This window comes from Pseudomonas sp. FW306-02-D09B (genome assembly GCF_058782685.1).
Genome location: NZ_JBYSXY010000001.1, coordinates 165,665 through 222,412, shown reverse-complemented (window position 1 = coordinate 222,412; position 56,748 = coordinate 165,665). Strand labels below are relative to the sequence as shown.

The 56,748-nt window shown below is 58.5% G+C and carries 52 protein-coding genes and 1 pseudogene (2 of these 53 only partly in view); 29 read left to right on the top strand and 24 right to left on the bottom strand.

What is annotated here, in order from left to right; translation table 11 throughout:
- Together AC3WK5_RS01125 and AC3WK5_RS01120 are read right to left on the bottom strand one after the other, a co-directional pair.
- Positions 1-123, bottom strand: partial view of an ATP-binding protein gene (locus AC3WK5_RS01125; protein WP_103316363.1) — the 5' portion only. Its footprint begins 1,179 nt before the window's first position; the window shows 123 of its 1,302 coding nt (coding positions 1-123); it begins with the start codon at positions 121-123; its stop codon lies beyond the left edge, outside the window.
- Positions 124-125: 2 nt separating this feature from the next.
- On the bottom strand, positions 126-827 hold the full coding sequence (locus AC3WK5_RS01120) for a response regulator (RefSeq protein ID WP_054597698.1): 702 nt from the start codon (positions 825-827) through the stop codon (positions 126-128).
- Positions 828-1,121: 294 nt separating this feature from the next.
- Between AC3WK5_RS01120 and AC3WK5_RS01115 the strand changes: the two genes are divergently transcribed.
- The 3 genes from AC3WK5_RS01115 to AC3WK5_RS01105 all read left to right on the top strand — a co-directional run bounded on the left by AC3WK5_RS01115 (position 1,122) and on the right by AC3WK5_RS01105 (position 6,129).
- Entirely contained in the window at positions 1,122-2,279 is a 1,158-nt protein-coding gene (locus AC3WK5_RS01115) for an efflux RND transporter periplasmic adaptor subunit (RefSeq protein WP_054597699.1), read from the top strand.
- A 16-nt stretch (positions 2,280-2,295) separates the two neighbouring features.
- Positions 2,296-5,394, top strand: a complete 3,099-nt coding sequence (locus AC3WK5_RS01110; protein ID WP_103316364.1) for a multidrug efflux RND transporter permease subunit — start codon at positions 2,296-2,298, stop codon at positions 5,392-5,394.
- 93 nt (positions 5,395-5,487) lie between these two features.
- Entirely contained in the window at positions 5,488-6,129 is a 642-nt protein-coding gene (locus AC3WK5_RS01105) for a DUF1345 domain-containing protein (protein WP_103316365.1), read from the top strand.
- A 264-nt stretch (positions 6,130-6,393) separates the two neighbouring features.
- Here the strand turns inward: AC3WK5_RS01105 and AC3WK5_RS01100 are convergent, their stop codons facing one another.
- The 3 genes from AC3WK5_RS01100 to AC3WK5_RS01090 all read right to left on the bottom strand — a co-directional run bounded on the left by AC3WK5_RS01100 (position 6,394) and on the right by AC3WK5_RS01090 (position 12,846).
- Positions 6,394-7,959, bottom strand: coding sequence for a hypothetical protein (locus tag AC3WK5_RS01100; RefSeq protein ID WP_103316366.1), 1,566 nt, complete (start codon positions 7,957-7,959; stop codon positions 6,394-6,396).
- A 259-nt stretch (positions 7,960-8,218) separates the two neighbouring features.
- Complete coding sequence (locus AC3WK5_RS01095) at positions 8,219-10,540, bottom strand: autotransporter outer membrane beta-barrel domain-containing protein (protein WP_103316367.1); 2,322 nt, start codon at positions 10,538-10,540, stop codon at positions 8,219-8,221.
- 215 nt (positions 10,541-10,755) lie between these two features.
- On the bottom strand, positions 10,756-12,846 hold the full coding sequence (locus tag AC3WK5_RS01090) for a hypothetical protein (RefSeq protein ID WP_103316368.1): 2,091 nt from the start codon (positions 12,844-12,846) through the stop codon (positions 10,756-10,758).
- Positions 12,847-13,131: 285 nt separating this feature from the next.
- On the opposite strand from AC3WK5_RS01090, the gene AC3WK5_RS01085 reads away from it, so the two are divergent.
- The 5 genes from AC3WK5_RS01085 to AC3WK5_RS01065 all read left to right on the top strand — a co-directional run bounded on the left by AC3WK5_RS01085 (position 13,132) and on the right by AC3WK5_RS01065 (position 18,357).
- On the top strand, positions 13,132-14,151 hold the full coding sequence (locus tag AC3WK5_RS01085; protein ID WP_103316369.1) for a LacI family DNA-binding transcriptional regulator: 1,020 nt from the start codon (positions 13,132-13,134) through the stop codon (positions 14,149-14,151).
- Between the two features lie 97 nt (positions 14,152-14,248).
- Complete coding sequence (locus AC3WK5_RS01080; protein ID WP_103316370.1) at positions 14,249-15,031, top strand: sugar phosphate isomerase/epimerase family protein; 783 nt, start codon at positions 14,249-14,251, stop codon at positions 15,029-15,031.
- A complete protein-coding gene (locus tag AC3WK5_RS01075) occupies positions 15,024-16,010 on the top strand; it encodes a sugar kinase (RefSeq protein ID WP_103316371.1) in 987 nt (328 codons plus the stop codon). The genes AC3WK5_RS01080 and AC3WK5_RS01075 overlap by 8 nt, the downstream gene beginning before the upstream one ends.
- Positions 16,011-16,059: 49 nt before the next feature.
- Positions 16,060-17,358 carry an MFS transporter gene (locus AC3WK5_RS01070; protein WP_103316372.1) on the top strand — a complete coding sequence of 433 codons (1,299 nt, stop codon included), beginning with the start codon at positions 16,060-16,062 and terminating at the stop codon, positions 17,356-17,358.
- Positions 17,359-17,379: 21 nt separating this feature from the next.
- On the top strand, positions 17,380-18,357 hold the full coding sequence (locus AC3WK5_RS01065) for an NAD(P)-dependent oxidoreductase (RefSeq protein WP_103316373.1): 978 nt from the start codon (positions 17,380-17,382) through the stop codon (positions 18,355-18,357).
- A 155-nt stretch (positions 18,358-18,512) separates the two neighbouring features.
- Here AC3WK5_RS01065 and AC3WK5_RS01060 read toward each other — a convergent pair whose 3' ends face one another.
- From AC3WK5_RS01060 to AC3WK5_RS01040, 5 genes and pseudogenes are all read right to left on the bottom strand, one after another.
- Entirely contained in the window at positions 18,513-19,700 is a 1,188-nt protein-coding gene (locus tag AC3WK5_RS01060; RefSeq protein ID WP_103316374.1) for a pyridoxal phosphate-dependent aminotransferase, read from the bottom strand.
- A gap of 40 nt (positions 19,701-19,740) precedes the next feature.
- On the bottom strand, positions 19,741-20,604 hold the full coding sequence (locus AC3WK5_RS01055; protein ID WP_371917664.1) for a methyl-accepting chemotaxis protein: 864 nt from the start codon (positions 20,602-20,604) through the stop codon (positions 19,741-19,743).
- A pseudogene (locus tag AC3WK5_RS01050) lies at positions 20,599-21,351 on the bottom strand (MCP four helix bundle domain-containing protein); the annotation flags it as partial. The gene AC3WK5_RS01055 and the pseudogene AC3WK5_RS01050, both read right to left, overlap by 6 nt.
- 368 nt (positions 21,352-21,719) lie before the next feature.
- The gene (locus tag AC3WK5_RS01045) at positions 21,720-22,862 is read right to left on the bottom strand and encodes a glycerate kinase (RefSeq protein ID WP_103316376.1); all 1,143 of its coding nucleotides are present in this window, start codon (positions 22,860-22,862) and stop codon (positions 21,720-21,722) included.
- A gap of 279 nt (positions 22,863-23,141) precedes the next feature.
- Positions 23,142-24,254 (bottom strand): sugar diacid recognition domain-containing protein, encoded by a 1,113-nt coding sequence (locus tag AC3WK5_RS01040; protein WP_103316377.1) that lies wholly within the window; start codon positions 24,252-24,254, stop codon positions 23,142-23,144.
- Positions 24,255-24,421: 167 nt separating this feature from the next.
- On the opposite strand from AC3WK5_RS01040, the gene AC3WK5_RS01035 reads away from it, so the two are divergent.
- The 3 genes from AC3WK5_RS01035 to rarD all read left to right on the top strand — a co-directional run bounded on the left by AC3WK5_RS01035 (position 24,422) and on the right by rarD (position 27,923).
- The gene (locus AC3WK5_RS01035) at positions 24,422-25,732 is read left to right on the top strand and encodes an MFS transporter (protein WP_103316378.1); all 1,311 of its coding nucleotides are present in this window, start codon (positions 24,422-24,424) and stop codon (positions 25,730-25,732) included.
- Between the two features lie 100 nt (positions 25,733-25,832).
- On the top strand, positions 25,833-26,846 hold the full coding sequence (locus AC3WK5_RS01030) for an aldo/keto reductase (RefSeq protein ID WP_103316379.1): 1,014 nt from the start codon (positions 25,833-25,835) through the stop codon (positions 26,844-26,846).
- A 195-nt stretch (positions 26,847-27,041) separates the two neighbouring features.
- Positions 27,042-27,923, top strand: a complete 882-nt coding sequence (rarD, locus tag AC3WK5_RS01025) for an EamA family transporter RarD (RefSeq protein WP_103316380.1) — start codon at positions 27,042-27,044, stop codon at positions 27,921-27,923.
- Positions 27,924-28,039: 116 nt separating this feature from the next.
- Here rarD and hppD read toward each other — a convergent pair whose 3' ends face one another.
- Together hppD and AC3WK5_RS01015 are read right to left on the bottom strand one after the other, a co-directional pair.
- Positions 28,040-29,116 carry a 4-hydroxyphenylpyruvate dioxygenase gene (hppD, locus tag AC3WK5_RS01020; protein ID WP_054597714.1) on the bottom strand — a complete coding sequence of 359 codons (1,077 nt, stop codon included), beginning with the start codon at positions 29,114-29,116 and terminating at the stop codon, positions 28,040-28,042.
- Positions 29,117-29,366: 250 nt separating this feature from the next.
- Entirely contained in the window at positions 29,367-30,317 is a 951-nt protein-coding gene (locus AC3WK5_RS01015) for a DMT family transporter (RefSeq protein ID WP_103316381.1), read from the bottom strand.
- A 78-nt stretch (positions 30,318-30,395) separates the two neighbouring features.
- Here AC3WK5_RS01015 and AC3WK5_RS01010 point away from each other — a divergent pair, with 78 nt between their 5' ends.
- The 3 genes from AC3WK5_RS01010 (at position 30,396) to AC3WK5_RS01000 (ending at position 33,545) form a co-directional block, all read left to right on the top strand.
- Positions 30,396-31,268: a LysR family transcriptional regulator gene (locus tag AC3WK5_RS01010; protein ID WP_054597716.1), complete on the top strand. Its 873-nt coding sequence runs from the start codon at positions 30,396-30,398 to the stop codon at positions 31,266-31,268.
- Positions 31,269-31,400: 132 nt separating this feature from the next.
- A complete protein-coding gene (locus tag AC3WK5_RS01005; protein WP_103316382.1) occupies positions 31,401-32,936 on the top strand; it encodes an EAL domain-containing protein in 1,536 nt (511 codons plus the stop codon).
- A gap of 246 nt (positions 32,937-33,182) precedes the next feature.
- Entirely contained in the window at positions 33,183-33,545 is a 363-nt protein-coding gene (locus tag AC3WK5_RS01000; RefSeq protein ID WP_054597718.1) for a histone-like nucleoid-structuring protein, MvaT/MvaU family, read from the top strand.
- 198 nt (positions 33,546-33,743) lie between these two features.
- Here the strand turns inward: AC3WK5_RS01000 and AC3WK5_RS00995 are convergent, their stop codons facing one another.
- Positions 33,744-34,280: a DUF4946 domain-containing protein gene (locus tag AC3WK5_RS00995; protein ID WP_054597719.1), complete on the bottom strand. Its 537-nt coding sequence runs from the start codon at positions 34,278-34,280 to the stop codon at positions 33,744-33,746.
- A 195-nt stretch (positions 34,281-34,475) separates the two neighbouring features.
- On the opposite strand from AC3WK5_RS00995, the gene gloA reads away from it, so the two are divergent.
- The gene (gene gloA / locus AC3WK5_RS00990) at positions 34,476-34,997 is read left to right on the top strand and encodes a lactoylglutathione lyase (protein ID WP_103316383.1); all 522 of its coding nucleotides are present in this window, start codon (positions 34,476-34,478) and stop codon (positions 34,995-34,997) included.
- A 168-nt stretch (positions 34,998-35,165) separates the two neighbouring features.
- On the opposite strand, the gene ahpF is transcribed toward gloA, so the two are convergent.
- The 4 genes from ahpF to galU all read right to left on the bottom strand — a co-directional run bounded on the left by ahpF (position 35,166) and on the right by galU (position 39,984).
- The gene (gene ahpF / locus AC3WK5_RS00985; protein ID WP_103316384.1) at positions 35,166-36,728 is read right to left on the bottom strand and encodes an alkyl hydroperoxide reductase subunit F; all 1,563 of its coding nucleotides are present in this window, start codon (positions 36,726-36,728) and stop codon (positions 35,166-35,168) included.
- 122 nt (positions 36,729-36,850) lie between these two features.
- Entirely contained in the window at positions 36,851-37,414 is a 564-nt protein-coding gene (gene ahpC / locus AC3WK5_RS00980; RefSeq protein ID WP_054597722.1) for an alkyl hydroperoxide reductase subunit C, read from the bottom strand.
- A 241-nt stretch (positions 37,415-37,655) separates the two neighbouring features.
- Complete coding sequence (gene gorA, locus AC3WK5_RS00975; RefSeq protein WP_054597723.1) at positions 37,656-39,014, bottom strand: glutathione-disulfide reductase; 1,359 nt, start codon at positions 39,012-39,014, stop codon at positions 37,656-37,658.
- A gap of 130 nt (positions 39,015-39,144) precedes the next feature.
- Positions 39,145-39,984: a UTP--glucose-1-phosphate uridylyltransferase GalU gene (gene galU / locus AC3WK5_RS00970; protein ID WP_054597724.1), complete on the bottom strand. Its 840-nt coding sequence runs from the start codon at positions 39,982-39,984 to the stop codon at positions 39,145-39,147.
- A gap of 255 nt (positions 39,985-40,239) precedes the next feature.
- Between galU and AC3WK5_RS00965 the strand changes: the two genes are divergently transcribed.
- Positions 40,240-40,428 carry a hypothetical protein gene (locus tag AC3WK5_RS00965; protein WP_054597725.1) on the top strand — a complete coding sequence of 63 codons (189 nt, stop codon included), beginning with the start codon at positions 40,240-40,242 and terminating at the stop codon, positions 40,426-40,428.
- Positions 40,429-40,565: 137 nt separating this feature from the next.
- Positions 40,566-40,847 (top strand): hypothetical protein, encoded by a 282-nt coding sequence (locus AC3WK5_RS00960; protein WP_054597726.1) that lies wholly within the window; start codon positions 40,566-40,568, stop codon positions 40,845-40,847.
- Between the two features lie 20 nt (positions 40,848-40,867).
- Here AC3WK5_RS00960 and AC3WK5_RS00955 read toward each other — a convergent pair whose 3' ends face one another.
- Both AC3WK5_RS00955 and AC3WK5_RS00950 read right to left on the bottom strand, forming a co-directional pair.
- Positions 40,868-41,098: a hypothetical protein gene (locus AC3WK5_RS00955; protein ID WP_054597727.1), complete on the bottom strand. Its 231-nt coding sequence runs from the start codon at positions 41,096-41,098 to the stop codon at positions 40,868-40,870.
- A 136-nt stretch (positions 41,099-41,234) separates the two neighbouring features.
- A complete protein-coding gene (locus AC3WK5_RS00950; protein WP_054597728.1) occupies positions 41,235-41,591 on the bottom strand; it encodes a hypothetical protein in 357 nt (118 codons plus the stop codon).
- Between the two features lie 212 nt (positions 41,592-41,803).
- Between AC3WK5_RS00950 and AC3WK5_RS00945 the strand changes: the two genes are divergently transcribed.
- From AC3WK5_RS00945 to ada, 5 genes are all read left to right on the top strand, one after another.
- Positions 41,804-42,106, top strand: a complete 303-nt coding sequence (locus AC3WK5_RS00945) for a DUF1883 domain-containing protein (RefSeq protein WP_019690029.1) — start codon at positions 41,804-41,806, stop codon at positions 42,104-42,106.
- Positions 42,107-42,141: 35 nt separating this feature from the next.
- Complete coding sequence (locus tag AC3WK5_RS00940; RefSeq protein ID WP_177474817.1) at positions 42,142-42,309, top strand: hypothetical protein; 168 nt, start codon at positions 42,142-42,144, stop codon at positions 42,307-42,309.
- Between the two features lie 164 nt (positions 42,310-42,473).
- The gene (locus tag AC3WK5_RS00935) at positions 42,474-43,190 is read left to right on the top strand and encodes a 2OG-Fe(II) oxygenase (RefSeq protein WP_103316458.1); all 717 of its coding nucleotides are present in this window, start codon (positions 42,474-42,476) and stop codon (positions 43,188-43,190) included.
- Between the two features lie 4 nt (positions 43,191-43,194).
- Complete coding sequence (gene alkB / locus AC3WK5_RS00930; RefSeq protein ID WP_371919129.1) at positions 43,195-43,857, top strand: DNA oxidative demethylase AlkB; 663 nt, start codon at positions 43,195-43,197, stop codon at positions 43,855-43,857.
- 89 nt (positions 43,858-43,946) lie between these two features.
- Positions 43,947-45,050 (top strand): bifunctional DNA-binding transcriptional regulator/O6-methylguanine-DNA methyltransferase Ada, encoded by a 1,104-nt coding sequence (gene ada / locus AC3WK5_RS00925; RefSeq protein WP_103316386.1) that lies wholly within the window; start codon positions 43,947-43,949, stop codon positions 45,048-45,050.
- Here ada and AC3WK5_RS00920 read toward each other — a convergent pair.
- A complete protein-coding gene (locus AC3WK5_RS00920) occupies positions 45,005-45,463 on the bottom strand; it encodes a GyrI-like domain-containing protein (protein WP_103316387.1) in 459 nt (152 codons plus the stop codon). The genes ada and AC3WK5_RS00920 overlap by 46 nt on opposite strands.
- Before the next feature lie 185 nt (positions 45,464-45,648).
- On the opposite strand from AC3WK5_RS00920, the gene AC3WK5_RS00915 reads away from it, so the two are divergent.
- The 7 genes from AC3WK5_RS00915 (at position 45,649) to AC3WK5_RS00885 (ending at position 52,164) form a co-directional block, all read left to right on the top strand.
- Positions 45,649-46,713 carry an NAD(P)H-dependent flavin oxidoreductase gene (locus AC3WK5_RS00915; RefSeq protein ID WP_103316388.1) on the top strand — a complete coding sequence of 355 codons (1,065 nt, stop codon included), beginning with the start codon at positions 45,649-45,651 and terminating at the stop codon, positions 46,711-46,713.
- Between the two features lie 381 nt (positions 46,714-47,094).
- Positions 47,095-47,862, top strand: a complete 768-nt coding sequence (gene modA / locus AC3WK5_RS00910) for a molybdate ABC transporter substrate-binding protein (RefSeq protein ID WP_103316389.1) — start codon at positions 47,095-47,097, stop codon at positions 47,860-47,862.
- Positions 47,863-48,543 carry a molybdate ABC transporter permease subunit gene (modB, locus tag AC3WK5_RS00905; protein WP_103316390.1) on the top strand — a complete coding sequence of 227 codons (681 nt, stop codon included), beginning with the start codon at positions 47,863-47,865 and terminating at the stop codon, positions 48,541-48,543. It abuts the gene before it with no gap.
- A 3-nt stretch (positions 48,544-48,546) separates the two neighbouring features.
- Positions 48,547-49,635 carry a molybdenum ABC transporter ATP-binding protein gene (gene modC, locus AC3WK5_RS00900; RefSeq protein ID WP_103316391.1) on the top strand — a complete coding sequence of 363 codons (1,089 nt, stop codon included), beginning with the start codon at positions 48,547-48,549 and terminating at the stop codon, positions 49,633-49,635.
- Positions 49,636-49,816: 181 nt separating this feature from the next.
- On the top strand, positions 49,817-51,469 hold the full coding sequence (locus tag AC3WK5_RS00895; RefSeq protein WP_103316392.1) for an ABC-F family ATP-binding cassette domain-containing protein: 1,653 nt from the start codon (positions 49,817-49,819) through the stop codon (positions 51,467-51,469).
- An 89-nt stretch (positions 51,470-51,558) separates the two neighbouring features.
- Positions 51,559-51,783: a hypothetical protein gene (locus AC3WK5_RS00890; protein ID WP_103316393.1), complete on the top strand. Its 225-nt coding sequence runs from the start codon at positions 51,559-51,561 to the stop codon at positions 51,781-51,783.
- 150 nt (positions 51,784-51,933) lie between these two features.
- Positions 51,934-52,164, top strand: coding sequence for a hypothetical protein (locus tag AC3WK5_RS00885; protein WP_054597737.1), 231 nt, complete (start codon positions 51,934-51,936; stop codon positions 52,162-52,164).
- A 67-nt stretch (positions 52,165-52,231) separates the two neighbouring features.
- Here the strand turns inward: AC3WK5_RS00885 and AC3WK5_RS00880 are convergent, their stop codons facing one another.
- The 4 genes in view from AC3WK5_RS00880 to AC3WK5_RS00865 are tightly spaced (at most 2 nt apart) and all read right to left on the bottom strand, a layout consistent with a single transcriptional unit that may run on beyond the window.
- Positions 52,232-53,203, bottom strand: a complete 972-nt coding sequence (locus tag AC3WK5_RS00880) for an XdhC family protein (RefSeq protein ID WP_103316394.1) — start codon at positions 53,201-53,203, stop codon at positions 52,232-52,234.
- A 1-nt stretch (position 53,204) separates the two neighbouring features.
- Entirely contained in the window at positions 53,205-54,452 is a 1,248-nt protein-coding gene (locus tag AC3WK5_RS00875) for a c-type cytochrome (protein ID WP_103316395.1), read from the bottom strand.
- A 2-nt stretch (positions 54,453-54,454) separates the two neighbouring features.
- Positions 54,455-54,994, bottom strand: coding sequence for a (2Fe-2S)-binding protein (locus tag AC3WK5_RS00870; RefSeq protein WP_103316396.1), 540 nt, complete (start codon positions 54,992-54,994; stop codon positions 54,455-54,457).
- Positions 54,987-56,748, bottom strand: partial view of a xanthine dehydrogenase family protein molybdopterin-binding subunit gene (locus tag AC3WK5_RS00865; protein WP_103316397.1) — the 3' portion only. The gene runs 1,070 nt beyond the window's last position; 1,762 of the gene's 2,832 nt are visible here — the last part of the coding sequence; its start codon lies beyond the right edge, outside the window; it ends in the stop codon at positions 54,987-54,989. Before AC3WK5_RS00865 ends, AC3WK5_RS00870 begins: the two co-directional genes overlap by 8 nt.

The following is a 56,748-nucleotide window of genomic DNA, read 5'->3' as shown; positions in this document are numbered from 1 at the left end:
ATCAAGGTTGTAGTTCACGAATCGCTCGTGAAAAACCTTGATCACCAGATCCGGGATGAAATAAATCGCCGCGCTAAAGGTGACGATGGTGATCAGGTAGAGGCGGATCAGAATGCGCAGCATGTTCAGCATTCCCACTCGGAGCGACTGAACAGATAACCCTTGCCCCACACGGTTTTGATCTTGCGCGCTTCGCCGGCATGATCGTCGAATTTGCGCCGCAGCTTGGAAATCGCCACGTCCACCGAGCGGTCGGTGCCGTTGAATTCAATGCCGCGCAGGCGTTGCAGGATCTGGTCGCGGCTGAGTACTTCACCGGCGTGGCGAGCCAGCACCACCAACAGGTTGTATTCGCCGCTGGACAGTTCGACCAGTTGCTCGCGCCAGGTCACGGTGCGCTCCGACAGATCGATACAGAGGTTGCCCATGAGGATTCGGTCGCTGGCGGTCTGCGGCTCGTTCAGGCTGCTGCGCCGCAGCAAGGTCCGCACCCGCGCCAGCAATACCCGTGGTTCGCACGGCTTGGTGACGTAATCGTCAGCGCCCATCTCCAGGCCCAGCACCTGGTCATGACTGTCGTCGCGGGCGGTCAGCATCAGAATCGGCAGAGCCGCCGAATCGGCGCGCAGCAAGCGACAGACCTGCAAACCATCGAGGCCCGGCAACATCAGGTCGAGGATCACCAGATCCGGCGGATCGACCCGCGCCCGTTCGCGCACATGGTCGCCACGGCTGATCACGCTGACCTGATAGCCATTGCGTTCAAGGTAGCTGGCAATCAATTCAGAGAGTGCGGAATCGTCTTCGACCAGAAGGATGTTGGGCATGGGTGTTTCCAGGAAATGCTGTGGTGACTGACCGGCCCTCTTCGCGAGCAAGCCCGCTCCCACAATAGATCGCATGTGAACACAGGCTTTGTGTCCCACCCCGATCAAATGTGGGAGCGGGCTTGCTCGCGACGGCGGCATAACAGTCGCAAAAGGAATCAAGCCGTCAAGGATATACGCCCTCACGCACACGTGAGTAAAACCCTTACACAATTTCACACAGCACCTACAAAGCTTCACCGCTACGCTCGTCCCCTCCCCGTAGGATGCCGGGGTCATCATTGGGGTATTTACATGTCAAAGAACCTGTTTGCGAAGCTCGGCCTGATTGCCTTGGCAATGACGCTGAGTGCGTGCGACAAGTCCTCCACTGCCGAAGAAACAGCGCCGCTGGCCACGGTCCGGATCGAAACCATCGAAGCCCGGCCACTGTCGATCAGCAGCGAGCTGAGTGGGCGGATCGCCGCACCGCGGATCGCCGAAGTCCGCGCCCGGGTGGCCGGCGTGGTCCTGCAACGGACCTTCCGCGAAGGCAGCGACGTCAAACAGGGCGACGTGCTGTTTCGCATCGATCCGGCACCGTTCAAGGCTGATCTGGACAGCGCCCAGGCGGCGCTGCGCAAAGCCGAGGCCAATGCCTTTCAGGCGCGCTTGCAAGAGCAGCGTTACGCGCAGTTGATCGAAGGCAATGCCATCAGCGGCCAGGATTACGACAACGCCCGCGCCGCCGTCCGGCAGACCGCCGCCGATGTCGCGGCCAATCAGGCGGCTGTGCAACGGGCGAAACTGAACCTCGGTTACGCCACTGTCACCGCACCGATTTCCGGGCGGGTTGGCCGTGCCTTGGTCACCGAAGGCGCGCTGGTCGGGCAGAACGAAAGCACGCCATTGGCACTGATCCAGCAGCTGGACCCGATCCACGCCGACCTGACCCAGTCGACCCGCGAACTCAACGAGTTGCGCCGGGCGTTTCGTGCCGGGCAGATGCAGCAGGTCGGCCAGGATCAGGCCAAAGCCACGCTGATTCAGGACGACGGCAGTCTCTACCCATTGCCCGGCAAGCTGCTGTTCGCCGACATCAGTGTCGACCCGGGCACTGGCCAGATCATTCTGCGCAGCGAGTTCCCCAACCCGGACCTCGACTTGCTGCCGGGCAGCTTCATCCGGGTGCGCCTGGAGCAAGCGGTGAATCAGCACGGTATCAGCGTGCCGCAACGGGCGATCCTGCGTGACAGCGCCGGTATTGCTCAGGTGCTGTTGCTCGACGCCGACGCCCGTGTCAGCCAGCAACCGGTGCAGCTCGGCCAGGTGCAGAAGGATCGCTGGATCGTCACCGGCGGCCTCAAGCCCGGCGACCGCATTGTCATCGAAGGCCTGCAGCACGCCCGTCCCGGCGAAAAAGTAGAAATCGACGACACCCCTCTTCCCCTTGCCCAGGTCACCGGGCAGTAGGCAGGACGCAGACTTTATGCCGCAATTCTTTATCGACCGCCCGGTGTTCGCCTGGGTGGTCGCACTGTTTATCTTGTTGGCCGGTGCGCTGGCTATCCCGCAGCTGCCTGTCGCGCAGTACCCCAACGTTGCCCCGCCGAAAGTCGAGATCTATGCGGTGTACCCGGGCGCCTCGGCGCAAACCATCGACGAAAGCGTGGTCAGCCTGATCGAGGGCGAGCTCAACGGCGCCGATCACCTGCTGTATTTCGAATCCCAGAGCAGCCTTGGCACCGCGACCATCACCGCAACCTTCCAGCCCGGTACCGATCCGGAAATGGCTCAGGTCGATGTGCAAAACCGGCTCAAGGTGATCGAGTCGCGCCTGCCGCAAGCGGTGACCCAACAAGGTTTGCAGGTCGAGAAAGTCTCGGCCGGCTTCCTGCTGTTGATCACCCTCACCTCCAGCGACGGCAAGCTCAATGACGTAGCGCTCAGCGACTATCTGGCGCGCAACGTGATGAACGAAATCAAGCGTCTGGACGGCGTCGGCAAGGCTCAGCTGTATGGCGCCGAACGGGCCATGCGGATCTGGATCGACCCGCAGAAACTGATCGGTTTCAACCTGACCCCGGCCGACGTCAACGCGGCGATCGTCGCGCAGAACGCCCAGGTCTCGGCCGGCAGCATCGGCGATTTGCCGACCCGCACCACCCAGGAAATCACCGCGACGGTGCTGGTGAAAGGTCAACTGTCGACCCCCGAAGAGTTCGCCGACATTGTGCTGCGGGCCAATCCTGACGGTTCCACGGTGCGCGTGGGTGATGTGGCGCGGGTCGAAATCGGCAGCCAGGAATACCAGTTCTCCACCCGCCTCAACGGCAAGCCGTCGACAGCGGTCAGCGTGCAACTGTCGCCCGGCGCCAACGCCTTGAGCACCGCAACGCTGGTGCGCGAGAAGATGGACGAGCTGGCGCGCTACTTCCCGGCCGGTGTGGAATACAAGATTCCGTACGACACCTCCCCGTTCGTCAAAGTCTCGATCACCAAAGTGGTCTACACCCTCGGCGAGGCGATGCTGCTGGTGTTCGCGGTGATGTTCCTGTTCCTGCAGAACATCCGCTATACGCTGATCCCGACGTTGGTGGTGCCCGTGGCATTGATGGGCACTTTTGCGACCATGATGGCGCTGGGTTTCTCGATCAACGTACTGACCATGTTCGGCATGGTCCTGGCGATCGGCATTCTGGTCGACGACGCTATCGTCGTGGTCGAGAACGTCGAGCGGATCATGGTCAACGAAGGCCTGTCGCCCAAAGAAGCAACACGCAAAGCCATGAGCCAGATTACCGGGGCGATCATCGGCATTACCCTGGTGCTGGTGGCGGTGTTTATCCCGATGGCGTTCATGCCTGGCTCGGTCGGGGTGATCTACCAACAGTTCTCGCTGTCGATGGCGACGTCGATTCTGTTCTCGGCGTTCCTCGCCCTGACACTCACCCCGGCACTCTGCGCCACGCTGCTGAAACCGATCGCCAAAGGTGAACATCATGCCAAGGGCGGTTTCTTCGGCTGGTTCAACCAGCGCTTCGAGCAGATGACCGAGGGCTATCAGCGCTGGGTGGTCTACGCCCTGAAACGCAGTGGTCGTTATCTGCTGGTCTATGGCGTGTTGTTGATTGGTTTGGTGTTTTGCTTCAGTCGCCTGCCCTCGTCCTTCCTGCCGGTCGAAGACCAGGGCTACACCATCACCGACATTCAACTGCCACCGGGTGCCAGCAAGAACCGTACGGTGCAGGTGGTCGAGCAGATCGAAGCGCACAACGCCACTGAACCCGGTGTCGGCGACAGCACAGTGATTCTCGGCTTCAGCTTCTCCGGCAGCGGTCAGAACGCAGCCCTGGCGTTTACCACGCTCAAGGATTGGTCTGAACGCGGCAGCGATGACTCGGCGGCCTCGATTGCCAATCGCGCCAACGGTGCCTTGAGTCAGATCAAGGACGCCGTGGCCTTCTCGATACTGCCGCCTCCGGTTGACGGCCTCGGTACGTCGAGCGGTTTCGAGTTTCGCCTGCAAGACCGCGGTGGCCTGGGTCATGCGGCGCTGATGCAAGCGCGCAGTGCCTTGCTGGCGGCTGCCGAGAAAAGCCCGATCCTGATGAACGTGCGCGAAAGTGCCCTGGCGGAAGCACCGCAAGTGCAACTGGAGGTCGACCGCAAACAGGCCAATGCCTTGGGCGTTTCATTCGCCGATATCGGTAACGTGCTGTCCACCGCCGTCGGTTCGGCCTACATCAACGATTTCCCCAACCAGGGGCGGATGCAGCGGGTGGTGGTTCAGGCTGAAGGCGATCAACGCAGTCAGGTTAACGACTTGCTGAAGATCCACGTGCGCAACAATGCCGACAAAATGGTCCCACTGTCGGCGTTCGTCCAGGCCACATGGACCCAGGGCCCGGCGCAGCTGACGCGCTACAACGGTTACCCGGCCATCAGCATTTCCGGTGAGCCGGCACCCGGTCACAGCACCGGCGAAGCGATGGCGGAAATCGAGCGTCTGGTCGCCCAAGGCCCGGCGGGACTGGGTCAGGAATGGACCGGTTTGTCATTGCAGGAGCGCTTGTCCGGCAGCCAGGCACCGATGCTGCTCGGCTTGTCGTTGCTGATCGTGTTCCTGTGTCTGGCGGCGCTGTACGAGAGCTGGTCGATTCCGACTTCGGTGCTGCTGGTGGTACCGCTGGGTGTGCTCGGCGCGGTGCTGGCGGTGACCTTGCGCGGAATGCCCAACGACGTGTTCTTCAAGGTCGGACTGATCACCATCATCGGGCTGTCGGCGAAAAACGCGATCCTGATCATCGAGTTCGCCAAGAGCCTGTACGACGAAGGCCATGACCTGATCGACGCCACGGTGCAAGCCGCACGCTTGCGCCTGCGGCCGATCATCATGACCTCGCTGGCGTTCATCCTTGGCGTGGTACCGCTGGCGATTGCCACCGGCGCTAGCTCGGCGAGTCAGCAGGCGATCGGCACCGGCGTGATCGGCGGAATGATCACCGCAACCATGGCGGTGGTGTTTGTGCCGGTGTTTTTTGTAGTGGTGATGAAACTGGTCAGGAAACGCCAAGCTAAACCCTGAACCAGACACAACCTTGTGGCGAGGGAGCTTGCTCCCTCGCCACAATGGACCGCGCTGCGCTATGGTGGTTAAAACCCGTCCTATCGAGTGACCATGCCACACCTCCTGCGCACCCACCCTCGCCTGACCGCCGCCGCCCTGCTCGGGCTAACGGTCAGCCTCCTGGCTCCGGCCAGTTCGATCATCAGCAAAATCCTTATTGGCTGGAATGCCGGAGTCTGGACCTATCTGGTACTGATGCTCTGGCTCACCATCCGCGCGCGGGCCGATGATGTAAAACGCATCGCCGAAGCCGAAGATGAAAACGCCGGCATGGTACTGCTCATCGTCTGTATCGCGGCGATTGCCAGCCTCGCCACCATCACCCTGGAACTGGTCGGCAGCAAGGACCTGGAGACCAGCCGACGGCTATTGCATTACGGCTTCACCGGGATGACAGTGATCGGTTCATGGTTGTTGGTCGGGGTGATCTTCAGCGTGCACTACGCCCGGCTGTTCTACACCTGGGACGGCAAGGAGCCGGCGCTGCGCTTTGCCGAAGGCTTGAAAAACCCCAACTATTGGGACTTTCTGTATTTCTCGTTCACCATCGGCGTGGCAGTACAAACCGCCGATGTCGGGGTGGCCACACGCAGTTTGCGCAAGATCGTGCTGGCCCAATCACTGATCGGTTTTCTGTTCAATACCGCCATCCTGGGGTTTTCGATCAATATCGCCGCGGGGTTGTTCAGTTGACGAATAACTGTGCGCGGCACTATTGCGCGCAATGGGTGCGACAAATGACAGAGCTTTTATCAGTCCAAGCAGACGTCCCTCCCCTGAAAAATCAGCGCATGGAAAAACAGAGAAAGGTGTGAACCTTTCTCTGTGCCTTGACCAACATTAATTAGAGTATTGACGTCTCTGAGCACTACAAGCCACTGCTCAACAACCCAACTTCACGAATGAACACCTCTGACTGAACGGGCTGACCATTCACCTGCCGTGTACAGCAAATTTCTATGGTGCCGATGGAGGCGTGAATTCGGCTGCGGCATCAACGATCACCACCGTTCTTTCCGAGCGGAACACATTCTTGCTTCCATCCGTATAAATAGTCCAAAAGGCATTGTGGCTGCCAGGACCTGCCTGATCAATAACGGACCAAGACATCTCGAATACAAGTTCTATCTCGGCACCGGTCAAAGGCAACGTGTAGATCGGTTTTCCAGCGAACCAAAGTCCAATAGTCTCATTGCCTAGAATCTGCCAAGGGTCATGAGGTTTTTTCATCGATGTCCGGATAGTGACCGGCTTGCCATGGTCCTTGCTCGTTAAATGATTCAGCGTCCCGGATTGCCCCCGAAGTTCGACGTTCACCATCTCCGAATTTGTCAAGTCCGGAAGATTCTTGCTTTTCGGGCCGGCCATTATAAAGTCAATAAAAAATTCTAGCAGGGGAGACTGACGCGGCGGTTCATTGCCCCGCATAAGCTGATAGGACAGTGATGCCTGATACAGTGCGTCAGGATAAATAGGCAATTGGCTAATGATCAAGTAGCTGAGCCAGAACTCCAAGGGGCCTGGCCCCTCGCCCACTACCTGCTCCGCCACTTTAATATCATCAAGGAATAACAGAATCCGATCCGTTGGGAGTGAGTGTTCAGGAAGAGGGACGTAGCATTTCGGTGTTGGCTGAACCTTTGCTAAATCAAGCACTCCATCGGATCCCAGCACCGGTAATATGGGCGCTTCCAGCACTGGCTCAGCGCGAAGTTTCACATCCAGGTAAGCGTGCACCGACACCTTGCTGGCATTACCTGCACTGTCGGTAATAGAGTAAGCCATATAAAGAGTACGATCTACACCCAGGTACTCTTTAAAACGTTCAACAGGGATGTTGACTTGTCCACCTTCATCCAAATATCCGAAATACACTTCATTGGGGAGCGGAGAATCAGCGTCCGGCACGGTGTCAAAAATAGAAACTCTGATAAAGTCACTCTGCTGATGAAAAGGGTAGCCGGCGTCTACTTTAAGCTTCAAGTATGAATGTTCCGCCAACCATTGTTTATCAATGACTTGATCAACTGGCACATTTATAAAGACAAGCTTCATGGGCCGATTGTAGCCACCGTTATATTTACTTTGGTAAGGAGCATGGCGATCGACTCGAATGGCGAGTTTTTCTGTAGGAATATCATTACCCGTACTGCCTTCAGTGACAACCAATCTCACTTGATAGTAAGTTGAGTCATTCATCACATCATCATCAAGCAGTTCAGCACTCGGCAGATCAAAATATTGAGGGTACCCTGCTGCAGTCTCAGGCAAAGACTTTCGAGGTCCTACATAAACAATAGATGGAAATGGTTTTTTCGAATCAATCAAGTGCAGCTCAGCAGTATCACCCTGACTATATTCGTTCAGCCCCACCAGTTCAACCACTACTACCGGCTGAACCAGAAGTGCTTTAGTTAACAGTCCATTCTCGATCAAGCCCTTAATCACTGGCGCCGGGTGCAACCCCGCTTTATTTGGGAGTGGGAGGTTAGGATTCGGTGTTTCCGTTTCCTTAGCAGTCATTTCATGTTCTCCATCACAATTGAATTGATGCCCGTCCGAACAGGCCTTACTGGTGATCGCTCTTCACTAACAGTAAATATCCCGTTAGCCCTTACAATAAATTAAACACCCGATCACCAAGACCGGCTACTGTCAGATCTGACAGGTATAGCGACCACCGGTCGGTTTGCGGTTTCACCAGGGTTTGCGACTGCAAAAAAAACCATAAAAAAAAGCCGCACTTCTGTCGAAACGCGGCTTTCCAAAATTTCATCGCCCCTTAAAACTTGAACTGCACGCCCAGCGTCCCGCGGGTCGGCATTTCGATGTTCGTGCCGTTCATGTACTCGACCTCGGCGTTTACACTCCAACGTTCGGTCAGCTTCACGGCAACCCCTGCCCCTACTTCGACGCGCGACCCGGAAATGTCATGGTTGAAGGCAGTTTCGTTCACCTTGTACTTATTGCTTTTGGAAAACTCGTGGGCCAGCGCTGCGCGGACATAAGGCTGCAGTGTGCTGCCGTTCTTCATCTGCAGTTCACGACCCACCGTTACCCCAACTTTGCCCAGCAATGAATAGGTCCCGTCGCCCTCGACCTCCATGCCGTTATCCAGACCATAATTCTTGCCCTGAATGTAGGCGGTCGACCATCGAGTGGAGGGCTCGATGAAATATCCGTTGCGGAGTTCGATTTTCCGACCCGCCTCCACAGACGCACTCACGGCGGTATTACCGTAATCCCCCTTGGACTTCGCCCCATCACTCATCGCAACATCGGCTTTGTTCTCCAGGCGATTGAGTTTGAGAGTGCTATCGACGTAATACCCGAGCTCACCCAACCAAGTCAGGTAGCCGCCCAGGAAGTAGCTGTCGACGGTGGCCGAACTGCCATGGTTCAGAGCGAGGTCCGACTGGCTATAGCCCGCCATCACGCCCAGCAACAATGGGCCATCGCCCAAAGCTGTATCGACACCCAACGCAAAACCTTGCTGCATCTGCCGATAGCTATTGTCGTAGTCCCCATTAACGTTGTACTTGCTGCCAAAAGCGCGGCTCCAGCCCCCCGACTTGCCGGGGTTGAAGCGCACTTCGCCCATGCGAGTGCGTAGCGAGGCGTCTTCGCCGTACAACACGGTGAGCGGTGCACCAAACAAGGCACTGACGACCCGAGTGGAGGGGCTGACGGTGCGCTTGCTCGGGTCGAGGAACCAGTTTTTACCGGTTGTATCCTGAGTCAGCCCATAGGAATACGTCCCCAGATCGACCGTACTATCGGCATTGGCCAACTTGAACTGAGCATCGCCGTCTTGTATACGCACCACGATGATGCGCTGACCACTGGCCGGATCGACACCGCTACTGGAGATCAGCAGTCGATGATCACCGGTAGCGTAATCGGCGTTCAACAGATCGGTCTCACCCGTGGTGAAGTGGGTGCGCATGAGAAACAGGCCGTCGCCCGACAGGTTGGTTACATCCAGTTGTTTGTAGTCAGTGCCATGATCAGCACCAAACCTGACAGTACCTTCTGTGTGCAGGTCGCCGACCTGGCTGTTGCCGGTCATGGCCCATTCGGATTGATGATCGATGCCGAGCGCGGCGACGTTCTCCAGGCGCCCGGTCAACAGAGAACCTTGCTGCAGCTGAACATTCGCCGTACTACCCGACTCGGCGATCACGTCACCGGTCAGCGAGCCTTGCTTGAAATTCAGGTTCGCGGTGCTGTTGCCGGCCACTTGAACAATGCCGTTCAGGGCGCTGTTACCGACGTTCATATTGACCAACGCCTTGCCCGTCACGTCCAGAATGATGCCGTTACCGCCCTTGAGAGTGGAACCGTTGAGAATATCGATCTGCGTCGGGGCACTGTCCTTACCGGCGTAATCGACAAGGATCGCCGAACCCGTTCGACTTTCCGCACTCGATTTGTGCAGCACCAGTGTGCCGGGTTGATCAACCGTGGTATCCAGCGTGAAGCTCACGCCATACTGACCGCCAATGATGCGGCTGCCGTTGCTGGCAGTCACGCTACCATTGGTCAGCCGAAGCCCATAACTGGTGGCGTCAGTGCCTTGCAGCGTGGAGTTCGAAAGATTCAGAGCACTAAGTCCGGTGACCCACGCCCCACCCGTCCCGCCAGTGATCGTGCTGCCGGTCACTGTCGCAGTAGATCCGGTATTCGTAGTCGTATTGCGGGCGATCCGTATGCCCAATCGGTTACTGTTGATGGTGCTGTCGCTAATGGTCGCGACGCTGTTGACCAGTACAACACCGTTCTGGCCGTCAGCCGCGTTGACGGTGGTATTCACCAGATTGACCGTCGAGCCCAGGCTGGCTGAAATCTGTTGCGTCGTGCCGGAATTGACATTGAGCGTCGACTGTATAGCGCGAATATCAAACGTTGAAACACCGTCGACCGTTAAAACTGCATTGCTGTAAAGCTGCCAGTCCTGGGTCACCCCCGGTGCGCTGATCGTAAGGCTGGTGCCGTCCAGGCGCTGAGCGCTGGCATAGGGCGCGATCAATGACAGAAGGGCCAGTGATGACATATTGAGCCCTACGACAACCGGGTTCAGGCTAAAGAGTTGCGTTAACGACATAGTGAGGTATCCAGGTAATTATCTGTCCTTGAAGGAAAGATCCAGTAGTCCGACACGGGAGCTCTCCTCCCGGAATGCGCGGGAGACTACGTGCGTAAACGATTCGCGTATGTAGGACTTTTCATCAGCCCAATCAGACTTTTCCCTCTGGTAGGTCGGAGCATGAAAAACAGAGAGAGTTGTTGGCCTCTCCCTGCTGACTCGACCAGTAGTATTTAAAGTGTTTCCGTCCCTTCACAATATAGACCATTGGCCAAGAGCCTTACTTCACGCAAGAACTCATCTGATGGATATGACTTATCTTTAATTTGTACGACGTACGAAATTTTAATAGCGCCATTTAGTTGTCCAGAACCCTGGGTTGGCTGAATGGATTTGATTTTAGTTGAGTAGGGTCTAATACTCACCTCAAACTCACCCGCTGTCACTTCAGCGGGGGTGATTGTGTGAGCTTCAGAAAAATCGGCACCAGGAATAGGCACAAACCCTTCACGATCAGACGTACCGACTGAATGCACTACAACAGTGGAGCCCGCCGGCATATAGGTGGGATTGATAGGAACCGTTACCACCAGTTGACGATCTGTACCAACCATGGTGAGGCTTCTGCAGTTAACAACCTGTTTTCTCACACCACCGTCAGTGATCGGGAAGGTAGGTGCCGATGGAGCGTCAAACTCGACGATCGCCGCATCAACGGTCACTTCAGTTTTTTTCGAGAGCCATTTATTGGAACTCAAATCTCCCAGAATAGTCCACCAGACAAATTTTTTGCCAGTACCGTGCCGATCAATAACTGCCTCAGATATATTGAATTCGAGTACGTCCTGCCCCCCTTTCAACCCCTCCGAGTGAACCACTTCACCTTCGTAGACTACCTCAGCTTCCTCATTGCCTAGAGGTGTCCAACTACCACCGGCTTCCGCCATTGAGGTCTGGATAGTGGCCGGTTTGCCACGGTCTTCGCCCTTAATATGATTCGGCGTTCCGGATGCCCCTGTAACCACGACTTTCGCCATATTCGGATTGGTCAAGCTCGGTAGATCGGGGTTAACCGGGCCGGCCTTTGTCAAATCGATAATAAAGTCTGTTGGAGGTGAAGGGCGTGGCGTCTCGACCCCTCGTTTCAGCTCATAAAACAATTCTACCCGAGTCACGGTCTCATCATCGATTGGCAGTAATTTAAGGACTAGATAGATGAGATCGAATCGAAGCAGGTTACCAGTACCCACTGGGAGTTCCGCCACTTCAAAAATAGCACCATCACTGACGCGTCTCAGCTTGAGCAGAATTTTGTCTGTGGGGTTCCAGTGATTACCACGATCTACAAAGGCATAGACCTTTGATTCAAGCGTTTTATAATCAAGTGTTCCTCCTTCAGTCACAATAGGAATTCTAGGTTTCTGGAACTCGGGCTCAGGACGCAGCACCACCTTAACAGTAGTATTCAATGAAACTTTGCTATCGTTACCCACTTCATCCGCAAGGACGTAGCTCACATAAATCGGTCCATCATTTTTCACTTCATTTTCAAAATCCTTAACCAAAATATCAACCAAGCCACTGGCAGTTAACCACCCGGAATAAACCACATTCGGAAGTGGGCCATCTGCCCCTGACTCAGTAGTAGAGATGGAGATATGAATCCGATCGCTCGATAAATAAAATTGATAACCCACGTCAACTTTCAATTTCAGGTGCGTATTATCTTTCAGCCACTGCTCGTCAATATCTCCTGGCACATTTAAAACTTCAACTCTAACAGGTCGAAGGTAACTGCCATCCTGCTTGCTTTGGTAAGGCGCATACCTATCGACACCAATATCAAGTACATCTGTGGGAGCTAGGTTACCGGTACTTCCCACGGTAACCATTACGCGTACCTGCAAGCGAGTAGCAGCGTGAACTTTGTCAAAATCAACCAGTTCAACACTTGGTAGAGCAAAGCTTTGAGGGTACCCTGCTGCAGAATCTGGCAAGTTCTGTACAGGTCCCTGATAAATAACTTTTGGTATCAGCGGCCCCCCCGGGTTCGTCGGGTCCTGGACCATCTCACTTGGATCAAGCAACTGTAATTCGCCTGTATCGCCTTCACTGTATTCGTTCAGTGACTCCACTACGACCACGACGTTTGTCTCATCCAGTAAGGCTTTAGGCGGCAGCCCATCACCGACCAGCCCCGCAATTTTTGGAGCCGGGTGCGGGTCTGCCAGAATGGCTGAATTGAAAGAGCGGTGGTTGTTACGAACTTGTTCAGCAAGTTGTTGCCGGGTCAGTTTCGATCTCAGCTTTTCGTTAGCAGTCATTTCACGTTCTCCATCACAGTAGAATTGATGCACGTTCAAACAGGCGTTGTTGGGAGTCGCTCTTCAATAACAGGAAGTAACTTGTTATCCCTGCAAGAAATTAAACGCCCTATCCCCAACACCGGCTACTGTCAGATCTGACAGGTCTGAAGACCGCCTGTCGGTTAAATCCGACTTTTCCTACAACTTCCTTCGCCGATGAACTTGACGTTCACCCGCGCTTGGTGTTTTCTGAAACCGGTTTCAGCAGCAGCCACCACAACTCAAACAACAAGGCTTCACACCGTGACTACTTTTTCCGCCGCCCAGCGCGGCCGCGTCACCATGCTCGATGTTGCCGAGCACGCCAGGGTCTCCAAGGCCAGCGTGTCGCGTTTTATTGGCGAAGACCGCGCCTTGCTGTCCGAGGCCACTGCCAAACGCATCGAGCAAGCGATCAGCGAACTGGGCTATCGCCCGAACCAGATGGCTCGCGGTTTGAAACGCGGGCGTACCCGTCTGATCGGCATGCTGGTGGCCGATATCCGTAACCCCTATTCGATTGCCGTGATGCATGGCGTGGAAACCGCTTGCCGACAGCACGGCTACAGCCTGGTGGTGTGCAACACCGACCGCGACGATGAGCAGGAACGCCAGCATCTGGCGGCACTGCGCTCGTACAACATCGAAGGCTTGATCGTGAACACCCTCGGCCATCACCTTGATGAGCTGCGCGAGCTGCACCGTGAACTGCCGATGGTGCTGGTGGATCGCAAGGTCGATCTGCTGGACAGCGACCTGGTCGGGCTGAACAACCCGGCAGCGGTCGAGATGGCCCTGGATCATCTTGAAGCTCGCGGCTATCGCGAGATTGTGTTGGTCAGCGAACCCTTCGACGGCACCAGCTCACGGATTGAGCGGGTGAACAGCTTCAAGGCGCAGATCGAGCGACGCACGCTGTTGAGCGGCGCGGTGGTTGAGACCGGCGGTGAGCTGAACACACAGCTGAAATCCTTCCTGGCCACCCCCGGCCCCGGTCCGAAAGCGCTGTTTTGCGCCAACGGTATTGCCACGTTGGCCGGCACCCGCGCCTTGCGCGAGTTGGGTTGCAGGCTGTTTGAAGACATCGGCTTGATCGCCCTCGACGACCTCGACTGGTACCCGCTGGTGGGCAGCGGTATTACTGCCCTCGCCCAGCCAACTGCAGAGATTGGCGCGAGCGCGTTCGAGTGTTTGCTCAAGCGCTTGCGCGGCGATGATGGGCCGGCGCGGACCCTGGATTTTGCGGCGCGGTTGATTGAGCGTGGGTCGACACGGCCGCGCTGAAACTTTGTGGCGAGGGAGCAAGCTCCCTCGCCACAGGTTGTGAATGGCAGCAAAAAAATTTGAACAAAAATGAAACCGGTTTCAGAGGTGCAAAACAATGAATAAACCACCCGTTTCCATCAGCCTTTCCAGCTACGGCGCCGAACTGGTTCGCCAGCGTGGGCAGTTGAGTTTTGTCGAGTTGCTGGCCGCTGCCGGCGCTGATCGCATTGAGCTGCGTGAAGAACTGCTCACCGATGAAGTGTCGGCACAAGTGGCTGCGGCCATCGAACACAGCGGCTTGGGTTGCGTGTTTTCCTCACCGCTGGAACTGTGGCTCGCCGGGCAAGAGCAGCCCCATCCAGAATTGCCCGACACCTTAAGGCGAGCCCGTGCGTTTGGTGCCAAGTGGCTGAAAGTCTCGCTGGGTGAATTCACCGACACTCACTCTCTGTCGGCGCTGGCCCGCTGCTTGTCCCAAAGCCCGGTGCAGTTGCTGGTGGAGAATGACCAGACCTTGCAAGGTGGACGCATCGAGCCGTTCCAACGGTTTTTCAGCGCAGTTGAAGCGCATGCGCTGCCAGTGCAGATGACCTTCGATATCGGCAACTGGCAATGGCAGGACCAATCCGCCGCCAGCGCCGCGCGCTTGCTTGGCCGGCATGTCGGCTATGTGCATTGCAAAGCGGTCCGTCGCCGTGCCGACGGCAAGCGGGTCGCCATACCGCCCTCGCTTGATGATTTGCACGAATGGGCACAGCACCTGCAGCACATGCCCCAAGGGGTGATGCGGGCGGTGGAATATCCGCTGCAAGGTACAGACCTGGTGCAACTGACCGCCGAGCATGTCGCCACCCTCGCCCGCCTGGGTCAAGTACGGCTGGAGAGTGCTCATGTCTGAGATCGATATTCTGTCGTTTGGCGAAACCATGGCGATGTTTGTCGCCGAACAGAGCGGTGATCTGGCCGACGTTACGCAGTTCCACAAGCGCATCGCCGGTGCCGACAGTAATGTCGCGATTGGTCTGTCGCGACTGGGGTTCAAGGTGTCCTGGCTGAGCCGGGTCGGTGCGGATTCGCTGGGCCGGTTTGTGGTCGACACCCTGGAACAGGAAGGTCTGGATTGTCGTTTCGTCGAGACCGACCCCGCGCACCCAACCGGTTTCCAGCTCAAGTCGCGTGCCGACGATGGCCGCGATCCTCACGTCGAATACTTCCGCCGGGGTTCGGCGGCCAGTCTTCTGTCCGTGCAGTCGATCGTGCCTGAACTGCTTCAAGCCCGACATCTGCACGCCACCGGCATTGTCCCGGCTCTGTCCGGGTCGGCGCGGCAGATGTCTTTCGAATTGATGACCCGCATGCGCGAGGCCGGGCGCAGCGTCTCGTTCGATCCCAACCTGCGCCCGACGCTGTGGGGCAGCGAACAGCAGATGATCGGCGAAATCAATCGCCTCGCCGCCTTGGCCCATTGGGTGCTGCCAGGGCTGAGTGAGGGACGTTTGCTCAGCGGTTTCGCGGACCCGGCCGACATTGCGGCGTTTTATCTGGATCAGGGCGCCGAGGCGGTGGTGATCAAACTCGGCCCTGACGGCGCCTATTACCGTACCCGACACGATCAGGGTTTTGTACCCGGTGTGCCCGTGGCCAACGTGGTGGACACGGTGGGTGCCGGCGATGGTTTTGCGGTCGGGGTGATCAGCGCTTTGCTGGAGAACTTCAGCGTCCCCGATGCCGTGCGGCGGGCCAACTGGATTGGCAGCCGCGCGGTGCAGAGCCGTGGGGATATGGAGGGTTTGCCGACCCGTGCTCAGTTATCCGCTGAATTCGAGACCGCCAATCGCGAGCAAGCTCGCAATAGGGCCCGCACCGTCACTGATTGATTAAACCGTTACCTGCTGCGACAAAAACAACAAGCTCAGGAGCACTACCATGCAAACGCTGAACCTCGCCACCCGCCGCTGGTGGTACATCATGCCGATGGTGTTTATCACCTACAGCCTGGCTTATCTGGACCGCGCCAACTACGGTTTTGCCGCCGCCTCCGGGATGGCCGCCGACCTGATGATCACACCGGGACTGTCCTCGCTGCTCGGTGCGCTGTTCTTTCTCGGGTACTTTTTCTTCCAGGTGCCGGGAGCAATCTACGCGCAAAAGCACAGCGTGAAGAAATTGATCTTCGTCAGCCTGATCCTCTGGGGTGGCCTCGCCACGTTGACCGGCATCGTCTCCAACGCCTACATGCTGATCGCCATCCGTTTCCTGCTGGGCGTGGTCGAAGCCGCCGTGATGCCGGCGATGCTGGTTTACCTGTGCCACTGGTTCACTCGCGCCGAACGCTCGCGAGCCAATACGTTTCTGATTCTCGGCAACCCGGTGACCATGCTCTGGATGTCGGTGGTGTCGGGTTATCTGGTGGAGCATTTCAGCTGGCGCTGGATGTTTATCGTCGAAGGGTTACCGGCGGTGCTCTGGGCATTTATCTGGTGGCGCCTGGCCGACGATCGTCCTGCCGACGCCAAGTGGCTGAGCAACCAGCAGAAGCAAGACTTGCAAAGCGCCCTGGCCGCTGAACAGGTCGGGATCAAAGCGGTGAAAAACTACGCCGAAGCGTTCCGTTCCCCCAAAGTGATCATCCTGGCCTTGCAGTTTTTCTGCTGGAGCATCGGCGTCTACGGGTTTGTGCTGTGGCTGCCGTCGATCCTCAAACACGGTGCGCAGATGAACATGATCGAAGCCGGCTGGCTGTCGGCGCTGCCGTATCTGGCAGCGGTGATTGCGATGCTCGGGGTGTCCTGGGGTTCGGACCGGATTCAGCGGCGCAAACGGTTTGTCTGGCCGCCGTTGTTGATTGCCTCCATCGCGTTTTACGCCTCCTATGCCCTTGGCGCTGAACACTTCTGGTGGTCCTACGCGCTGCTGGTGATTGCCGGCGCCTGTATGTACGCCCCTTACGGGCCATTCTTTGCCATCGTCCCGGAGATCCTGCCAGCCAACGTCGCCGGCGGTGCCATGGCGCTGATCAACAGCATGGGCGCCCTCGGCTCGTTCGGCGGGTCGTATCTGGTCGGCTATTTGAACAGTTCCACCGGCTCGCCCGGCGCCTCTTATCTATTGATGAGCGCTGCCTTGATGCTCTCGGTGGTGCTGACGATTTTCCTCAAGCCCGGCGCCAGCGACCGGGCCCACCCCTCGCGTGCAACGGCCCGGCCCGTAGCGGCACATTCCTGAATTGAACAAGAGACTGATCGGATGAAAAAGCAGGTCGTGCTGTACAAAAAACTCTCTGCGCCACTCATGGCTCGCTTGCACGAACGGGCCGAGGTGACGCTGATCGACAGCCTTGACGCCGAGGGTCTGAAACGCTTGCGCGAAGCGCTGCCCTCGGCCCACGGTCTGCTGGGCGCCAGCCTGAAGCTGGACGCCGAACTGCTCGACCTGGCGCCACGCTTGGAGGCCATTGCCAGCGTCTCGGTCGGCGTCGACAACTACGACATCGACTACCTGAACCGCCGACAGATCCTGCTCAGCAATACCCCGGACGTGTTGACCGAAACCACCGCCGACACCGGTTTTGCGTTGATTCTGGCGACGGCCCGGCGTGTGGTCGAGCTGGCCAATCTGGTGCGCGCCGGACAATGGAACCGCAACATCGGCCCGGCGCATTTCGGCACCGATGTACATGGCAAGACCTTGGGCATTATCGGCATGGGCCGCATCGGCGAGGCGTTGGCCCAGCGTGGGCATTTCGGTTTCGGGATGCCGATTCTCTATCACAGCCACAGCGCCAAACCTGCGGTGGAACAGCGTTTCGACGCGCAGTACCGCAGCCTTCCTGCGCTGTTGCAGCAGGCCGATTTTATCTGCCTGACATTACCGCTGACCGCTGAAACCGAAGGATTGATCGGCGCCGAGCAGTTTGCACTGATGCGCCCGGAGAGTATTTTTATCAATATCTCCCGAGGCAAAGTGGTCGATGAAACGGCGTTGATCGAAGCGTTGCGCCAAGGGCAGATTCGTGCGGCGGGGCTGGATGTATTCGAGCGTGAACCGCTGGCCTACGACTCGCCGTTGTTGCAGTTGAACAACGTGGTGGCGACTCCGCACATCGGCTCTGCGACCCACGAAACCCGCGAAGCCATGGCCCGCTGTGCGGTCGACAACCTGCTGATGGCACTGGCCGGTGAACGCCCGACGAATCTGGTGAATGGGGTTGCGTGGAACGCTTGATGGGGTTTTGGCGTTTGCTCGATAGCTTTCGCGAGCAAGCCCGCTCCCACATTGGATCTATGTCGTACACAAAATCTGTGTTCATTAAAGATCTACTGTGGGAGCGGGCTTGCTCGCGAATAGGCCATCAAATTCAGCACACAGCTCCAGGCGGCTCAGGCCCGCCGGGCTTTCAGCAGCTCCGTTGCGCAGCGCACGATCCGGCGACAGGCTTCGGCCAGCCGCTGTTGGTCGAGCACCAGGCCAATGCGGATATGCCCCGCCGCACTCGGCCCGAACGCTTCACCAGCGAGCACCGACACGGCATAGCCTTCCAGCAGTTTCTCGGCGAACGCCTGCGCACCGACCCCGGTCTGGCGCACATCGACCATCACGAACATCCCGCCATCCGGAATGACCGGATTAATGCCTGGGCAATCGCTCAATCGCGCGCACACCAGATCACGCCGCGCACGGTACTCGTTGCGCATCAGCGCAAGTTCCGGCAAATCAGCCTCCAGAGCCACACGCGCTGCGTTCTGCACGAAGTCGGGAATGCCAAAGAGCATGCACAGCGAAAGGTTCTCCAGGTGTTCAGTCAAGCGTTTCGGGCCGATCACCCAACCAACTCGCCAGCCCGTCATGGCGTGAGACTTCGACAGACTGTTCACGGTCGCCGTACGTTCGGCCATCCCCGGCAGGCTGGCCGGACTGATGTGCTCACCCTCAAATAACAGTTCGCTGTAGACCTCATCGCTGATCAGCCACAAGTCATGCTTGACGCACAAATGCGCCAACGCCTGCCAGATCGGCAGCGACAGGCTTGCCCCGGAAGGATTGTTCGGACTGTTGAGCAAAATGGCGCGCGTCCTGGGAGTGATCCGTGCGGCGATGTCTGTCGGGTCAACGCGAAATCCGTTTTCCGGCCGCACAGCGATGGGTACCACCTTCGCCCCGCAGGCACCGAACACGCCTTCATAGGTCACGTACATCGGTTCGGCGACCAGTACCTCGTCACCTGGGTCGAGCAAACATTGCACCACCGAGTACACCGCACACTGCGCGCCCGGCAGCACCAGCACATGATCGGCATCGACCACCTGCCCGCTGCGCCGGGTGTGACGACGGGCGATGCTGGTGCGCAGCGACCGCGTGCCGCGCACCTCCGAATAATGCGTATCACCGGCCAGCAAGCTGTCGATGGCCGCCTGGACGATCGGTTTTGGCGTATCGAAATCCGGGTCGCCGACCGACAGCAGCAGGACATCGACGCCCTGCTCGCGCAATTCCAGCGCTCGGTAGTGAATCTGCCAGGCGTCGGCTCCGTCACCGGCGATTCGTTGGGTCAAGGCTGAATAGCGCATGTACATCTCCTGTCGCGCGAACTCCACATTCAACCCTATCTCAAATCACGAAACGCGCCACCATGGCATTCAAATCAACCGCCAGGCGCGACAGCTCATGGCTGGCGGCGCTGGTCTGGTTGGCACCGGCGGCCGATTGGGTGGCCAGGTCGCGGATGTTCACCAGGTTGCGGTCCACTTCGCGCGACACCTGCGCCTGTTCTTCCGAGGCGCTGGCGATCACCAGGTTGCGCTCGTTGATCTGGTGGATCGACTGGGTGATTTGCTCCAGCGCCACGCCGGCTGCACGGGCCAACTCCAAGGTCGTGTGCGTGCGCTGATTGCTTTGCTGCATGGAGTCGACCGCTTCGCCGGTGCCGTTTTGAATCCCGGCGACCATTTTTTCGATTTCCTGGGTCGATTGCGCGGTGCGATGCGCCAAGGCGCGGACCTCGTCTGCCACCACCGCAAAACCGCGTCCGGCTTCACCGGCACGCGCCGCTTCGATGGCAGCGTTAAGTGCCAGCAGGTTGGTCTGCTCGGCAATCGCCCGAATCACATCCAGCACCTTGCCGATATCGCGGCCCTGAGTGGCCAGGCCTTCAATCATCAGCGAGGTGCTTTGTACGTCATGGGTCATGGTCTGAATGGCGTTGACGGTTTCCACCACGCGGTCGCGACCTTCACGGGCGGCCTGGGTCGATTGATTCGATGCTTCGGAGGTGGACACCGCGTTGCGTGCGACCTCTTCCACGGCGGCGGTCATTTCATTGACGGCGGTCGCGGCCTGTTCGATCTCGTTGTTTTGCTGTTGCAGACCGCGCGATGCTTCCTCGGTCACGGCGCTGAGCTCTTCTGCGGCAGCCCCCAGCTGGTTCGCGGAACCGGCGATCTGTTCGATGGTTTTGCGCAAGTTGGCCTGCATGGTCGACAAGGCAGCAAGCAAACGCGCCGGTTCGTCCTTGCCATCGACTTCGATAGGCTTGGTGAGGTTACCGCCAGCAATTGACTCCGCGGCGGCGACCGCGCGGTTCAGTGGTGTAACGATGCTGCGGGTCAGCAGCCAGGCCAGCAACACCGTCACCAATGCGGCAAACACCGAAACCGCGATGATGCCGTTGGTAGCGAAAGAATATTGGTCGCCAGCGACAGCGTCGGCCGCAGTTGCGCCAGCCTTGTTAATGTCGATCAGCTTGTTCAACTGCACACCCATCAGATCGGTACCGTCCTTGATCCGCGTATTGATCAGGTTGCGCAGGTCATCGACTTTGTTCTGCCGCGACAGCTCCATCATCTGGCTTTGGGCTTGCAGATAGCTGTCCAGGGTAGCGGCAAAGGTTTTAGTCAGCGCCGTTTCTTCCGGGCCTGCTGGCAAGGCCTCATAACCTTTCTGAGCTTGTCTGACTTTGTTGACCAGCTCATTGATGCGGGTTTCTGCTTCCTGCAACCCGGCGGCTTCACGATTGACCAGCACGCGAAACGACAGAATGCGCAAGCGCAGGACGTTCTCGGTGATGTTCCCAAGGAAGGCTACGCTGGGTAGCTGATTGCTTTCCATGTCGATGGAGGCCTGGCGGATGATCGACATGCGGTTCACGGCAAAGACGCCGAGCACGATCACCAGCAACGCAATGAAAGCAAAACCCAGGAACGCTCGAGGCGCGATATTCATATTACGTATGGACATAGGATGACTCTCGGGTGGTGAAGTCTTCGAGCATCCATGCAGTGAACGCTGGCAGGCTGGGGATTGTTCCCCGCATGCAGGTAGGCGACTTTGATTTGAGGGTGTGTGTGCGCCTATACCCTGTATCGGCAGGGCTTTAGGTTTTATGGAGGGTTGAGCGAAATATATTTCTGGACAGGACAAGTGTTTCAAGAGTGAAACACTGCTCCTGCCTGTGGCGAGGGAGCTTGCTCCCGCTCGGTGGCGAAGCCGCCGTAAGCCTTTGCTTTATTTTTTTCCATTTCGGGGCCGCTTCGCGTCCCAGCGGGACGGTGCGGCGTTCCGACAAGCTCCCTCGCCACAAAGGACCGTGTTCAGTGCTTATGTACCGCCAGGCGCCAGACGCGGGCGATGTCCCGGGCGCGATCGTGCAGCAGGCGCGGAGCGTCGGCGCAGGCTTGCTCCAGGGTCATTGGCCCGGATGCGAGGGCGAAGGCCGCGTCCACGCCATGTTCGTACATCTGCTGGTAACCCTCGCCGAGCGTGCCGGCAATCACGATTACCGGCACGCCCTGCTGCCGGGCGATACGCGCCACGCCAAACGGAGTTTTGCCGCGCAAGGTCTGGGCGTCGAAGCGGCCCTCGCCAGTGATCACCAGGTCTGCATCACGTACCGCCTCTTCCAGGCCGACCAGGTCGGCGACCACTTCTACACCGGCGCGAAATTGCGCGCCAAGAAACGCCTTGGCCGCAAAACCCAGTCCGCCCGCTGCCCCACTGCCCGGTTCGTCACGCAGATCTTTTCCCAGCGCTTGAGCACAGATCCCGGCGAAATGCCCAAGGGCCTGATCCAGTTGTTGAACCTGCTCGACCGATGCACCTTTCTGTGGACCGAATATCGCTGAGGCACCATGAAGACCGCACAACGGATTGTTGACGTCGGCGGCGATTTCGAAGCGCACGCTGGCCAGACGCGGGTCCATTTCACTCAGGTCGATCCGTGCCAGTTGCGCCAACGCCAGGCCACCCGGTTGCAATGTCTGGCCCTGGGCATCGAGCAGTCGTACGCCCAGTGCTTGCAACGCACCGGCACCTGCGTCGTTGGTCGCACTGCCGCCAATGGCCAGGATGATCCGCTGCGCCCGTGCGTCGAGTGCTGCGCGGATCAGTTCGCCCGTGCCGAAGGTGCTGCTGATGCACGCATCGCGTTGACCCAGCGGCACCAACTGCAATCCGCTGGCTTCGGCCATTTCGATGATCGCAGTGTGATTGTGGGGCAGCCAGCCCCAGTGCGCGTCGACCTGTATACCGAGCGGCCCCTGCACGCTGGCGCTGCGCAGCTCGCCTTCGCAGGCAGCGAGAATCGACTCGACCGTCCCTTCCCCGCCGTCAGCCATCGGGCACTTGACCAGCGTCGCATCCGGCCAGACCTCGGCCAGGCCCAGCGCAATGGCAGTGGCCACGGCTTCGGCACTCAGGCTGTCCTTGAACGAATCGGGGGCGATGACGATTTTCATGTGAATTCTCCAGTTCCAATGGAGCCCATGCTGCCAGTTGATATGAACAATAACGCCGGTCCGTTGCACAAACGGCCATGAGGATTATTGTTCATTTCCACAAATCCCTGCGCGCCCAACGTAGCAGCTGCCGAGCCCGCGAGGCTGCGTTCGGCGGCGCAGCCGTCGTGAAATCAATCGCTGCGGTGTGTCAGGGAACAGTTGCCAGCAGAAATTACGACGGCTTCGCCGCCGAACGCAGCCTCGCAGGCTCGGCAGCTGCTACAGGTTCGTGAGTGACTATTCGGTTTGTGGCAGCAGTTGCACGCCCAGGTACAGCGCGAGCATGCCATCGAGGCGCAGCGGATCAACGCCGCTGAGTTCGGCAATGCGCTCCATGCGGTAACGCAGGCTGTTGCGGTGAATGCCCAACGCATCGGCACAGGCCTGGCTTTGGCCATCGTGTTCGCACCAGCTTCGTAACGTTGCCAACAGTTGGCCGTTGCTGTCCTTGGCGATGACTTTGCGCAGAGGCGTGAGCAACTCGTCGAGCGCATCGTCGTTGCGATGACGCCAGAGCATAACCGGCAATCGATAGCGGTTAAGTATCAGCAAACGGGTTTTCGGCAGCACATCGCGTCCATACGCCAGCAAGTCACCGACCCGCCGATAGCAGCGGCGCAAGCCTTGCAAACCATCGGCCTGGCCACCCACGGCAATACGCAAAATGTTCCAGCCCAGGCCCTCGAGTTTTTCCAATAAGCGCTCGTTGTCCACCACTTGCGTGGTCGGCCGGCACCACAGCAACGACGACTTGGCGGAACTCACGCACCAACTGTCGGGATAGCGTGAGATCAGCCAGGCACTCAAGGCCTCGGCGGTTTGCCCCGCTCCATGTTCCAGGCCCAACTCGAACAAATAAGGTGTGCGCGACAGCTGCGGCTTGAGGCCCATTTGCTGAGCTTCGTCGATCAGCCGTGGCGAATCCCCGGCCTCGCTGAGCAGCAACGCCAACAGGTCATCGCAACGCTGGCGACGCCATTGCTGCTCGGCCTGCTGGTTGCGCTGGCCGACCAGCATCTCGGCAGTCATGCGCACCAGCTCCGCATAGGTACGCAGTTGCTCGGGCTCACCGGTAATACCCAACACGCCGATCAAACGCTGATCGAGCAGCAACGGCAAATTGATCCCCGGCTGCACGCCTTTGAGGTGTACGGCGGTCTGCGCGTCGATTTCCACCACGCGCCCATTCGCCAGCACCAGTTGCGCACCTTCGTGCCGGGTGTTGATCCGCTCCGGCTCGCCACTGCCGAGGATCAGCCCCTGGCTGTCCATGACATTGACGTTGTACGGCAGAATGGCCATCGCCCGGTCGACGATATCCTGCGCCAGGTCGTGATCGAGTTCGAACATGCGGCTAATCCTTGAAAACGTGCGGCGATTGATTGTTCACCCGCACAGGCTGTTGGCGCAAACCCTGTGCTCAGGCACAAAGACTTCCGCGTAGGGGTGACCGAGACTCTCCAGGCGACCAACGTTACCCTTGCCTCGCAAAAAATCATAATAAAGAGAGTCCCGCCATGTCACAGAGCGCCGCTGCCACCCTGGCCACCGATGACGATAAAAACGCCGTCTACAAGCGCGTTACCCTGCGCTTGATCCCCTTCATCTTTGTCTGCTACCTGTTCAACTACCTCGACCGGGTCAACGTTGGATTTGCCAAACTGCAGATGCTCGATGCGCTGAAATTCAGCGAAACCGTGTACGGCCTCGGGGCCGGGATTTTCTTCATCGGCTACGTGTTGTGTGGCGTACCGAGCAACCTGGCGCTGACCCGATTTGGCCCACGGCGCTGGATCGCGCTGATGATGGTCACCTGGGGCCTGCTGTCGACCTGCCTGCTGTTCGTCACCACGCCGACCGGGTTCTACACCTTGCGCCTGTTCACCGGTGCCGCCGAAGCCGGGTTCTTCCCGGGCGTGGTGCTGTACCTCTCGCAGTGGTTCCCGACCTTCCGCCGTGGCCGCATCATGGCGCTGTTCATGTCGGCGATTCCGGTGTCCGGCCTGCTCGGCAGCCCGTTCTCAGGCTGGATTCTCAACCACTTCGCCGCCGGCCAGGGTGGACTCGCCGGCTGGCAGTGGATGTTCCTGCTGCAAGGCATTCCGACCATCACCCTCGGTGCACTGGCGTTCTTCCTGCTCAGCGACAACTTCGCCAGCGCCAAATGGCTCAAGCCAGAAGAACGTGCCGTGCTCGAAGCCGATCAAGCCATCGATTGGGCCAGCAAACCGAAAACCGCCACCGATTCGCTGCTGGCGGTGTTCAAGAACCCGGCGATCTGGGCGTTCGGGCTGATCTATTTCTGCATTCAAAGCGGTGTCTACGCGATCAACTTCTGGTTGCCGTCGATCATCAAGAACCTCGGTTTCGCCGATAACCTGGTGATCGGCTGGCTCAGTGCGATTCCGTACCTGCTGGCAGCCGTGTTTATGCTGATGGTCGGTCGCTCGGCGGACTTGCATAAAGAACGCCGCTGGCATTTGGTGGTACCGATGCTGATGGGCGCGGTGGGTCTGTTGATCGCCGTGAACTTTGCGGCCAACCCAGCCATAGCGATTCTTGGCCTGACCATCGCCACCATGGGCGCCCTCACCGGCTTGCCAATGTTCTGGCCAGTGCCTACCGCCATGCTCAGCGCCGGCGCCGCTGCCGGTGGCCTGGCGTTGATCAACTCCATGGGCCAGATGGCCGGTTTCCTCAGCCCGTACCTGGTCGGTTGGGTCAAGGACAGCACCGGCTCGACCGATGCGGCGTTGTACCTGCTGGCGGGGGTGATTGTTTGCGGCAGTCTGTTGGCGCTGCGTATGACGCGCACGTTGCGCGCTTGATACCCGACAATTGATCTGAGATGTTCGATAATTCCGTTTGCCCCGTGCGGTTGTTCTGGTATTTGATTGAGCCTTTCCTACCGGCAAAAGGATTTCGCACATGACCTACCGCACACTGGGCCACTCTGGACTGCAAGTGTCCACCCTGACCCTGGGCACCATGATGTTCGGCGAGCAGACCAGCACCGAAGATTCACTGCGGATCATCGAGAAGGCCTGGGATCAAGGCGTCAACTTCATCGACACGGCAGACGTATACACCGGCGGCCGCTCCGAGGAGATCGTCGGCGAAGCCATTGCCAGTCACCGCCACGAATGGGTGGTGGCTTCCAAGGTCGGCTTCGGCCCGGTGGACGGTGTGCCGAATCGCAGCGGGCTGAGCCGCAAGCACCTGTTCAATGGCATCGATGCCAGTCTGTCCCGCCTGGGCACCGATTACCTGGACATCTATTACCTGCACCGCGAAGACCACAACACGCCGCTGGAGGTCACGGTGTCGGCCATCGGCGACCTGATTCGCCAAGGCAAGATCCGTTACTGGGGCCTGTCCAACTACCGTGGCTGGCGGATCAGCGAGGTGATCCGCGTCGCGGAGAAACTCGGCGTCGACAAACCGGTGATCAGCCAGCCGCTGTACAACATCGTCAATCGCCAGGCCGAAACCGAACAAATCACCGCCGCCAACGCCTACGGCCTCGGCGTGGTGCCTTACAGCCCGTTGGCCCGTGGCGTGTTGAGCGGCAAGTACGCGCCAGACGCCACCCCGGACGCCAACAGCCGCGCCGGTCGCCAGGACAAGCGCATCCTGGAAACCGAATGGCGGGTCGAATCGCTGCGCATTGCCCAGCAGATTCAGACGTACACCCAAGAGCGCGGCGTCGGCATCGTCGAGTTCGCGATCGCCTGGGTGCTGAACAACTCTGCCGTCAGCTCGGCCATCGTCGGTCCGCGCACCGAAGCCCAATGGGATGCCTACACCAAGGCCCTGGCGGTGAAGATCACGGCCGAAGACGAAGCCTTCATTGACTCGCTGGTGACGCCGGGGCACTCGTCGACGCCGGGGTTCAATGACATGGGCCATTTCGTGTCAGGGCGTAAACCACGTAATAACTGAAGAAACACAGGCTAATGTGGGAGCGGGCTTGCTCGCGAAGGCGGTTTCACATTCAACACTGATGTTGACTGGAGGATCGCCTTTGCGAGCAAGCCCGCTCCCACAGTTGGTTTATGTTGATCATTCGGACAATATTCATCTCTGAAACCACGTATCCTCCGCTGCCCGTTTTACGTTCAACCTCGCGAGGACAGTTTGTCTAAAGGTATTGCTCTATCGGTGTCAGCCTCGGTGCTGTTCGCCGTCATGTATTTCTACACCTCGTTGCTGTCGCCCCTGAGCGGCGTGGAAATCTTCGGCTGGCGAATGCTGCTGACCGTGCCGTGCATGACCGTGTTCATGGTGGTTTCCGGCGAATGGCGGCGCGTGGTCGAGATCCTCCGTCGGGTGGGCAGCAAACCGGCATTGTTCGGTGGCCTGCTGGTTTCCTCGGCATTGCTCGGCGTGCAACTCTGGTTGTTCATGTGGGCGCCGCTGAACGGCCACAGCCTTGACGTTTCGCTGGGCTACTTCCTGTTGCCACTGACCATGGTGCTGACCGGGCGCATCGCCTATGGCGAACAGCTTTCGTACCTGCAAAAGGTCGCCGCGTTTTTCGCCACCCTCGGCGTGCTCAACGAGTTGTATCAGGTGGGCAGTTTTTCCTGGGCGACTCTCTTGGTGGCCATCGGTTACCCGACCTACTTCGTGCTGCGCCGACGCTTGGCGTCGGACAACCTCGGCGGTTTGTGGCTGGACATGACGCTGATGCTGCCGGTGGCGTACGGGTTCGTGCACAGCGGTGAACAAGGCTTTGCCGTATTCGATCAACACCCGTGGTTGTCGTTGCTGATCCCGCTGCTCGGGGTGATCAGTGCTTCGGCGCTGGTGGTTTACATCATCGCCAGCCGCTTGCTGCCGTTCAGCCTGTTCGGGCTGCTGAGCTATGTCGAACCGGTGCTGTTGCTGGGGGTTGCGTTGTTACTGGGGGAAAGTATCAAGGCGGGAGAATGGCTGACCTACATTCCGATCTGGCTGGCGGTGCTGGTGTTGGTGTTTGAGGGCTTCAAGCATTTGATGCGGCATCGCCGCCCTTGACCTTGACCGTGTAGGAGCCGAGCTTGCTAGCGATGGCAGCGCCGCAACATACCGGCGGACCGCGGCGCTTCCATCGCTAGCAAGCTCAGATCCTACAGTTTTACAGCAGTGGCAAATTACTCAGTCGAGAGCACACCACGGCGAACCTGGTCACGTTCGATGGATTCGAACAGTGCCTTGAAGTTGCCTTCGCCGAAACCATCGTCGCCTTTACGCTGGATGAATTCGAAGAACACCGGCCCCATCAGGGTTTCCGAGAAGATTTGCAGCAGCAGACGCTTGTCGCCCGCCTCTGACGAACCGTCCAGCAGAATCCCCCGCGCTTGCAGTTCGTTGACCGGCTCGCCGTGGTTCGGCAAACGGCCCTCGAGCATTTCGTAGTAGGTGTCTGGCGGCGCGGTCATGAAGCGCATGCCGATCTTTTTCAGGTGATCCCAGGTCTTGATCAGGTCATCGGAGAGGAAGGCAACGTGCTGGATACCCTCGCCGTTGAACTGCATCAGGAACTCTTCGATCTGCCCGGCGCCCTTGGACGACTCTTCGTTCAGCGGGATGCGGATCATGCCATCCGGGGCAGTCATGGCCTTGGAGGTCAGGCCGGTGTATTCGCCCTTGATGTCGAAGTAACGGATCTCGCGGAAGTTGAACAGCTTCTCGTAGAAGTTCGCCCAATACGCCATACGGCCGCGGTACACGTTATGGGTCAGGTGGTCGATGATCTTCAGGCCAGCCCCGACCGGGTGACGGTCAACGCCTTCGATGAACACGAAATCGATGTCGTAGATCGAGCTGCCTTCACCGAAACGGTCGATCAGGTACAGCGGCGCGCCGCCGATGCCTTTGATCGCCGGCAGGTTCAGTTCCATCGGGCCGGTTTCGATATGGATCGGCTGGGCGCCGAGTTCCAGGGCTCGCTTGTAGGCCTTTTGCGAATCCTTGACCCGGAACGCCATGCCGCATACCGACGGACCGTGTTCAGCCGCGAAGTACGACGCCACGCTGTGGGGTTCGTTGTTGAGGATCAGGTTGATCTGGCCCTGCCGATACAGGTGCACGTCTTTGGAGCGGTGGGTCGCGACCTTGGTGAAGCCCATGATCTCGAAGATCGGCTCAAGGGTGTTCGGGGTCGGCGATGCGAGTTCGATGAACTCAAAGCCCATCAGGCCCATTGGGTTTTCGTATAAATCTGCCATGGTTGGCGCCTCATCATGATGCTTTTGGAATTAACGGAACGTTAGTTACAAGCACTGCTGAGAGCGGCGGGTGGCGCGCAGGAGATACCTCGCACACTGCGGGCGAGAAAATCACCGTAGATCAATTGGAACCCAAATATCTTCATTGTCGACCCAAGGCTCTTGCGGGCGAGGCTTCTGCTGCCAGAAGACGTTATTCTTATATGCGTAACCGGATTCTACACAGCGTAACAATGTTTGTCCGCCTTCTCTATAAAATCCCCCTTTTTGACACCGGTGCAAGAGGTTTATTGCACAGGTAAATGCCCAGCAGAATCGCCGCGCCTCCCAGGTACATCGCCCCACTCAACTGCTCGCCCAGCAACAGCGTGCCAAGTATCACTGCCGTCAGCGGATTCAGGGCGATAAACACCCCCGAGCGGGTGGCGCCGATTTTACGAATACCGTCGTAGTACCAAATGTAGGCCAGCGCCGAGCCGAGTACCCCCAGATACAACAGACTCAACAGCTGCGTCACCTGCAAATCGCCCAGGACCTCAAGACTCACTTCACCGCGCACGGCGCTGGTCGTGCACAACATCAGTGTGCCCAGCACAATCGAGTAGGTCACGGTATGCAGCGGGCCCAACGCCTGGTTCAGACCTTTGGAAAACAAAGAGTAAATTCCCCAACCCAACACACAACCGAAAATCAGCAGATCACCGATCCAGCTGTTCGCGGCGCCGCCATCAAACACCGGCTGGTTGCGACTGAAAATGACCACCCCTGCCCCAGCGATGCAGATCGCGATGCCTGCAATTTTGGTTCGACTCAAGCGCTCCTTGAACAGCAGCCACGACGCCAACCCGATGACCGCCGGATTCAGCGCCACGATCAGCGATGCACGAGAGGCGTTGATGTAGTGCAAGCCGTAAAAGAAACACAGGTTGTAAAAGAAGATCCCGAAAAAACCCAGCATCCCCAATTGCAACCACTGCCTGAAGGTCGGACGCATCAAAGGGATGCGCGCCAGAACCATAAACAGTAGCAAGGCCAGGCTCGCCAGCAGAAAACGCAAACTCGCCGCAAATAGCGGGCTGAGTGAGTCGGCGAGAAACCGGCCGGCCACGAAGGTCCCACCCCATATCATGGTGACAGTGGCGAGTTTCAGGTAGACCGGAACATCCGAATCACGGGAGCCGCTTTGGACAAGGCTTTTCATAAATCTCCACGCTGAGAAGGACGTTAGATAACGTATTCTTTGCGTAATGTCTGATCATCGTAAAATGAGTAAATACTCATGACCCTGACCCAACTCGAGATCTTTTCGCTGGTGGCCGAGCTGCACGGTTTCACCAGCGCGGCCAACCGCCTGGGCATCACCCAGTCGGCGGTGTCCCATGCCATCAAGTCGCTGGAGCAGGAACTCGGTGTCGAGTTGCTCAGACGGCATCAGGCCCACATCGAGCTCAGCGATATCGGTCAACAATTGCTGTTGCGCGCCCGCGCCATGCTCGGGCTGGCCAGCACCCTGCGCCAGGAAGCCGCGGATGCTCGCGGAATGAAACGCGGCACGCTGCGTATCGGCTCATTCGGACCGACCTCGTCGATCAAACTGCTGCCGAAGATTTTGCAGCACTACCGCGCGGCGTATCCCGGAATCGAGGTCCACGTTGACGAAGGCCCGGATCGGCAAGTGCTGCAATGGCTTGAAGAGCGGCGTATCGACATCGGTTTTGTGGTGTTGCCCGAAGAACGTTTCGATACGTTTGCGCTGGTGGAAGACCAGATGGTCGCGCTGATACCGGCTACTCATGAACTCGCCCGACGCGACAGCCTGAGCTTGAGCGATCTGTGTCACGACCCGTTCATTCTCACTGAAGCAGGCTCTTCGGAGCTGGTTTCGCACCTGTTCAGCACTGCCCGGCTGACCCCGGACATTCGCTATCGCAGCTCGCAATTGCTTAGCACACTGGAAACCGTCAGCCGTGGCGACGCCTTGACGCTGGTCGCCGAACTTTCGCTGCCAAACGCGGAACACGCGCGCTACGTGAAAAAGCCCCTTAAACCACCGGTCAAACGTCAGGTTGGCCTGGCGGTACTCGACCAGCGCCAGTCATCACCGGCGACCCTCGCGTTTATCAAATTGGCCATAAGTCTGGACTACCGTTGAAAAGCGCAAAGCCTTTACGCCATCTATCATGGCCCTTGTCTGTACTCTTTTTGAGAGGCAAGCCGTCGTCCTGCCTGCATCTGAGAGCCCTACTCTTCTGAGAGCCCTACTCCGTCGCCGCAGGTTCCACACATGCCCTTGACCTTCAAAGCCCGCCGCACGCCACGGACTCGCAACCTAATCACGCTGTTGGTCGGCTTGGTGCCTGTACTTCTGGGTTTCGTCATTCTGCACATGCAAGCCGGACGGGTGCTGGAGCAAAACACCCACCAAACGGCCGAAGAAGCGGTGCGGCAATTCGATTTGATGCTCGATGACACCGCGCTGGCGGCACAAGAACTGCTGCCGCTGGCCGGACAGCCTTGCGCCGATGTCAAACTGGCCCTGCGCGAACAAGTCACGCGCCGGCCCTTCGTGCGTTCGACCAATCTTGTGTGGGACAACAACATATATTGCAGTTCACTATTTGGCGACTATCAGGCAACGGTTGATCCTGGCGAGTACACACAAGGCAAGTTGTGGTTGATGAACGGCAACCCGGTCACACCCAATACCGCGGTGCTGGTGTATCGCCTCAGCGAAGGCAAGCAAGGCGCCCTGAGCGCCCTTGACGGCTATCACCTGAGCAACGTCCTGCGGCTGATTGGTCGCCAGACTCTACTGTTACTGCAAGTCGGCCCCCACTGGTTATCTACCGATGGCCAGGTCCACGAGGGCGCCCTGTCCGTATTCCCGGTAGCCCGAAGCAACCTTGCGTCTTCGCGGTATGCCTTTGAAGTAGAGGCCGGTTTTCCCGAGGGCGAAGTCTGGCGCTACATGAAAAGCGAATACCCGCCGCTGTTCAGCCTGCTGATCTTCTTTGGGGTGATTGCCGGGGCCATTGGTCATTGGCTACAGAAGCGCTCCTCATCACAGACTCATGAACTGCAACGGGCACTGGAAGCCAATGAGTTCATTCCTTACTTCCAGCCTGTGGTTCACGGTGATAGTAAAGAGTGGGCAGGCGTCGAGGTCCTGATGCGCTGGCAACACCCAAAAGAAGGCCTGGTGCGTCCGGACCTGTTCATTCCATTCGCCGAGCATTCCGGATTGATCGTGCCGATGACCCGCTCGTTGATGCGCCAGACTGCCGCGTTGCTCGCCCCGCATGCGCCTGTGTTCCATGAGCGCTTTCACATCGGCATCAACATCACCGCCAGCCACTGCCGTGACCTTGCGCTGGTAGACGATTGCCGCGAATTTCTCGCCGCCTTCCCGCCCGGCAAGGTTGCGCTGGTTCTGGAACTGACCGAGCGCGAGTTGATCGAACCCAACGCCATCACCCTTCAATTGTTCGAACAGTTACATGCGTTGGGGGTGATGATTGCGATCGATGATTTTGGCACCGGGCATTCTAGCCTGGGCTATTTGCGCCAGTTCAATGTGGACTTTCTGAAAATAGATCAGAGCTTTGTGGCGATGATCGGTGTTGATGCCTTGTCCCGCCACATACTCGACAGCATCATCGAACTCTCGGCCAAGCTGGACCTTGGTATCGTTGCCGAAGGTGTCGAAACCCTCGAACAGAGTGATTATCTTGCCCGTCACGGGGTGAACTTCCTGCAAGGCTACCTATTTGCACGACCGATGCCGGGCGCCGATTTCATTATTGCGTTGAACAGCCATTAATTAGCCACTTTGCGCGCTCCATGGACATCCTCAACAAAAGGATCCACGCCGCAAATTGCATCAAACAGCAACGTGCGTTACATCATGAAAAAGACGTGATTTACTCTGAGCGAATTAACTACTACAATTTTTCTTGCCTGCACAAGATTGACAGGTGAGCCATTAACACCGAGTCGCTACAAGGCTCTTGGCTTATAGCTTTGTTGGCGGTTGGTATCAGCCAAACACACTATTGGAGTAAAGATATTGTCCAGACTCGCTGAATTTCGTGCCGCTGAAAAGGCCCTTCAAGAACAGCTCGCGCAGCTGGAATCGCTGAAGAACGACGCCGGGCTCAAGAAAGAAATCGAATTCGAAGAAAAGCTCCAGGGGCTGATGAAAACCTACGGCAAGAGCTTGCGCGACATCATCGCCATTCTCAACCCGAACCCAAAATCCGGCCTGCTGCAGGCCGCCGCACCTAAAACTCGCCGCGCCCGCGTGGTCAAGGTTTATCAAAACCCGCACACCGGTGAACTGATTGAAACCAAGGGCGGCAATCACCGTGGCCTGAAAGCCTGGAAGGAACAATATGGTGCAAGCACCGTTGACTCCTGGCTGCGCACTTAAGCTTTCCTGCGCCCCCTCCAAAAGCCCTGCCTGTGCAGGGCTTTTTTATGCTCACCTATACTTAATGCAACGATGATCGTCGATCTAGTTGGAAACGCCGGCCAAATACCATGGGCATCCGGTACAACTTTCTGCTTAATCCCTTTGGGTATTAAACAACACCCCTCGGCACGGCTAACGTGCAGACATCGCGCACTACTAAAGTCTCAAACTGTTTCGCGCACTGCGTATTTCTTCCTGACTTGCGGCATAAGCCTCGGCTTGGCCTGCGTAGGAAAAAACATAGGCCTTATCGGCATCTAGCGCTGCGACTAATGTTTGCGACAACACATGTCGTCCATTCTGGGTGACCGTACAGGTGGTTTCCAGCGCTTGCAGCCTGCTCAATGTAGCGGGATGAATTTTGTTGCAAACACTTTGATAGCCGCCCTGAAAAAAATCCTTTTGCACGGACTTGCGCATTTCCAGCAGCACACCTTGCAAATTGACTTCATGCCCAGGCTCAACCTGGCTCATGGTCAACTCCATGACCAGCACCGGATCACCGTTTGCGTCGTTTTTCACCGCCCGCTGCCTTGAAACCCTGGGCGGTGTTTGAGTTGTCGCCTCCTCTTGTGGCAATACTTGCACTGCCCAGCCGCTGGGCCAGGTAATCTCGGGAAGCACAGTCTCGGCGCGGGCAACAGCCGAAAACAGGCAGGTCAAAACAAGCAGGTAGCGATACGGTCGAAACATTGCACTCAACACTGACGGGGCGAACGTTAAAGTCTGAGCCCCACCACGCCGTCAGGCAATAGCTGAACGTTTTGCTTTGGTGCAATACACCGCCTTGCGTATTATTGGCGTACTGCAAGCAAGCCTCATCAACTGCAAGCCAAGGGACAGCTCTTGTCTTGAGCGCCGTTTGCCCCACTTTTTTCCGGAGGGCCCATGAGCCTGCACGAACTGAACACCTTCCCCGGCGTTACCGCCCAACCTGACACCGCCACGCAGCAATTCGTCTTCAACCACACCATGTTGCGGGTCAAGGACATCACCAAGTCGCTGGATTTCTACACGCGCATCCTCGGCTTTACGCTGGTGGAAAAGCGCGATTTCCCGGAAGCCGAGTTCAGCCTGTATTTCCTGGCGCTGGTCGATAAGAACCAGATCCCGGCCGACGCCGCTGCACGCACCCAGTGGATGAAATCGATTCCCGGTATTCTTGAGCTGACTCACAACCACGGCACCGAGAACGATGCGGATTTCGCCTACCACAATGGCAACACCGACCCTCGCGGTTTCGGCCACATCTGCATTTCGGTGCCAGACATCCGTGCCGCGTGCGAGCGCTTCGAAGCCCTGGGCTGTGATTTCCAGAAACGCCTGAACGACGGCCGCATGAAGAGCCTGGCCTTCATCAAGGACCCGGATGCGTACTGGGTTGAGATCATTCAGCCGGCACCGCTGTAAGCCCCGCCTTTTGTAGGAGCAAGGCTTGCCCGCGATAGGCACAATGCGGATGGCCTGATCTACCGGGTCATCGTTCATCGCGAGCAAGCTTTGCTCCTACGCTAGCCTTTGCTACAAACAAAAAACCCCATGATCACTCATGGGGTTTTGTGTTTTCAGCGTTGACGTTTACGCAGGCGCAGAGGTGCGAATCAGGTGATCGAAGGCGCTCAGCGATGCCTTGGCACCCTCGCCTACCGCAATCACGATTTGCTTGTACGGCACGGTCGTTACATCGCCGGCGGCGAACACACCCGGTATCGAGGTCTCGCCACGGTTATCGACGATGATCTCGCCGCGCGGCGACAGCTCGACGGTGCCCTTGAGCCAATCGGTGTTCGGCAGCAAACCGATCTGCACGAAGATCCCTTCCAGCTCGATGCTCAGCACTTCGCCTGACTGACGATCCTTGTAACGCAAGCCGTTGACCTTCTGCCCATCGCCGGTCACTTCAGTGGTTTGCGCACTGGTGATCACGGTCACGTTCGGCAGGCTGTGCAACTTGCGCTGCAACACCGCATCGGCACGCAACTGCACATCGAACTCCAGCAACGTGACATGAGCAACGATACCGGCCAGGTCGATGGCCGCTTCGACCCCCGAGTTACCGCCACCAATCACCGCAACGCGCTTGCCTTTGAACAGCGGGCCGTCGCAGTGCGGGCAGTACGCCACGCCCTTGTTGCGATATTGCTGCTCGCCCGGAACGTTCATTTCACGCCAGCGAGCACCGGTCGCGAGGATCACGGTCCTGGCTTTCAGTGAAGCGCCGCTGGCGAACTTGATCTGGTGTAGCTCGCCGTTCTTGCCCGGCAGCAGCTTGTCGGCGCGTTGCAGGTTCATGATGTCGACGTCGTATTGCTTGACGTGTTCTTCCAGCGCGACGGCGAGCTTCGGCCCTTCCGTCTCCTGTACCGAGATGAAGTTTTCGATTGCCATGGTGTCCAGCACCTGACCACCAAAACGCTCGGCTGCAACGCCGGTACGAATGCCTTTACGGGCGGCGTAGATTGCTGCCGAAGCACCGGCTGGGCCGCCGCCGACGACCAGTACGTCAAAGGCGTCTTTGGCGCTGATCTTCTCGGCCTGACGCTCGATGGCGCTGGTGTCGATCTTGGCGATGATTTCTTCCAGGCCCATGCGCCCCTGAGCGAAATTCACGCCGTTCAGGTAGATGCTGGGCACGGCCATGATTTGCCGTTCAGTGACTTCGTCCTGGAACAGCGCGCCGTCGATGGCGACGTGACGGATGTTCGGGTTCAGCACCGCCATCAGGTTCAGCGCCTGGACCACGTCCGGGCAGTTCTGGCACGACAGCGAGAAGTAGGTCTCGAAGTTGAACTCGCCTTTGAGCGAGCGGATCTGTTCGATCACCTCGATACTGGCCTTCGAAGGGTGACCGCCAACTTGCAGCAAGGCCAGCACCAGCGAAGTGAATTCGTGCCCCATGGGGATACCGGCGAAACGCAGGCTGATATCGCTTCCCGGGCGGTTCAACGAGAACGATGGCTTGCGCGCATCGGTACCGCTGTCGAGCAAGGTAATTTGCTGGGAAAGACTGGCAACGTCTTTGAGTAACGCGAGCATTTCCTGGGATTTCGCGCCGTCGTCGAGGGAGGCGACGATCTCGATCGGCTGGGTGACCCGTTCCAGGTATGACTTCAACTGAGCTTTAAGATTGGCGTCCAACATACGGGCGATTTCCATTTTGTATACGGTAGAAAAAACAACGCCCGAGCGAATCTCGCCCGGGCGTTTTTTGGGCGGTGCAGCTTACTTAAGTGCGGATTAGCGCTCTTGAGTGGCTCACAGACTCAGATCTTGCCGACCAGGTCCAGGGACGGAGCCAGGGTGGCCTCGCCTTCTTTCCACTTGGCTGGGCAGACTTCGCCCGGGTGAGCGGCAACGTACTGGGCAGCCTTGATTTTGCGCAGCAGCTCGGAAGCGTCACGGCCTACACCGCCGTCGTTCAGCTCGACGATTTTGATCTGGCCTTCAGGGTTGATCACGAAGGTGCCACGGTCAGCCAGGCCGACTTCTTCGATCAGCACGTCGAAGTTACGGGAGATCACGTGGGTCGGATCGCCAATCATGGTGTACTTGATTTTTTCGATCGCTGGCGAAGTGTTGTGCCATGCAGCGTGGGCAAAGTGGGTGTCGGTCGACACGCTGTAGATTTCTACGCCAAGCTTCTGGAATGCATCGTAGTTGTCAGCCAGGTCTTCCAGCTCGGTTGGGCAAACGAAGGTGAAGTCGGCCGGGTAGAAGAACACGACGGACCATTTGCCTTTCAGATCGGCGTCCGACACTTCGACGAATGCGCCGTTTTTGAATGCGGTAGCGTTGAACGGTTTTACGTGGCTGTTGATGATAGGCATCGTTGACTCTCCGTCAGGGGTTGAGAAGTTGATGGAGTGAATCCTACCCACTCGACCGACGGATGGCTCATTGGCAAACCTGATGCTACTCATTGGTTTTCGCTATTAGCCAGCACTCTCAATAGAAGAAAACCGTATCAATTCGCCAACAGCCTGTTCAGCGATCCACGCCATCCCGAGAAACGGGCTGGCCTGCGCGATCAACGCAGAGCCAGATACCGTTTCAGAGAGAATGGGGAGATTAGCCCGCTACCGGAGTGCGCATGGTGACAAACTCTTCGGCAGCGGTAGGATGCACGCCGATGGTTTCGTCGAAATCGCGCTTGGTGGCGCCAGCCTTCAAGGCAATCGCCAGGCCCTGAACGATCTCACCCGCTTCCGGGCCGACCATGTGGCAACCCAAAACCTTGTCGGTCTTGGCGTCCACCACCAATTTCATCAATGTGCGCTCCTGGCACTCGGTCATGGTCAGCTTCATCGGCCGGAAACGGCTTTCGAAAATCTGCACCTCATAACCCTCTTCCCTCGCCTGTTCTTCACTCAGGCCAACGGTGCCAATGTTCGGCAAGCTGAATACCGCCGTGGGAATCATCTTGTAGTCGACCAGACGATACTGCTCAGGCTTGAACAACCGACGCGCCACCGCCATGCCTTCAGCCAGGGCTACCGGCGTCAATTGCACGCGACCGATCACATCGCCAATCGCCAGAATCGATGGCTCAGCGGTTTGATACAACTCGTCGACTTCGACAAAGCCTTTCTTGTCGAGCGTGACCTTGGTGTTCTCCAACCCCAGGTTGTCGACCATTGGACGACGCCCCGTGGCGTAGAACACGCAATCTGCCTGCAACTCGCGACCATCCTTGAGGGTCACGTTCAAACTGCCATCAGCCTGCTTTTCGATGCGCTCGATGTCGGCATTGAATTGCAGGTTCATCCCGCGCTTGGTCAGTTCCTCCTGCAAATGCTTGCGCACCGAGCCGTCGAAGCCACGCAGGAACAGCTCACCGCGATACAGCAAGGTGGTTTCGGCGCCCAGCCCGTGGAAAATCCCGGCGAACTCTACGGCGATATAGCCGCCACCGACCACTAGAACGCGCTTGGGCAGCTCTTTGAGGAAAAACGCCTGGTTGGAGCTGATGGCGTGCTCGTGCCCCGGAATCTCGGGGATCTGCGGCCAGCCGCCGGTGGCAATCAGAATGTGCTTGGCGGTATGCCGCTCGCCGTTGATCTCGACCTCATGCGGGCCAACGATTTTGGCGTGACCTTCATGCAAGGTTACGCCGCTGCCGACCAGCAGATTGCGGTAGATACCGTTCAGCCGATTGATCTCGCGATCCTTGTTGGCGATCAGCGTTGCCCAATCGAAATTCGCCTCGCCCAACGACCAGCCAAAGCCCTGCGACTGCTCGAAGTCTTCGGCAAAATGCGCCCCGTAAACCAACAACTTCTTCGGCACGCAGCCAACGTTGACGCAAGTCCCGCCCAGATAGCGGCTCTCGGCCACTGCCACTTTCGCGCCGAAACCTGCTGCGAAACGTGCTGCTCGTACACCGCCGGAACCGGCGCCAATCACATAAAGGTCAAAATCGTAGGCCATTTTCAATCTCCTCGGCAGGCCACAAGCATACCCGCTGCAGCTTTCTCGGTCAGCGCTGCGAATGACATGGGGCCGGAAAACGAAAAAGCCACCCGAAGGTGGCTTTTCAGAACAAAACAGCGAAGCGCTTTTAGTAAGCCTTGCCAGTCTTGTAGAAGTGTTCGAAGCAGAAGTTGGTCGCTTCGATGTAGCCTTCAGCGCCACCGCAGTCGAAACGCGTGCCTTTGAACTTGTAGGCAATCACGCAACCGTCTTGCGCCTGTTTCATCAGGGCGTCGGTGATCTGGATCTCGCCGCCTTTGCCTGGCTCGGTTTCTTCGATCAGCTTGAAGATGTCCGGGGTCAGGATGTAGCGACCGATGATTGCCAGGTTGGATGGAGCATCTTCCGGCTTTGGCTTCTCGACCATGTTGCGGACGCGGTACAGGTCGTCACCGATCAAATCGCCAGCGATCACGCCGTATTTGTTGGTTTCCTGCGGGTCGACTTCCTGGATCGCGACGATGGTGCAACGGTACTGTTTGTACAGTTTGACCATCTGGGTCAGTACGCCGTCGCCGTCCAGGTTGACGCACAAGTCGTCCGCCAGCACGACCGCGAACGGTTCGTCGCCGATCAATGGACGGCCGGTCAGAATCGCGTGACCCAGGCCTTTCATTTCGGTTTGACGGGTGTAGGAGAACGAACACTCGTCAAGCAGTTTACGGATGCCGACCAGGTACTTCTCTTTGTCAGTACCCTTGATCTGGTTTTCCAGCTCGTAGCTGATGTCGAAGTGGTCTTCCAGGGCGCGTTTGCCACGACCAGTCACGATGGAGATTTCTGTCAAACCAGCGTCCAGCGCTTCTTCAACGCCGTACTGGATCAGTGGCTTGTTCACCACCGGCAGCATTTCTTTAGGCATGGCTTTAGTCGCTGGCAGGAAGCGAGTACCGTAACCGGCTGCTGGGAACAAGCATTTCTTGATCATAAAAGTCCTTAAAAGGGCTGTGTGTACGAGTTTCGGCGCAGTCTAATCAGCCGGCGAGCACCTTACAATGCCCCACACTGGCTAACCGATGCCATCATAGAGAAATATTCTGGCGGATAGTTCCGCAACGACGCAGATTAGCCTCCAGGCCAAGGCGTACGGAACAACGCAAAGACTTCACTTTAGACCAGTGAACGCGCCGGGACACGTTTCCAGTTATCATTGCGCGATTGAACCAGCCAACGAGGCAGATAGATGTCGGCAGCAAAAAGCGTAAACGGTTACCTGATCAATCAAGCCAAAGATCGCCAGTGGTGGGTCGACAGCGTCAGCGGCGAAAACATCGCCGGGCCTTTCCCCACGGAAGCCTTGGCGATTGAAGTCGCCTCGGTGCTGCAAGACACCCCGCCTGCACCCAAGCGGCGCGGCGCCAAACCTGAGTAACACAGCCCTCGAAAGAGCCCTGCTAACGCGCAGGGCTTTTTTGTGTTTGTCTGTACCGAAATGGTTGTTCGCTATAGCATCTGGCTTCAGGGCGACTCGCGCCCCTTACACACTGTTCACTCGATGACGACCCAAACATGAAAAAATATCTGGCTCTGATTGCGGTGCTGGCCTTGAGCGGTTGCGCTACTGCATCCAAAACCTATCTGAACAATGGCGAGCAAGGCCTTTCGATCGACTGCTCGGGTGAAGCCAACTCCTGGGCCAAATGTTATCAAATGGCTGACGATTCCTGCGCGGGTACCGGCTATCGGATCATTGGCACCGATGGCACGCCAGCCACCAAGGAAAGCGACAAGACCCTGGGCGTCGACGTTGGCAACTACAAGAGCCGCAGCGTCGTAGTGGTGTGCAAGTAACCGGCAAGACGCTATGGCCGTTACATGTGAATTTCGGCGAATTTGATCCCGAGCCCGCGTACTGTCTCGATCAAATCATCCAGCCGACTAAATGATTCGACCTCGTCGTTTTCATCCACCAGGAAATAGCTGCGCCCTGCACTTTTCTTGAAGAACACAATCCACTCCCCGGAGTTTGCCGGGTTTTGAATCACATGCGTCGCAGAGATGTGCCCCTCTGCATGCCGCTCTCTTACTTGCTCTCGCTTCATTGACCACTCCAGAAATGACAGTGCCGCCCAAGCCCGAAGCTGGACGGCACTCCTGCTGATTGACGACAGTTTATCGGACGATACGGTCAATCAGCCAATTTCAAATTCAGCGAGCGAGAGAGAATCGCCGAAAAAACTATGAGCCAGAAATGCATGTGTTGGCCGCATCCTGCACATCTCCAGGCCGAATTGGCACATTGGACATGCTTTCGTGGAGCTTGATGCTACTTCCGCCGGATCGCTCTTCGATGTCAAACACCGCAGACGGACTCGCAGACAGTTTTCCTGCAACAATGACCCGGACACCATCCTTGTTGTAGGGCTCCATTTGTACAGCCCCTCGGGTACTGGCCAAATGTTTGGCCACGCAGTCGGCGTACGCTTGAGGTTTTTTCCCCGAGATCACATTCATGGTTGGCAGCGTCTGACTAATGTCCGAGACAGTCGCGCAACCACTCATCGCCAACGCCAGTACCAAAACACCCCGCTTCATACGAATCCTCCCTTAAAGACGCTCCGACAGCGCAAATACTGTTTTTCTCCGGAGACCGCTGCTTTATCACCCATAAAAACCCGAATAGCTGTTTTTAATTGTCAAAGCACCTCGCGGTAGCCCAATAATAAACCGTTCGGGCTGATAAACTGCGCCATCGCCCATGCTATCGTTTTGATTTTGTAGAAAAAGCCCTTCTGGAGGCGCCCCCAATGAAATTTATCCACCAGCGCGAGCACCTCAATGAAGATGACATTGTCGTCATTCAATGCTCCCAAATGTGCAACATCCGCTTGATGAACGACGCCAATTTTCGCAGCTTCAAGAATGGCGGCCGCCACACCTACCACGGCGGCGCGTTTGACACCTTCCCTGCGAAAATCACCGCGCCAAGCACCGGTTTCTGGAACATCACCATCGACACGGTCAACCGCCGGCCAATCAGCGTGACCCGCAAACCGACCCTGACCCACTCGATCAAAATCATCCGCCGGTCCAGCTCGAAACTCAGCTGAGACCTCGGCCCGCACTGCGACAGACAGGTACGACCGTGGCCCAAACGACTAAATACGTCATCAAATACAAACTCAACGAAGAACGCCGTTTCGAGTTCGCCCAGCTTGAAGCCGGCACCGAAGAAGAAGCCAGAGCGGCACTCGAAGCGATTCACGGCGACTTGTCCGGGATCAGCGATATAAAGGTCAGCAAAGCGCTGTAACCCCTGGCACAACCACTCCGGAGTTCGACCGCAAGCACCGGAGTGTCGCCCGCCTTCGTACTCCCCAGACTGGCACACCTCAACCTTGAGTTCAGGAGCCGGACATGTCGATTTCTTTGCCGCACAACACCTCGGTAGCGCGTTATATCGACGGTGTCCGCGCAATGGGCGAACAGCCTCTGATCTCGCGTATCAATGCACTGGATTGGCCTTCCCTGGAGCAAGACCTCGACCGGGACGGCTGCGCGACAATCAAAGGACTGCTCAACCCCGAGCAATGTGCAGACCTCAGCGCGCTCTATGCTCAGCCTGCGCTTTTCCGCTCGCACGTGATAATGGCCCGGCATGGTTTCGGGCGCGGCGAGTACAAATATTTCAGATACCCGCTGCCGGATATCGTTGCTTGCCTGCGCGGCACGCTCTACTCAAGGCTTGTCCCGCTGGCCAATCGCTGGAATGAACGGATGGGCTTGCCCGGGCGCTTTCCCACGGAACACGCAGCCTTCCTGCAACGTTGTCATGACGCCGGACAGGAGCGCCCTACGCCGCTGTTGCTGCAATATGGTCCGCAGGACTACAACTGTTTGCATCAGGATCTGTACGGCGAGCATGTGTTCCCGCTGCAAGTGGCGATTCTGCTGTCCACTCCCGGCGAAGATTTTACCGGCGGCGAATTCGTGCTCACCGAGCAACGCCCACGGATGCAATCACGGCCCATGGTGATGAGCCTGGAAAAAGGCGATGCGCTGTTTTTTGCCGTGCATCAGCGCCCGGTCAAAGGTGTTCGCGGCGATTACCGGGTGAACCTGCGCCACGGCGTCAGTCGCCTGCACAGCGGCAAACGGCATACCCTTGGAGTGATCTTTCACGATGCGCAGTAAAGCGATGCCTCCAGCGACCTTCGAGCTGTTTGCCGATGAAGACCGGCAACCGGCCAGAACCGAGAAAATCGGCGAACAGTCTTTCGTTCTGCGAGGTTTCGCCCTGCCCTGGGTGGTGCAATTGCTGCCGGCGCTGGAGAAGATTCTACTGGCCGCACCGTTTCGGCAGATGGTCACTCCTGGCGGTTTCACCATGTCTGTAGGCTTGAGCAGTTGTGGCACGCTGGGCTGGACCACCGATCGCAGTGGCTATCGCTACACTCGCATCGATCCCGTCAGCGGCCAGCCCTGGCCGGCGATGCCCGAGGTCTTTCGGGAACTGGCACAGGCTGCCGCACGAGAAGCCGGTTTCCATCACTTCGAGCCCGATGCCTGCCTGATCAACCGATACCTGCCGGGCGCCAAGATGTCGCTGCATCAGGACAAGGATGAACGGTCCTACGATCCGCCGATTGTTTCGGTGTCCCTCGGTCTGCCGGCGATGTTCCTGTTCGGCGGCTTCAAGCGCAGCGACACACACCTGCGAGTGCCGCTGTTTCACGGTGACATCGTGGTCTGGGGCGGCGTGGATCGCTTGCGTTATCACGGCGTGCTGCCGCTCAAGGAGGGTCATCACCCGCAACTGGGCGGACAGCGAATCAACTTCACCTTCCGCACGGCGGGATGACATCCGGAATTTGACCGCAAGCGCCGGAGTGTCCTCAGCGCCCACACTCGCTAGGCTGCGTATGAATAAACCTTCTACCGGTATCCCCCATGACCACTGCCAAACCCACCACAGAACAAGATCCCCGTTGGTCCGCGGTGCTGGCGCGCGACCCGCGCGCTGACGGTCAGTTCGTCTACGCGGTGAAAACCACCGGGATCTACTGCCGCCCGAGCAGCCTGGCGCGATTGCCGAAACCGGAAAACGTCGAGTTTTTCGATACCGAGGAACAGGCTCAGGCGGCCGGTTATCGCCCAAGCAAACGCGCTGCAACAGACCAGACTCATCTCGCCGCGCAGCACGCCACACTGGTCGCTGCAGCCTGTCGGCAGATCGAGGCTGCCGAGACATTGCCCAGCTTGAACGAACTGGCAGAGACCGCACGAATGAGCGCTTTCCACTTTCACCGGGTGTTCAAGGCTGTCACTGGCCTGACACCCAAGGGCTATGCCACTGCACAACGTTCACGCAGGGTTCGTGAACGCCTGGAAGTCGCCGGTTCGGTGACCGACGCGCTGTATGAGGCAGGTTTCAATTCCAACAGCCGCTTCTACGAGTCCGCCGATCATCTGCTTGGCATGAAGCCCAGCGACTACCGCGCTGCGGGCCAGAATACCGACATCCGCTTTGCCGTCGGCCAATGTTCATTAGGGGCGATTCTGGTGGCGCAAAGTCAACGCGGGGTGTGCGCGATCCTCTTGGGGGATGATCCCCATGCTTTGGTCTGCGACCTTCAAGACCGGTTCCGCCAGGCCAACCTGATTGGCGCCGACCATGACTTCGAACAGCTGATTGCCAAGGTGGTGGGTTTCATCGAAGCCCCGGCGCTTGGCCTGGACCTGCCGCTGGATGTGCGCGGCACGGCGTTTCAGGAGCGGGTGTGGATGGCGCTGCGCGATATCCCGGCGGGCAGCACCGCCAGCTACGCCGAAATTGCCCAGCGCATCGGCGCGCCAAAAGCCTTCCGTGCCGTGGCCCAGGCTTGCGGTGCCAACAACCTCGCGGTGGCCATTCCCTGCCATCGGGTGGTGCGCAGCAATGGCGATCTCTCGGGCTACCGCTGGGGGGTGGAGCGCAAGCGTCAACTGCTTGCGCGTGAAACCAAATCTCAGAAAATGCCGATATGCACAGCCACTGACTCTGGGCCGGTATAGGCCTCAAAGTCGGTGGCAAATCGGCGTTTGACCTGCGGATTGGCCTCGAAATACGCCCAGATGCTGCCCCACGCCTCGATGACACAGCCCGGCATCGGCCCCTTCGCCTCGAAAACCAGATACTGGCCGCCCTGCACCTCAATGCTTTCGTAACCGGGGGCGGCTTCATTGACCGCCACCCCGGCCGTCACATCGAAAGCCCCGGATGCATCGGACTCATAGCTGGAGTACACCCCGTAAGCCGGTGAGTCCGGCTTCTTATTGGCAATCTTGTCAAACAGCCCTTCGGCAAAAAATCGCTGCCACATCGGACCGATTCTGGCGGTAGCTGCCTGCTGCTCGGCGCTGTTAAACGTACGTACACGCAATCCCGATACGCGGAATGGCGAAACATCAAGTTGCTTCAAATCCATGGAACAGTTCCTCCGTCGTTAACGATTCACATCCACCACAAGCGGCCACCATGCCATTGGCGTGAGCGCTGGCACAACCGGACACTACAACTTTGTTGCGCTCGGCATCTGCGCCTAAAGGCCACTGGCCTTGTGACGCTGACTCCTGCTACAAAAGCCGCTCTTGTCATAAGGAGGACGTTGCGATGAACCCGTGGCCTGACACCCGTATTCTTGATCTGCTCGGCATTGAACTGCCGATCATCCAGGCTCCCATGGCTGGCGCCACCGGATCGGCCATGGTCATTGCGGCCAGCAATGCCGGCGCCCTGGGCTCAATGCCCGCGGCCATGCTCAGCGTCGAACAGTTGCGCGAAGAGCTGAAGGTCATCCGGCAACACAGCCAGCGCCCGTTCAACGTGAACTTCTTCTGCCATCAACCACCCGTGGCCGACGAGCAACGCGCTCAGCAATGGAAAAACCTGCTGGAACCGTATTACCGCGAGCTGGGCGCTGACTTCGACGCACCGACCCCGGTTTCCAATCGCGCGCCGTTCGATGCCGCCGCCTGCGCGGTGGTCGAAGAGTTCCGTCCGCAGGTGGTGAGTTTTCACTTCGGCCTACCGGAAAAATCCCTGCTCGATCGGGTCAAAGCCACTGGCGCGAAGGTCCTGTCTTCGGCAACTACCGTCGATGAGGCCATCTGGCTGGAACAGCATGGCTGCGACGCGATTATCGCCATGGGCTACGAGGCCGGAGGCCATCGCGGGATGTTTCTCAGCGATGATCTGAACAGTCAGGTCGGTACCTTTGCCCTGGTACCGCAGATCGTCGATGCCGTCAGCGTACCGGTGATCGCTGCGGGCGGGATCGGCGACGCACGCGGGATTGTCGCCGCCTTCGCCTTGGGGGCCTCGGCAGTGCAACTGGGCACCGCCTACCTGTTTACCCCGGAAGCCAAGGTCAGCGCCTCCCATCACCGGGCCTTGCGCAGCGCCAAGGAAAGCGAGACGGCGCTGACCAATATTTTTACCGGGCGTGCGGCGCGAGGGATTCTCAATCGGGTCATGCGCGAACTCGGCCCGATCAGCCCGCAAGCTCCGGCCTTCCCATTGGCCGGCGGCGCGCTGATGCCACTGCGTGCCAAGGATGAAGCGGACTTCAGCAACCTCTGGGCCGGACAAGCGCTACGGCTTGGGGTTGAATTACCGACCGCTGAGTTGACCCAGCGTTTGGCTGACGAGGCGCTGGCCTTGATGGCGCGTCGCTAAACACCATTTGATCGTTCCCATGCTTTGCGTGGTAACGATCAAAAACCCCGTAGCAGCTGTCGAGCCTGCGAGGCTGCGTTCGAGGACGAAGTCCTCGCAAATCCCGCAAACGCGGTTTGTCTGGAAAAACACGTTGCCTGATTTGACGACCGCTGCGCGGCCGAACGCAGCCTCGCGGGCTCGGCAGCTGCTACGAGGTACGGGGTAACGGGGGGTAATGGGGAACAGAGCGCGTGTCGGCTCATTGGGTGCTATTTGATACGTTCCGTTTGTCGGCAATTCGCTATATATTCACCTATATAGCGTTTCATCCTTTCGCATCGGTGCAGTCCACCCCCCATAAAAACTGCCCACTGCACCTGCCTACCCCGGAGCCGCTTCATGACTATTCGTGCCTCACGTTTTGCCCCCACTTGCCTGGTATCCTTGCTCGCCGTGTTCGCGTTTGGCTCAGCCCAGGCCGATGAAGTCCAGGTTGCGGTCGCGGCCAATTTCACCGCACCGATCCAGGCGATCGCCGCCGACTTCGAAAAAGACACCGGGCACAAACTGGTCGCCGCCTACGGCGCCACGGGCCAGTTCTACACCCAGATCAAAAACGGTGCGCCGTTCGAAGTGCTCCTGTCGGCTGACGACAGTACCCCGCAAAAACTCGAGAACGAAGGCGACACGGTCAAAGGTTCGCGTTTCACCTACGCCATCGGCACCCTGGCACTGTGGTCGGCCAAGGACGGTTACGTTGATGCCAAAGGCAAAGTGCTCAGCGACAACACCTATCAGCACCTGTCGATCGCCAACCCGAAAGCCGCCCCTTACGGTCTCGCGGCCACCCAGGTATTGGCTAAACTAGGCCTGACCGACAAGGTCAAGGGCAAGATCGTCGAAGGCCAGAACATCACCCAGGCCTACCAGTTCGTCTCCACCGGGAATGCGGAAATAGGCTTCGTCGCCTTGTCGCAGATCTATAAAGACGGCAAAGTCACCGGCGGTTCGGCGTGGATCGTTCCAGCCGACATGCACGACCCGATCAAACAAGACGCAGTGATCCTCAACAAAGGCAAAGACAACCCGGCCGCCAAGGCGCTGGTTGCTTACCTCAAAGGGCCTAAAGCCGCTGCCGTCATCAAGTCCTACGGTTATCAACTCTAAATGACGCTATCGAGTGCCGATATTTCCGCCATCTGGCTGACCCTCAAGCTGGCCTCCCTGACGACGGCCATCCTGCTGGTCATCGGCACTCCGATTGCGTTGTGGCTGTCGCGCACCCGCTCCTGGTTGCGCGGGCCCATCGGCGCCATTGTCGCCCTGCCCCTGGTGCTGCCGCCGACGGTGATCGGCTTCTATTTGCTGCTGACCCTCGGTCCTAACGGGGTCATCGGCCAGTTCACCCAGGCACTGGGGCTGGGCACGTTGACGTTCAGTTTTGCCGGGCTGGTGATCGGTTCGGTTATCTACTCAATGCCCTTTGTCGTCCAGCCACTGCAGAACGCCTTCTCGGCGATTGGTCCGCGTCCGCTGGAGGTGGCCGCCACCTTGCGCGCCAACCCTTGGGACACTTTTTTCACCGTGATCTTGCCGTTGGCCAGGCCAGGCTTTATCACCGCGGCCATTCTCGGCTTCGCCCATACCGTCGGTGAGTTCGGCGTGGTGCTGATGATCGGCGGCAATATCCCGGACAAAACCCGCGTGGTGTCGGTGCAGATCTACGATCATGTCGAAGCCATGGAATATGGCCAGGCACACTGGCTGGCCGGGGCGATGCTGGTGTTCTCGTTCCTGGTATTGCTGGCGCTGTACTCCAGCCGCAAAACCAAAGCCGGCTGGAGCTGATTGATGACCTCAACGATTCACGCTCGGCTGAAACTGAGCTACCCGGATTTTTCCCTGGACGTCGACCTGCACCTGCCCGGCCGCGGCGTCACGGCGCTGTACGGTCATTCCGGCTCGGGTAAAACCACCTGCCTGCGCTGCATTGCCGGACTGGAAAAGGCCGAGCAAGGCTTTATCCAGATCAATGGTGAAATCTGGCAGGACAGCGACAAGAAACTCTTTGTCGCCCCGCACAAACGGGCGCTGGGTTATGTGTTTCAGGAAGCCAGTCTGTTTCCCCATCTGTCGGTGCTGGCCAACCTGGAGTTTGGCCTGCGGCGTATTCCACGCCAGCAACGCCGGGTCGACATGGCCCACGCCACCGAACTGCTGGGAATCAGCCACTTGCTCGGCCGACATCCACAACACCTCTCGGGCGGCGAGCGCCAACGGGTCGGTATTGCCCGGGCGTTGCTCACCAGCCCGAAACTGCTGTTGATGGACGAGCCACTGGCCGCGCTGGACTCGCAGCGCAAAAGCGAAATCCTGCCGTACCTCGAACGACTGCACGACGAACTGGAAATCCCGGTGCTGTACGTCAGTCACTCGCAGGATGAGGTCGCACGACTGGCCGACCACATTGTCCTGCTGAGCTACGGCAAAGCCCTGGCCAGCGGGCCCATCGGCGAAACGCTCGCGCGGCTCGACCTGCCACTGGCCTTGGGTGACGACGCCGGCGTAGTGATCGAGGGTCAGGTGACGGACTACGACGCCCATTACCAACTGCTGACCCTGCAACTGCCCCGCAGCCAATTGGATGTGCGGGTCGCGCATTCGCCTATGGCCGTGGGCAAGTTGTTGCGCGTCAAAGTCCAGGCTCGCGATGTCAGCCTGAGTCTTCAGGGCGGTGAACTGAGCAGCATCCTCAATCGCCTGCCAGTGACGGTCACCAGCGAAATTTCCGCGGACAACGCCGCCCATGTGCTGGTACGCCTGGACGCTGCGGGAACACCGTTGCTCGCGCGCATCACCCGCTATTCCCGCGATCACTTGCAACTGCATCCCGGCCAGCAACTATGGGCGCAAATCAAGGCGGTAGCGGTCCTCGCGTAAACGGCTGGGGCGTGCAACAAGACCATAAGCGTTGTAAGGGGAAAGTCTTTTGAGCTAGGCTAGCCGCCTCTCCCCTATGCCGGATGACCTTTCGACGTGAACAACTAAGCCTTTCAAAAATGTATACGCAACAAGCTGCCACCGGCACTTGTTGGTCTTTTCGACATTTTTTGGAGGTACCATGACTCACGTCACGCGTCTGCCTGCGCTCGTAACCCTGAACCAACTGTCCTATCAGCTCGCCAATGGCGAAACACTGTTCGACTCCCTGAACCTGCACTTCGATCATCGTCCCACCGGCATTGTTGGCCGTAACGGCGTCGGCAAATCCGTGCTTGCCCGACTGATTGCCGGCGACTTGACCCCCGCTTCCGGCACACTCAGCCGCTTTGGCAGCGTCGCCTATGTGGCGCAAGAGCCGATTGCGATCAGCGGCCAGAGCGTTGCGCAAGCGGCGGGTATCGCCGAGACACTCGATGCGCTCGCCCGGCTGGCCAGCGGCAGCGCATCCACCCAAGACCTTGAACAGGCGGCTGAACGCTGGGATCTGCCCGAACAATTGCGCCTGTTGCTCGATGAAGCCGGCCTGCCAGAGCTGACGGCGCAACACCCTATGGACGCCCTCAGCGGCGGCCAACGTGCCCGCATCGCACTGATCGGCGCATTCCTCAGCCAGGCCGATTTGCTGGTGCTGGATGAGCCAACCAACCATCTGGATGCTGACGGCCGCCGCTGGCTAATGGACCGGCTCGACCACTGGCGCGGAGGGGTGATCGTGGTCAGCCATGATCGAACGCTGCTCAACAGCCTTCAACGCATCGTCGAACTCAGCGCACTGGGTGTGCAGGTCTTTGGTGGTAATCATGCGGCTTACCTTGAGCAGCGCGAAGTCGAGCAAGCTGCGGCGCATGCAGCCCTTGAGCACAACCGCACCCTGCGCAGTCGCGAGCTGAAACGGCTACAGCGCGAATACGACACCATTCAGCGACGCGCTGCCGGATCACGCAAAAACGCTGAAACCGCCAACGTCTCACGCTTCGAACGCGCCAGGATGAAAGGTGCGGCCACCGAGATCATGGGCCACGTACGTCACGCTCATCAGGCCCACAAATCAGCGATGAATGAGCAGGTACGGGAGGCCAACGCACGGATTAAACCGTCAGAGCCGGTGCTGATGACCCTGCCGGGAACCGCTGTGCCGGCCAACCGACAGGTGATCACACTGATCGACGCGCAACTGCCCTGGCTGGCACCCGAGGCGCCAGCGACATTCCTCACTATTTCACTTGCAGGCCCCGTGCGCATTGCGCTCAGTGGGCCGAACGGCTGCGGAAAATCCACCTTGCTGAAAATGCTCGCAGCGCACTGCAACCCTGTCAGCGGTGATTGCCTGACCCACGTGCCCAACGCTTACCTTGACCAACGACTGGAGTTGCTCGATCCAGAACGCTCCATCGTCGAGCAGTTGAACCTGCTCGACACACCGCTATCGGAAGGCTCGGTGCGCAGCCGGCTGGCCCAGCTGCAACTGGACGCTGTGCGCGTGAACGTGCCGACTCGCCTGCTCAGCGGTGGCGAACGTCTGAAAGCGGCTATTGCCATCGCATTATGGCGAGAAAACCCGGCCCAGTTGCTGTTGCTCGACGAGCCGACCAATCACCTCGACCTTGCGTCTGTGCAGGCACTGGAACAGGCATTACGCGACTTTCCCGGAGCGCTCATTGCCGCCTCCCATGACACCGAATTCCTGCAGGCCCTGGCGCCCACCCATACCTTGCACTGGCAGCCTACGGGGTGGAACCTGCAACGTGTCGAAGCGCGGTCTGAGCATTGAATCAAGCGACGAACAGCACAGACCGCTTTTGCAGCTTTTCAACTTGCTTCTATAGTTGATGTGTACACAACTGGAGCGTCGGTGACGCCATGGAAGACATATTCGTTGTGAAACGTTGCAACAAGACCACCGTTCAGGGTCGCCGTGCGGGTGAAGTGTCTCATCAGCAGCCGATAGCGGCGGTCTGGTACCGGATCGCCGATACGCGCACCGGCGGTGGTTTTATCGGCGACGGTTATGAGCGTATGGAAGATGCCATGAAGGAGTGCCGACGGCTCAATGCCGCCAGCTCGCGGGTCTCGCGTAAAGTCTGAAACCCAGGCTGCACGCGGCTCCGCCGCCATTGGCATTGCGGGTCTATACTGATTCCAGCTGAAGGATCGGCGACCTCATCGGCAAACGCTCGCGCCCGGCGAGCGTTTTGTTGCTCGATCAAAAGCTTCTCTGATACGGAGGTGTTTCTCATGTCCGAAAAAGAGTCCATCACTACCTTGCTGACCCTGCTCGACTCACGTCAGGCGCGCTTGGCGGCTGCCTGCAAGGAAATCGCCGACTGGGTCGATATCCATGGCGGCCACCCCACCGCGATGAAAATCCGCGACCGTCTGCAAGACATCGAGAAAGATGCCCCGCTGATTCAGAACGCGCTGACATCACTCAAACCGGTCGACCGGCCACTGCCTCGATTCCGCTAAGCAAGTCCCGGCTCATATGCTGAAGTCGGGACTCGCCAGGGATCGGCAGCACACCGACACGCTATTTTCAGAGTTGATCCCGAGCTATACCGCTGCGAATACGCAGAATATCGGCGAGCACCGCCAAGGCGATTTCCGCAGGTGTCTTGCTGCCCAGATTAAGCCCGATCGGCGCGTGAATACGGGCCAGCTCAGCTTCGCCCAAACCACCGATACGCCGTAAACGCTCAAAGCGCTTTTGCGAGGTTTGCATGGAGCCCATCACACCGATGTAAAACGCCTCGGTGCGCACCGCTTCCATCATGGCCAGGTCGTCGATGCGCGGATCGTGTGTCAGCGCCACCACGGCGGTATCGCTGTGACAGCCACCATCGGCAATGAACATTGACGGCAACTGGCGACGAATCTCCACGTTCTCAAGGACCACCCCTTCGAGGACTTCATCACGCGGATCACACAGAATCACTTCGAAACCCAGCCCCACCGCAAACTCGGCACACGCCTGGGACACGCTGGAATAACCGGCGAGCAACAAGCGTTGGGCCGCACCGACACGCACACGCACCCGGTCGATTTCCCGTTCGATACGCGGCCCATGTTCACGGTCAACCAGTAGACTGCGTGCGCCGCTGGCCAGATTCACTTCGCGAATCAAACGACGCTGCCCCAGCAACGCGGACTCCAGTTCGCGCAGATGGGCTTGCACCTCGCACTCAGGTTCAAGCTTTTCCACCAGCACGTCGAGTAACCCGCCGCAGGGCAGTTTTATCGTGGAACGCGGATCATCGCCCTCGCCGTAACGCACCACCGAAACGGCGTCGAGAAACGCCCCTTCGGCCATGCGCGCCAGAAAGTCGTCCTCGACGCAGCCGCCCGACAACGAGCCAATCCATTGCCCGCTGTCGTTGACCGCCAACATCGAGCCCGGCGCACGAGGCGCCGAGCCGTAGGTGCCGAGCACGCTGCAGAGCCATACACGCTGACCAGCGCTGGACCAGGCCAACGCTCGCCGAACCACTTGCAGGTCAAGATGCTGCATATCAGTGTGCCTTGTGCTCAACGGGAGCATCTGCCTTCAATTGCTCGATCTGGCCGATCAACAGATCAGCCGGTTGACCGCCCCAGGCCTGACGCAAATAGCTGATCAGGTCCGTCATTTGTTGATTGCTCAACTTGTCGGCGAAACCCGGCATCGGTTGCATACGCTCGAAGCCGGCAAATTTTTGCTCGCCAATCCCGTCCTCAATCACCCGCAACAGATTGCGCGGATCTTCCAGGCGCAACGTGGTGTTGCCTTGCATCGCCACTGCAATGTGCGGCTTGCCCTCGCCATTGACGCCATGGCAACCGGCGCAAACGTTCAGGTAATCCTGACGGCCGCGCCGGGCGCTTTCGGTCATTTTGTCCAACGGCACTTCGCTCAACACCCGCGCTTGCGGTGGCGGGTCGCCGAGCAGGAAAGTCGCCATGGACGCCAGGTCCGGCTCATTGAGGTTATGGGTACTGTTATGAAACACCGGGAACATCTCGTTGAACATCGTACCTTGAGCGCTCATGCCGTGCTTGAGGAAAGAACTCAGGTCCTGATGTGTCCAGCCGCGTGCCGCCAGATCGTTGGCGAGCAAGCTGGGCGCCAGGTAGCCATTGAGCAGGCCGCCGGTCATGCGTTTGTCTTGTTGCATCGCGCCAGGCATACCACGCGGTGTGTGGCATTCGCCACAGTGGCCGAGCACGTCGACCAGGTACTGGCCGCGTTTCCAGTCTTCACTTTTGCCGTCCGCCGGCGCCAGCTTCACGTCCTTGCCGTAAAGCATGTTCCAGCCCATCAACCCCAAACGTACGTTGAACGGAAAGCTCAGGCTGGTGACCGGTGCAGCACGGTTGATCGGCGCGACCGTCTGCAGGTACGCGTGAATGGCGTCGGAGTCTTCACGCGGCATCAGGTGATACGAGGTATACGGCATTGCCGGGTACAGGTTGGCGCCGTCACGACGCTTGCCTTCGGTCAGCGCGGCGAAGAACTCGTCGTCGCTGTACAGGCCGATCCCGTGGTCCTTGTCCGGGGTGATATTGGTGCCATAAATGGTGCCGAACGGTGACACGATCGGCAGGCCGCCCGCGTAAGGCGCGCCACCGGGTGCGGTGTGGCAAGCCATGCAGTCCGCCGCCCGCGCCAGGTATTCACCGCGCTTGATCTGCTGCTGATCGGCTGCCTGGGCCTGCTGGATCGCCATCAGCGAAACGGCCAGGCCAACCGCCGTGCCAAGGCTGGAAAGTAGTCGCTTCATGCTCAACCCTCCTTGACCAGGCCGAGATCGGTCAACACGTGGCGCGTGGCGCTGTAATAGCGCACGTAGCCGGTGCAGCGGCAAATGTGGTGGCCGAGGCTGTCTTCGATAACTGCTTCCAGTTGGCTTTTGCTGATCGGCTGACGCTGGAGTTTTTCCACCAGTACGGTCGCGGCGTTGACGAAGCCCGGGGCGCAATAGCTGCACTGGAAGGCGAATTCGTCGACGAAGCGTTGCTGAATCGGGGTCAGCTCGGTGACCTTGCCGCTTTCATCGCGGCGCGCATGGCCTTCGATGGTGCGGACTTTCTTGCCCTCGAAGTAATGCGCGCCGGTAATGCAGGTGCGTACTTCTTCGCTGGTGCCGTCGGGGTTGTCGACAATCACTACGCAGGCGTGACAAATGCCCTGGCCGCAGCCCAGGCGCGAGCCGGTGAGGTTTCGGTATTCGTGCAGGTAGTCGATCATCGGCAGATCATCAGGGACCTCGACGGGACCGACGGATTGACCATTGAGGGTCATTTGAAGCGGACGGTTAGCCATTGAGGGCCTCCTTGATGCGCGCTGGAGTGATAGGCAGGTCACGGACCCGTTTGCCGATTGCATGGGCCACGGCGTTGGCGATGGCGCCCACCACCGGAATCATCACCACTTCGGCGATGCCCTTGGACGGATCGCTCGGCGACAATGGCGGAAGGATCTCCGAGGTCTGCGTCCAGACCGCAACGTCCTTGGCGCGCGGCAAACGGTAACGGTTGAAGTTCCAGTCACCCTCCCCCGGTCCACCTTCGTACAGCGGCATCTCTTCCAGCAGCGCGTGGCCGATGCCCATGGCAATCCCACCCTCGAGCTGGCCCTTGACCAGTTCTGGCACCAGCACCCGGCCACATTCAAGCCAGGAGTGATGGTTGAGGACTTTCACCTCGCCCGAACCCTTGTTCACTTTCAGTTCAACCAGCGTCGCCACGGGGCTGTAATAGGTCACCGCCGCGTTGTTCAACTGGGTCGCCGGGTAGGCAGTGTTCTGCCGATCCAGCAGGTGGAAACCGGCGCTGTTCATCTGCGCCTTGATCGCGTTCGGCGCACCGTCGCCATACTTCACGGCGAGACCATCGAGTGGCAACCGCTCGCGCACGCCATTGATGCTGTACTCGGCCTCGGCCCAGCTCCAGCGGTTGAAACCGTGCACCGTCGCGCCCGTCACCAGACCGCGCTCATGGGCACGTTTGGCCAGCACCGCAAATGGCAGCGGTTCCATGCCGTTGGCGGTCAATTTGCCGTCCACCCAATGCGCGTCTTCGCGGCGCAGCACATACGGGTTGGCCTGACCACCGAACGGCCCCTGACGCCAGATTTCGACGGCGGCCGGCCACAGACCGTGATTGAACAACACACGCGCCGCTTCACGGGTCGCATGGCTGAAGTAATAGGCGGAGTTGGTTGCCGACGACGCCGAGGCGATCTTGCCGACCCAACGCGGGTTGCGCAGCAACGCATCCTGCTCGGCCTGGCTCATGAGGTAGGGGTTGCCGCTGCTGGTCAGTTGCAGCTCTTTCCATTCGGTTTCGCCGGTCTTCACTTCACTGGCCGGGTTACCGAGGAAATCGGCGACCACCAAGGCCTGGGAAGTGGACATGCCGGTGCCAATCTCGATGCCGATATGGCGCAGCGTGATATGCCCGTCAGCGCTGAATTCGATACTGGCCATCGGCGCTTCGGAACCGGTGCCGAAGTCTTTCTGGCAAATGGCGAAGCCGATGCCGTACCAGTTGTCCGGGTCCTTGGCGTCCTCTTGTTTTTTCAACGCGTGGCGGTTTTTCCAGATCTCGTTGCCGGCCGCTTTTTCGAGAATTTCATGCAGGCGCAATGCACCTGCCGGCACCGCGCCCTGGGTGTTTTTCATCCCGGACAGCAGCACGTTTTTCTTGCGCAGGTCGATGGCGTCGATACCCAGACGATCAGCGATTTCATCCACCATCATCTCGGTAGCGGCCATGCTTTGCAGGGTGCCGTAACCCCGCATGGAGCCGGCTTCAACACCACGTGAATGGTAAGCGGTCACTTGCAGGTCGTTCTGCGGCATGTAGTAAATCGACTGTGCGGCTGTCGCACCAACCGCCGCCACCGAAGGGCTGTAGTTGATTCGCCCACCACCGTCGACGTTCATGTCCGCGCGGAAAATCTTGAAGCTGTGATCCTGTTTGTCGACGGCCAACTGGTAGCGAATGTCGAACGGATGACGCTTGATACCGCTCTGGAACTGCTCGTAGCGGTCGTTGGCCAGACGCACCGGCACA

What these genes read in the sequence shown, in the direction of transcription:
- AC3WK5_RS00965 (WP_054597725.1), top strand. Translation starts at nt 40,240, where the DNA reads ATGTCGGCAGCAAAAAGCGTAAACGGTTACCTGATCAATCAAGCCAAA.
- AC3WK5_RS01120 (WP_054597698.1), bottom strand. Translation starts at nt 827, where the DNA reads ATGCCCAACATCCTTCTGGTCGAAGACGATTCCGCACTCTCTGAATTG.
- gorA (WP_054597723.1), bottom strand. Translation starts at nt 39,014, where the DNA reads ATGGCCTACGATTTTGACCTTTATGTGATTGGCGCCGGTTCCGGCGGT.
- AC3WK5_RS00995 (WP_054597719.1), bottom strand. Translation starts at nt 34,280, where the DNA reads ATGTTTCGACCGTATCGCTACCTGCTTGTTTTGACCTGCCTGTTTTCG.
- AC3WK5_RS01105 (WP_103316365.1), top strand. Translation starts at nt 5,488, where the DNA reads ATGCCACACCTCCTGCGCACCCACCCTCGCCTGACCGCCGCCGCCCTG.
- AC3WK5_RS00890 (WP_103316393.1), top strand. Translation starts at nt 51,559, where the DNA reads ATGGAAGACATATTCGTTGTGAAACGTTGCAACAAGACCACCGTTCAG.
- modA (WP_103316389.1), top strand. Translation starts at nt 47,095, where the DNA reads ATGACTATTCGTGCCTCACGTTTTGCCCCCACTTGCCTGGTATCCTTG.
- AC3WK5_RS01045 (WP_103316376.1), bottom strand. Translation starts at nt 22,862, where the DNA reads ATGAAAATCGTCATCGCCCCCGATTCGTTCAAGGACAGCCTGAGTGCC.
- AC3WK5_RS00935 (WP_103316458.1), top strand. Translation starts at nt 42,474, where the DNA reads ATGGGCGAACAGCCTCTGATCTCGCGTATCAATGCACTGGATTGGCCT.
- AC3WK5_RS01090 (WP_103316368.1), bottom strand. Translation starts at nt 12,846, where the DNA reads ATGACTGCTAACGAAAAGCTGAGATCGAAACTGACCCGGCAACAACTT.
- ahpF (WP_103316384.1), bottom strand. Translation starts at nt 36,728, where the DNA reads ATGTTGGACGCCAATCTTAAAGCTCAGTTGAAGTCATACCTGGAACGG.
- AC3WK5_RS00880 (WP_103316394.1), bottom strand. Translation starts at nt 53,203, where the DNA reads ATGCAGCATCTTGACCTGCAAGTGGTTCGGCGAGCGTTGGCCTGGTCC.
- AC3WK5_RS00950 (WP_054597728.1), bottom strand. Translation starts at nt 41,591, where the DNA reads ATGAAGCGGGGTGTTTTGGTACTGGCGTTGGCGATGAGTGGTTGCGCG.
- AC3WK5_RS01055 (WP_371917664.1), bottom strand. Translation starts at nt 20,604, where the DNA reads ATGCAGGCCAACTTGCGCAAAACCATCGAACAGATCGCCGGTTCCGCG.
- modB (WP_103316390.1), top strand. Translation starts at nt 47,863, where the DNA reads ATGACGCTATCGAGTGCCGATATTTCCGCCATCTGGCTGACCCTCAAG.
- AC3WK5_RS01065 (WP_103316373.1), top strand. Translation starts at nt 17,380, where the DNA reads ATGAAAAAGCAGGTCGTGCTGTACAAAAAACTCTCTGCGCCACTCATG.
- AC3WK5_RS01100 (WP_103316366.1), bottom strand. Translation starts at nt 7,959, where the DNA reads ATGACTGCTAAGGAAACGGAAACACCGAATCCTAACCTCCCACTCCCA.
- gloA (WP_103316383.1), top strand. Translation starts at nt 34,476, where the DNA reads ATGAGCCTGCACGAACTGAACACCTTCCCCGGCGTTACCGCCCAACCT.
- AC3WK5_RS00945 (WP_019690029.1), top strand. Translation starts at nt 41,804, where the DNA reads ATGAAATTTATCCACCAGCGCGAGCACCTCAATGAAGATGACATTGTC.
- galU (WP_054597724.1), bottom strand. Translation starts at nt 39,984, where the DNA reads ATGATCAAGAAATGCTTGTTCCCAGCAGCCGGTTACGGTACTCGCTTC.
- alkB (WP_371919129.1), top strand. Translation starts at nt 43,195, where the DNA reads ATGCCTCCAGCGACCTTCGAGCTGTTTGCCGATGAAGACCGGCAACCG.
- AC3WK5_RS01070 (WP_103316372.1), top strand. Translation starts at nt 16,060, where the DNA reads ATGCAAACGCTGAACCTCGCCACCCGCCGCTGGTGGTACATCATGCCG.
- AC3WK5_RS00875 (WP_103316395.1), bottom strand. Translation starts at nt 54,452, where the DNA reads ATGAAGCGACTACTTTCCAGCCTTGGCACGGCGGTTGGCCTGGCCGTT.
- AC3WK5_RS00920 (WP_103316387.1), bottom strand. Translation starts at nt 45,463, where the DNA reads ATGGATTTGAAGCAACTTGATGTTTCGCCATTCCGCGTATCGGGATTG.
- AC3WK5_RS01040 (WP_103316377.1), bottom strand. Translation starts at nt 24,254, where the DNA reads ATGTTCGAACTCGATCACGACCTGGCGCAGGATATCGTCGACCGGGCG.
- AC3WK5_RS01035 (WP_103316378.1), top strand. Translation starts at nt 24,422, where the DNA reads ATGTCACAGAGCGCCGCTGCCACCCTGGCCACCGATGACGATAAAAAC.
- AC3WK5_RS00895 (WP_103316392.1), top strand. Translation starts at nt 49,817, where the DNA reads ATGACTCACGTCACGCGTCTGCCTGCGCTCGTAACCCTGAACCAACTG.
- AC3WK5_RS01075 (WP_103316371.1), top strand. Translation starts at nt 15,024, where the DNA reads ATGTCTGAGATCGATATTCTGTCGTTTGGCGAAACCATGGCGATGTTT.
- AC3WK5_RS00885 (WP_054597737.1), top strand. Translation starts at nt 51,934, where the DNA reads ATGTCCGAAAAAGAGTCCATCACTACCTTGCTGACCCTGCTCGACTCA.
- AC3WK5_RS01095 (WP_103316367.1), bottom strand. Translation starts at nt 10,540, where the DNA reads ATGTCGTTAACGCAACTCTTTAGCCTGAACCCGGTTGTCGTAGGGCTC.
- hppD (WP_054597714.1), bottom strand. Translation starts at nt 29,116, where the DNA reads ATGGCAGATTTATACGAAAACCCAATGGGCCTGATGGGCTTTGAGTTC.
- AC3WK5_RS00960 (WP_054597726.1), top strand. Translation starts at nt 40,566, where the DNA reads ATGAAAAAATATCTGGCTCTGATTGCGGTGCTGGCCTTGAGCGGTTGC.
- AC3WK5_RS01015 (WP_103316381.1), bottom strand. Translation starts at nt 30,317, where the DNA reads ATGAAAAGCCTTGTCCAAAGCGGCTCCCGTGATTCGGATGTTCCGGTC.
- AC3WK5_RS01115 (WP_054597699.1), top strand. Translation starts at nt 1,122, where the DNA reads ATGTCAAAGAACCTGTTTGCGAAGCTCGGCCTGATTGCCTTGGCAATG.
- AC3WK5_RS01030 (WP_103316379.1), top strand. Translation starts at nt 25,833, where the DNA reads ATGACCTACCGCACACTGGGCCACTCTGGACTGCAAGTGTCCACCCTG.
- ada (WP_103316386.1), top strand. Translation starts at nt 43,947, where the DNA reads ATGACCACTGCCAAACCCACCACAGAACAAGATCCCCGTTGGTCCGCG.
- AC3WK5_RS00870 (WP_103316396.1), bottom strand. Translation starts at nt 54,994, where the DNA reads ATGGCTAACCGTCCGCTTCAAATGACCCTCAATGGTCAATCCGTCGGT.
- AC3WK5_RS01110 (WP_103316364.1), top strand. Translation starts at nt 2,296, where the DNA reads ATGCCGCAATTCTTTATCGACCGCCCGGTGTTCGCCTGGGTGGTCGCA.
- AC3WK5_RS01010 (WP_054597716.1), top strand. Translation starts at nt 30,396, where the DNA reads ATGACCCTGACCCAACTCGAGATCTTTTCGCTGGTGGCCGAGCTGCAC.
- modC (WP_103316391.1), top strand. Translation starts at nt 48,547, where the DNA reads ATGACCTCAACGATTCACGCTCGGCTGAAACTGAGCTACCCGGATTTT.
- AC3WK5_RS01005 (WP_103316382.1), top strand. Translation starts at nt 31,401, where the DNA reads ATGCCCTTGACCTTCAAAGCCCGCCGCACGCCACGGACTCGCAACCTA.
- AC3WK5_RS00955 (WP_054597727.1), bottom strand. Translation starts at nt 41,098, where the DNA reads ATGAAGCGAGAGCAAGTAAGAGAGCGGCATGCAGAGGGGCACATCTCT.
- AC3WK5_RS01060 (WP_103316374.1), bottom strand. Translation starts at nt 19,700, where the DNA reads ATGCGCTATTCAGCCTTGACCCAACGAATCGCCGGTGACGGAGCCGAC.
- AC3WK5_RS00915 (WP_103316388.1), top strand. Translation starts at nt 45,649, where the DNA reads ATGAACCCGTGGCCTGACACCCGTATTCTTGATCTGCTCGGCATTGAA.
- ahpC (WP_054597722.1), bottom strand. Translation starts at nt 37,414, where the DNA reads ATGCCTATCATCAACAGCCACGTAAAACCGTTCAACGCTACCGCATTC.
- AC3WK5_RS01080 (WP_103316370.1), top strand. Translation starts at nt 14,249, where the DNA reads ATGAATAAACCACCCGTTTCCATCAGCCTTTCCAGCTACGGCGCCGAA.